General features: G+C 69.0%; 59 protein-coding genes. 21 read left to right on the top strand and 38 right to left on the bottom strand.

The features are described 5' to 3' along the window. Positions 1 to 580: 580 nt before the first annotated feature. From ABT324_RS28275 to ABT324_RS28265, 3 genes are all read right to left on the bottom strand, one after another. On the bottom strand, positions 581 to 991 hold the full coding sequence (locus ABT324_RS28275) for a hypothetical protein (protein WP_351183627.1): 411 nt from the start codon (positions 989 to 991) through the stop codon (positions 581 to 583). Beyond that, complete coding sequence (locus ABT324_RS28270; protein WP_351183625.1) at positions 988 to 1836, bottom strand: ParA family protein; 849 nt, start codon at positions 1834 to 1836, stop codon at positions 988 to 990. Before ABT324_RS28270 ends, ABT324_RS28275 begins: the two co-directional genes overlap by 4 nt. 124 nt (positions 1837 to 1960) lie before the next feature. Further along, positions 1961 to 2425, bottom strand: a complete 465-nt coding sequence (locus ABT324_RS28265) for a hypothetical protein (RefSeq protein WP_351183623.1) — start codon at positions 2423 to 2425, stop codon at positions 1961 to 1963. 181 nt (positions 2426 to 2606) lie between these two features. On the opposite strand from ABT324_RS28265, the gene ABT324_RS28260 reads away from it, so the two are divergent. After that, entirely contained in the window at positions 2607 to 3428 is an 822-nt protein-coding gene (locus ABT324_RS28260; protein WP_351183621.1) for a hypothetical protein, read from the top strand. A 2-nt stretch (positions 3429 to 3430) separates the two neighbouring features. Here ABT324_RS28260 and ABT324_RS28255 read toward each other — a convergent pair whose 3' ends face one another. Further along, complete coding sequence (locus ABT324_RS28255) at positions 3431 to 3622, bottom strand: hypothetical protein (RefSeq protein ID WP_351183619.1); 192 nt, start codon at positions 3620 to 3622, stop codon at positions 3431 to 3433. Between the two features lie 115 nt (positions 3623 to 3737). Then, entirely contained in the window at positions 3738 to 3917 is a 180-nt protein-coding gene (locus tag ABT324_RS28250; RefSeq protein WP_351183617.1) for a hypothetical protein, read from the bottom strand. A gap of 286 nt (positions 3918 to 4203) precedes the next feature. Between ABT324_RS28250 and ABT324_RS28245 the strand changes: the two genes are divergently transcribed. The 3 genes from ABT324_RS28245 to ABT324_RS28235 are packed head-to-tail and all read left to right on the top strand — an operon-like array spanning position 4204 to position 8200. Next, on the top strand, positions 4204 to 5409 hold the full coding sequence (locus ABT324_RS28245; RefSeq protein ID WP_351183615.1) for an AAA family ATPase: 1206 nt from the start codon (positions 4204 to 4206) through the stop codon (positions 5407 to 5409). Then, a complete protein-coding gene (locus tag ABT324_RS28240) occupies positions 5406 to 7175 on the top strand; it encodes a vWA domain-containing protein (protein WP_351183613.1) in 1770 nt (589 codons plus the stop codon). Before ABT324_RS28245 ends, ABT324_RS28240 begins: the two co-directional genes overlap by 4 nt. A 14-nt stretch (positions 7176 to 7189) precedes the next feature. Continuing rightward, positions 7190 to 8200 carry a DUF6744 family protein gene (locus ABT324_RS28235; RefSeq protein ID WP_351183611.1) on the top strand — a complete coding sequence of 337 codons (1011 nt, stop codon included), beginning with the start codon at positions 7190 to 7192 and terminating at the stop codon, positions 8198 to 8200. A 150-nt stretch (positions 8201 to 8350) separates the two neighbouring features. On the opposite strand, the gene ABT324_RS28230 is transcribed toward ABT324_RS28235, so the two are convergent. Then, entirely contained in the window at positions 8351 to 8674 is a 324-nt protein-coding gene (locus ABT324_RS28230; protein ID WP_351183609.1) for a hypothetical protein, read from the bottom strand. Between the two features lie 161 nt (positions 8675 to 8835). On the opposite strand from ABT324_RS28230, the gene ABT324_RS28225 reads away from it, so the two are divergent. Further along, complete coding sequence (locus tag ABT324_RS28225; protein WP_351183607.1) at positions 8836 to 9117, top strand: hypothetical protein; 282 nt, start codon at positions 8836 to 8838, stop codon at positions 9115 to 9117. 15 nt (positions 9118 to 9132) lie between these two features. Here ABT324_RS28225 and ABT324_RS28220 read toward each other — a convergent pair whose 3' ends face one another. Further along, positions 9133 to 9282, bottom strand: coding sequence for a hypothetical protein (locus ABT324_RS28220; protein WP_351183605.1), 150 nt, complete (start codon positions 9280 to 9282; stop codon positions 9133 to 9135). Between the two features lie 301 nt (positions 9283 to 9583). On the opposite strand from ABT324_RS28220, the gene ABT324_RS28215 reads away from it, so the two are divergent. From ABT324_RS28215 to ABT324_RS28175, 9 genes are all read left to right on the top strand, one after another. Then, positions 9584 to 9979, top strand: a complete 396-nt coding sequence (locus ABT324_RS28215) for a hypothetical protein (RefSeq protein ID WP_351183603.1) — start codon at positions 9584 to 9586, stop codon at positions 9977 to 9979. 78 nt (positions 9980 to 10057) lie between these two features. Further along, the gene (locus ABT324_RS28210; RefSeq protein WP_351183601.1) at positions 10058 to 10639 is read left to right on the top strand and encodes a hypothetical protein; all 582 of its coding nucleotides are present in this window, start codon (positions 10058 to 10060) and stop codon (positions 10637 to 10639) included. Positions 10640 to 10734: 95 nt separating this feature from the next. After that, the gene (locus ABT324_RS28205) at positions 10735 to 11190 is read left to right on the top strand and encodes a hypothetical protein (RefSeq protein WP_351183599.1); all 456 of its coding nucleotides are present in this window, start codon (positions 10735 to 10737) and stop codon (positions 11188 to 11190) included. An 80-nt stretch (positions 11191 to 11270) separates the two neighbouring features. Continuing rightward, positions 11271 to 11657, top strand: coding sequence for a hypothetical protein (locus ABT324_RS28200; RefSeq protein ID WP_351183597.1), 387 nt, complete (start codon positions 11271 to 11273; stop codon positions 11655 to 11657). Positions 11658 to 12006: 349 nt separating this feature from the next. Then, a complete protein-coding gene (locus ABT324_RS28195; protein WP_351183595.1) occupies positions 12007 to 12765 on the top strand; it encodes a hypothetical protein in 759 nt (252 codons plus the stop codon). 277 nt (positions 12766 to 13042) lie between these two features. Next, the gene (locus ABT324_RS28190; RefSeq protein ID WP_351183593.1) at positions 13043 to 13678 is read left to right on the top strand and encodes a 2'-5' RNA ligase family protein; all 636 of its coding nucleotides are present in this window, start codon (positions 13043 to 13045) and stop codon (positions 13676 to 13678) included. Positions 13679 to 13786: 108 nt separating this feature from the next. Next, positions 13787 to 14878, top strand: a complete 1092-nt coding sequence (locus tag ABT324_RS28185; protein ID WP_351183591.1) for an endonuclease/exonuclease/phosphatase family protein — start codon at positions 13787 to 13789, stop codon at positions 14876 to 14878. A gap of 51 nt (positions 14879 to 14929) precedes the next feature. Beyond that, a complete protein-coding gene (locus tag ABT324_RS28180; protein WP_351183589.1) occupies positions 14930 to 15733 on the top strand; it encodes a 2'-5' RNA ligase family protein in 804 nt (267 codons plus the stop codon). Then, positions 15726 to 15953: a hypothetical protein gene (locus ABT324_RS28175; RefSeq protein ID WP_351183587.1), complete on the top strand. Its 228-nt coding sequence runs from the start codon at positions 15726 to 15728 to the stop codon at positions 15951 to 15953. The genes ABT324_RS28180 and ABT324_RS28175 overlap by 8 nt, the downstream gene beginning before the upstream one ends. 14 nt (positions 15954 to 15967) lie before the next feature. On the opposite strand, the gene ABT324_RS28170 is transcribed toward ABT324_RS28175, so the two are convergent. Beyond that, entirely contained in the window at positions 15968 to 16417 is a 450-nt protein-coding gene (locus ABT324_RS28170; protein WP_351183585.1) for a hypothetical protein, read from the bottom strand. Between the two features lie 98 nt (positions 16418 to 16515). Between ABT324_RS28170 and ABT324_RS28165 the strand changes: the two genes are divergently transcribed. Then, complete coding sequence (locus ABT324_RS28165; RefSeq protein WP_351183583.1) at positions 16516 to 17322, top strand: hypothetical protein; 807 nt, start codon at positions 16516 to 16518, stop codon at positions 17320 to 17322. On the opposite strand, the gene ABT324_RS28160 is transcribed toward ABT324_RS28165, so the two are convergent. The 5 genes from ABT324_RS28160 to ABT324_RS28140 form a co-directional block, all read right to left on the bottom strand. After that, positions 17319 to 17741, bottom strand: coding sequence for a hypothetical protein (locus ABT324_RS28160; protein ID WP_351183581.1), 423 nt, complete (start codon positions 17739 to 17741; stop codon positions 17319 to 17321). The two genes, ABT324_RS28165 and ABT324_RS28160, sit on opposite strands and share 4 nt — an antisense overlap. A gap of 418 nt (positions 17742 to 18159) precedes the next feature. After that, entirely contained in the window at positions 18160 to 18399 is a 240-nt protein-coding gene (locus ABT324_RS28155) for a hypothetical protein (RefSeq protein WP_351183579.1), read from the bottom strand. Positions 18400 to 18494: 95 nt separating this feature from the next. After that, positions 18495 to 18965 carry a hypothetical protein gene (locus tag ABT324_RS28150; RefSeq protein WP_351183577.1) on the bottom strand — a complete coding sequence of 157 codons (471 nt, stop codon included), beginning with the start codon at positions 18963 to 18965 and terminating at the stop codon, positions 18495 to 18497. 105 nt (positions 18966 to 19070) lie between these two features. Further along, on the bottom strand, positions 19071 to 19253 hold the full coding sequence (locus tag ABT324_RS28145; protein WP_351183575.1) for a hypothetical protein: 183 nt from the start codon (positions 19251 to 19253) through the stop codon (positions 19071 to 19073). A gap of 2 nt (positions 19254 to 19255) precedes the next feature. Beyond that, complete coding sequence (locus ABT324_RS28140; protein ID WP_351183573.1) at positions 19256 to 21115, bottom strand: hypothetical protein; 1860 nt, start codon at positions 21113 to 21115, stop codon at positions 19256 to 19258. Between the two features lie 139 nt (positions 21116 to 21254). Here ABT324_RS28140 and ABT324_RS28135 point away from each other — a divergent pair, with 139 nt between their 5' ends. Then, positions 21255 to 21593, top strand: coding sequence for a hypothetical protein (locus ABT324_RS28135; RefSeq protein WP_351183571.1), 339 nt, complete (start codon positions 21255 to 21257; stop codon positions 21591 to 21593). Between the two features lie 238 nt (positions 21594 to 21831). After that, the gene (locus tag ABT324_RS28130) at positions 21832 to 22740 is read left to right on the top strand and encodes a recombinase family protein (protein ID WP_351183569.1); all 909 of its coding nucleotides are present in this window, start codon (positions 21832 to 21834) and stop codon (positions 22738 to 22740) included. A gap of 639 nt (positions 22741 to 23379) precedes the next feature. On the opposite strand, the gene ABT324_RS28125 is transcribed toward ABT324_RS28130, so the two are convergent. The 22 genes from ABT324_RS28125 to ABT324_RS28020 form a co-directional block, all read right to left on the bottom strand. Next, a complete protein-coding gene (locus tag ABT324_RS28125) occupies positions 23380 to 24144 on the bottom strand; it encodes a DUF8842 C-terminal domain-containing protein (protein WP_351183567.1) in 765 nt (254 codons plus the stop codon). A 97-nt stretch (positions 24145 to 24241) separates the two neighbouring features. Then, positions 24242 to 24430: a hypothetical protein gene (locus ABT324_RS28120; RefSeq protein ID WP_351183565.1), complete on the bottom strand. Its 189-nt coding sequence runs from the start codon at positions 24428 to 24430 to the stop codon at positions 24242 to 24244. A 19-nt stretch (positions 24431 to 24449) separates the two neighbouring features. Continuing rightward, positions 24450 to 24614, bottom strand: a complete 165-nt coding sequence (locus ABT324_RS28115) for a hypothetical protein (RefSeq protein WP_351183563.1) — start codon at positions 24612 to 24614, stop codon at positions 24450 to 24452. 442 nt (positions 24615 to 25056) lie between these two features. After that, on the bottom strand, positions 25057 to 25461 hold the full coding sequence (locus tag ABT324_RS28110; protein WP_351183561.1) for an SsgA family sporulation/cell division regulator: 405 nt from the start codon (positions 25459 to 25461) through the stop codon (positions 25057 to 25059). Beyond that, positions 25461 to 27032 (bottom strand): DNA cytosine methyltransferase, encoded by a 1572-nt coding sequence (locus ABT324_RS28105; RefSeq protein WP_351183559.1) that lies wholly within the window; start codon positions 27030 to 27032, stop codon positions 25461 to 25463. The genes ABT324_RS28110 and ABT324_RS28105 overlap by 1 nt, the downstream gene beginning before the upstream one ends. A 98-nt stretch (positions 27033 to 27130) precedes the next feature. Further along, positions 27131 to 27424, bottom strand: a complete 294-nt coding sequence (locus ABT324_RS28100; protein ID WP_351183557.1) for a hypothetical protein — start codon at positions 27422 to 27424, stop codon at positions 27131 to 27133. Next, positions 27421 to 28197, bottom strand: a complete 777-nt coding sequence (locus ABT324_RS28095; protein ID WP_351183555.1) for a DUF5131 family protein — start codon at positions 28195 to 28197, stop codon at positions 27421 to 27423. Before ABT324_RS28095 ends, ABT324_RS28100 begins: the two co-directional genes overlap by 4 nt. After that, positions 28194 to 28508 carry a WhiB family transcriptional regulator gene (locus ABT324_RS28090; protein WP_351183553.1) on the bottom strand — a complete coding sequence of 105 codons (315 nt, stop codon included), beginning with the start codon at positions 28506 to 28508 and terminating at the stop codon, positions 28194 to 28196. Before ABT324_RS28090 ends, ABT324_RS28095 begins: the two co-directional genes overlap by 4 nt. 145 nt (positions 28509 to 28653) lie before the next feature. Then, positions 28654 to 28944 carry a hypothetical protein gene (locus tag ABT324_RS28085; protein WP_351183551.1) on the bottom strand — a complete coding sequence of 97 codons (291 nt, stop codon included), beginning with the start codon at positions 28942 to 28944 and terminating at the stop codon, positions 28654 to 28656. A 311-nt stretch (positions 28945 to 29255) separates the two neighbouring features. Next, on the bottom strand, positions 29256 to 30035 hold the full coding sequence (locus ABT324_RS28080) for a metal-dependent hydrolase (RefSeq protein ID WP_351183549.1): 780 nt from the start codon (positions 30033 to 30035) through the stop codon (positions 29256 to 29258). 273 nt (positions 30036 to 30308) lie between these two features. Then, the gene (locus ABT324_RS28075) at positions 30309 to 32375 is read right to left on the bottom strand and encodes a hypothetical protein (protein ID WP_351183547.1); all 2067 of its coding nucleotides are present in this window, start codon (positions 32373 to 32375) and stop codon (positions 30309 to 30311) included. Between the two features lie 119 nt (positions 32376 to 32494). Beyond that, positions 32495 to 32788 carry a hypothetical protein gene (locus ABT324_RS28070; protein ID WP_351183545.1) on the bottom strand — a complete coding sequence of 98 codons (294 nt, stop codon included), beginning with the start codon at positions 32786 to 32788 and terminating at the stop codon, positions 32495 to 32497. A 105-nt stretch (positions 32789 to 32893) separates the two neighbouring features. Further along, positions 32894 to 34009 carry a hypothetical protein gene (locus ABT324_RS28065; protein WP_351183543.1) on the bottom strand — a complete coding sequence of 372 codons (1116 nt, stop codon included), beginning with the start codon at positions 34007 to 34009 and terminating at the stop codon, positions 32894 to 32896. A gap of 104 nt (positions 34010 to 34113) precedes the next feature. Continuing rightward, the gene (locus ABT324_RS28060; RefSeq protein ID WP_351183541.1) at positions 34114 to 34599 is read right to left on the bottom strand and encodes a hypothetical protein; all 486 of its coding nucleotides are present in this window, start codon (positions 34597 to 34599) and stop codon (positions 34114 to 34116) included. Positions 34600 to 34612: 13 nt separating this feature from the next. Continuing rightward, positions 34613 to 35038: a hypothetical protein gene (locus ABT324_RS28055; protein WP_351183539.1), complete on the bottom strand. Its 426-nt coding sequence runs from the start codon at positions 35036 to 35038 to the stop codon at positions 34613 to 34615. Beyond that, positions 35035 to 35397, bottom strand: a complete 363-nt coding sequence (locus ABT324_RS28050) for a hypothetical protein (protein WP_351183537.1) — start codon at positions 35395 to 35397, stop codon at positions 35035 to 35037. Before ABT324_RS28050 ends, ABT324_RS28055 begins: the two co-directional genes overlap by 4 nt. Positions 35398 to 35401: 4 nt before the next feature. Then, positions 35402 to 35659: a hypothetical protein gene (locus tag ABT324_RS28045; protein WP_351183535.1), complete on the bottom strand. Its 258-nt coding sequence runs from the start codon at positions 35657 to 35659 to the stop codon at positions 35402 to 35404. A gap of 83 nt (positions 35660 to 35742) precedes the next feature. After that, positions 35743 to 35934 (bottom strand): hypothetical protein, encoded by a 192-nt coding sequence (locus ABT324_RS28040; RefSeq protein WP_351183533.1) that lies wholly within the window; start codon positions 35932 to 35934, stop codon positions 35743 to 35745. 81 nt (positions 35935 to 36015) lie between these two features. After that, positions 36016 to 36246, bottom strand: a complete 231-nt coding sequence (locus ABT324_RS28035) for a hypothetical protein (RefSeq protein WP_351183531.1) — start codon at positions 36244 to 36246, stop codon at positions 36016 to 36018. Further along, complete coding sequence (locus tag ABT324_RS28030) at positions 36243 to 36500, bottom strand: hypothetical protein (protein WP_351183529.1); 258 nt, start codon at positions 36498 to 36500, stop codon at positions 36243 to 36245. The genes ABT324_RS28035 and ABT324_RS28030 overlap by 4 nt, the downstream gene beginning before the upstream one ends. Positions 36501 to 36636: 136 nt before the next feature. Further along, entirely contained in the window at positions 36637 to 37728 is a 1092-nt protein-coding gene (locus ABT324_RS28025) for a hypothetical protein (RefSeq protein ID WP_351183527.1), read from the bottom strand. Positions 37729 to 38358: 630 nt separating this feature from the next. Next, on the bottom strand, positions 38359 to 38613 hold the full coding sequence (locus ABT324_RS28020; RefSeq protein ID WP_351183525.1) for a hypothetical protein: 255 nt from the start codon (positions 38611 to 38613) through the stop codon (positions 38359 to 38361). A 129-nt stretch (positions 38614 to 38742) separates the two neighbouring features. On the opposite strand from ABT324_RS28020, the gene ABT324_RS28015 reads away from it, so the two are divergent. Both ABT324_RS28015 and ABT324_RS28010 read left to right on the top strand, forming a co-directional pair. Further along, positions 38743 to 39501: a GntR family transcriptional regulator gene (locus tag ABT324_RS28015; RefSeq protein ID WP_351183523.1), complete on the top strand. Its 759-nt coding sequence runs from the start codon at positions 38743 to 38745 to the stop codon at positions 39499 to 39501. Beyond that, positions 39498 to 40019, top strand: coding sequence for a GNAT family N-acetyltransferase (locus ABT324_RS28010; RefSeq protein ID WP_351183521.1), 522 nt, complete (start codon positions 39498 to 39500; stop codon positions 40017 to 40019). Before ABT324_RS28015 ends, ABT324_RS28010 begins: the two co-directional genes overlap by 4 nt. A gap of 139 nt (positions 40020 to 40158) precedes the next feature. Here ABT324_RS28010 and ABT324_RS28005 read toward each other — a convergent pair whose 3' ends face one another. Genes ABT324_RS28005 through ABT324_RS27995 form a run of 3 tightly spaced genes read right to left on the bottom strand, consistent with a single transcriptional unit; the run spans position 40159 to position 41743 of the window. Continuing rightward, entirely contained in the window at positions 40159 to 41028 is an 870-nt protein-coding gene (locus tag ABT324_RS28005; RefSeq protein ID WP_351183519.1) for a helix-turn-helix domain-containing protein, read from the bottom strand. Beyond that, a complete protein-coding gene (locus ABT324_RS28000) occupies positions 41025 to 41543 on the bottom strand; it encodes a DUF6879 family protein (protein WP_351183517.1) in 519 nt (172 codons plus the stop codon). Before ABT324_RS28000 ends, ABT324_RS28005 begins: the two co-directional genes overlap by 4 nt. A 5-nt stretch (positions 41544 to 41548) precedes the next feature. Then, the gene (locus ABT324_RS27995) at positions 41549 to 41743 is read right to left on the bottom strand and encodes a hypothetical protein (protein WP_351183515.1); all 195 of its coding nucleotides are present in this window, start codon (positions 41741 to 41743) and stop codon (positions 41549 to 41551) included. Between the two features lie 1334 nt (positions 41744 to 43077). On the opposite strand from ABT324_RS27995, the gene ABT324_RS27990 reads away from it, so the two are divergent. Both ABT324_RS27990 and ABT324_RS27985 read left to right on the top strand, forming a co-directional pair. After that, positions 43078 to 43299, top strand: a complete 222-nt coding sequence (locus ABT324_RS27990; RefSeq protein WP_351183513.1) for a type II toxin-antitoxin system Phd/YefM family antitoxin — start codon at positions 43078 to 43080, stop codon at positions 43297 to 43299. Positions 43300 to 43594: 295 nt separating this feature from the next. After that, positions 43595 to 44069: hypothetical protein (locus tag ABT324_RS27985; RefSeq protein ID WP_351183511.1), on the top strand; the 475-nt coding region annotated here is incomplete at its 3' end.

Below are 44069 nucleotides of genomic sequence, written 5' to 3'. Positions count from 1 at the left end.
CCGACGGCGCCTCTTCCTCAACAACAAGTGCGGGCACGCACGGTTCAGCGCCCGCGCAGGCCGGGCCGCGGGTGTGCCCGGGCTGCCGGGATGCCATCGATGGTGAGCACCAGAACGGTTGGCACCCGGACTGCTGGCAGGAACGCGAAGCGCTCGACCTCCCCGAGTAGCCGCCCCAAGAGGAGGCCTCCGAGGATCACCATCGGTCCTCGGAGGCCTCCTTCACGTCTGGGGCACAACCGATCGGAAGGGTGCGCCGGGGTGCCGAAAACGTGCGTTTCATGTCATACGGCGAAGTGCTGATCCGCTCGTGTACGGGGCGTTCCTACTGCAGTGCGATACGTGTATGGGCAGGTATGGGCGACGCGCATCTGCCCATACACGTGGAGGGGCTGGAACACATCGAGGTATTCCGGGTCAGCGGGCTATCGAACTGCGGGGTCAGGTGTCGTTCGGCGCGAGGTGCGGCGAGTTCACCGGTGTGCCGGCGGCGGGGTGGTCGGTCGGGTCATCGGCCGTCGGATCTGTCCTTACCTGCCCATACTCGAGGTGCGGGCAGGTAAGGACAGGGTGTGGGCCGTCAGCTGTGGTGGTGCTGGAGGGCGTTGAGGCGGGCGGCCAGTTCTTCGGTGCGCTGGCGCACCAGCTCCTGGGCGACGGCGGGGGCCTGGCGGGCGCCGGCTTCGAGCAGTGCGCTGAGGGCGACGTGGCGGGGCACGTCGCCGCCGAGCGCGTCGAGCACGGTGTCGGCGGCGGCCTCCAGAGCGGCGGCGGCGTCGCGGGTGATGTAGAGGCTGGTGCGCTTCATGCCGTCCGGGTCCGGCCGCGTTGCGCCCTTACCCGCCCGTACCTGAGGTGTGGGCGGTGTATGAGCAGGTTTGGGCGTGGTGGGGGTGTGTCCGACCTGGGTGTCCTGGAACCGCCGGAGCAGCACCTCGTTGGGGTCGGTTCCTCCCATGTCGGGTGCGGGGACGTCGGTGCGGCGGGTCATGCGGGGTGCTCCTGCAATTCGGGAAGGCGTGGATCGATGGCGCGGGCCAGCCCGCGGAACTGCTGGGCGCTCTCGGAGTCCGGCGCGTAGACGAGGACGGTCTGCTTGGCACGCCACGCCTCGGTGATCGCGGCGCGCTGGTTGATCACGGCGAGCACGCCGAGCGGGTGGGCTTTGAACGCGTTGAGGGTGGAGGTGGCGATGCGGCCGCGGCGGCTGTCGTACATGTTGACCACCAGGCCGGCCACGGCCAGCAGCACGCCGGGCAGCGCCTGCTCCAGGCTGGAGATCTGGCGCAGGATCAGCCGCAGGGCGCCGATGCTGGAGTCCTCGGACTCGACCGGGATGATGATCCGGCCTGTGATCTGGTCGTCCTCCTCGGCGGCGCCGCTGTTCTCGGCGTCACGGTCGCGGGCGGCGACCAGGGCGGCGTCGTTGAGCGGGCCGAGCGAGGGCGGGCAGTCGATGCACACGTCGTCGATGAGGCCGAGCAGCTGGTCGAGGAACCGGCTCAGCAGGTATTCCCGTCCGCTGCGGCCGTACATCTCGGCTTCGAGGAGGAACATCTCGTCGCAGGTCGGGATCACGAAGAGGCCGGGGCTGATCTCGTGGATCAGCTCGCCCAGCGACCCGGACCACTTGCCGAGCAGTGCCTTGGGCAGGTTGGCGTCGCCGGGCCCGGATCCGGCCGGGGCGACGTTGAGGCAGGTGGTCAGGTGGCCCTGCGGATCGAAGTCGATCAGCAGCACGCGGCGGCCGGCCTCGGCCAGCGCGGCGCCGAACTCCTTGGCCGTGACCGTCTTGCCGACCCCGCCCTTCTGGTTGGAGATCGCGTAGATGCGCATGGTGCGGACACTAGCGTCCGTACCCGTATCGACACGCTGCTCACGCACGTACTACTCGCGTATTTCGTGCCCATACCTGTGTATGGGCACGAAATACGCCAGGGTCGGGTCGTCGGTGTTGCGTTCAAGCAGGGCTGTCGGTTTTGGCCCGGTGGAATTCGCGGTGGCTGTAGGCCGCTTCGTGCGCGCCCCACAGTGCCACGGCGATCCAGGCCAGCGGGGAGAGCGCGGAGCTGGGAAACAGCGGCCCGCCGGCCAGCAGCGCTCCGCCGCCGAGCACGCCGATGGCGGTGATGAAGACGGTGGCGATGATCGGCCACTCGACGTCGCCGTCAGCGTGCGCGGCCTGGCGCCAGACGCGCAGCAACAGGACGCGGGCGAAGGCCAGCAGCGCGAGACCCAGCGCGCTGCTGACGGTCGCTCCCGCGATGCTGGCCAGCGGCCAGTCGGTGATCGCCGCCGGCGCCCAGACCGTGATGACGGCCGCGGCGGCGACCACCGTCGCGATGATGCGCCCGGCTCGGTGCGGAATGGCGGGGAAAAGGAGGTCCGGCGCGGCACCCACCGCGCTCAGGGAGATCATCGGCACGGGCGAAGTCTCCCGCAGTGATCACGTGGCAGGCGGGTGAATTTGGGCCGGTCGGCCGGTTCGGAACACCTCGGGTGCACACGCGTAACCCGTGTGTATGGGCGTCCCGTACTTGTGGATGGGCGGGTATGGCGGGAGTCAATGACCAGCGGTCCCGGTGCGTGCTGCTTACGCTGGCCCGGTGATCGACCAGCGCGCTCGTAGTGATCCGGATCCGCCGGTGCCGCCATGCTCGGAGCGTCTCGTCCGGGTGCTGGGCCTCGCGGTGCTCGCGCTGTGGTTGTTCTCCGGACTGGTGTGGTGGGTGCCGGTGATCGCCGTGGTCCTGGCCCTGCTCGTCCGCGCGTTGCGGGTCTTGCTCCCGAGCTCGCTGCGGCGCTGGATGCCGTCGGTCGTGCTCGCCCTGGTGCTGCTCGTCGAGCTGGCCGCCACCACCGTCTGGCAGTGGCTGGTGGTGGCCGGCGCCGTCGCGTTGGTGCCGGGCCTGCGGCGTTGGCGCGTATCCCGCTGGCCCGCGATCATCGCTGTGGTCGTGATGCTGGTCGGGGCGAGCGGGTGGGGATGGACCTGGTGGGCCGAGCGGCAGCGCCAGGCCGCGGCCGCGGCCGCCGATCACGAGTTCGCGAAGGCGCGGATGCTGCCCGATTCGCCGAACGGCGTGGTGTTCACCTTGCTGACGCTGATCGCGCGCGAGGACCGGCAGACCTGCAGCCTGTTCTCCGAAGCCGGCGCCCAGCAGTTCGCGACTGCGCACGGCGCGCCGGACTGCACCGGCGCGGTGCGGCGGCTGCGCGAGCAGGTGCGTGATCCCGCGCGTTACCCCAACCCGACCCCCGCCACGATCGAATCCACCACCTCGGCCCGCAGCTTGATCAGCACGTGCTCGATGAGCTGGTCCACGTTCGTGCGCGAGATCCCCGACCCCGGGCCTCGCCTCGCCGTGCTGCTCGCCGAACGGCAGCACGGGCTCGGCTACCTCATCGTCGGCTACCGGCCCTGCTGACGCTACCGGCCCTGCTGACGCGGATTCCGGCTCCGCAGGACAACCTCCCCCTCGGCGGCGGTGGGGTCGATGACCATGCCGCGGGCCCGGCCCGGCCGGGTCCGCGGCGCGGCCTTGGCGGGTCGTCCGGCGAGTGCGCGCCGGAGGTCGGCTAACGCGGCGTGGAGCGCTTCGGGCTGCTCGTTGTTGATCACCAGCCGATTGTCCCGTGCCCGGTTTCCCAAGGACGGGACTTCCGCTTACCGGCCATCCCACCTGGTCCATACACGGTGATGAGATGCCCATACTCGGGTGTGGGCACCTCACACGTCAGCTCATGCCTGGCCAGGCACCGCTGATCACGGTCAGGAGCGCGGGCCCACCCAGCAGCGCGATGGTGATCAGGGCGCATCCGAAGCCCCCGCCACCCTCATCGCCGCCATCGTCGTCCTCCCATTCCTCCCAGTACTCCTCGTACTCCCACTCCTCTTCCCAGTACTCCTCGGCCATGGGATGTGATCCTTTCGCTCGCTGCTCGGGTGGGGTTCAGGGATTCGCCGGTCTCTACTCAACCCGCGCCGCGTGCCGGGGCGCCGCCGGCGTGCGCCGGACGGCAGGAAGGCAACGCCGAATGCGCGTTCGAATTTCAGTGGGGCCGAAGCCGGTGGTGCCGGTCGCCCCGATCGTCCACCAGTTGTATGAAACGTGCGTTTTTGACATCGCGGCGCATGGTGGCTACGCTCGATTCCTGCCCGACCACGGTGCGTGGTCGGGCAGGGACCCTTGGGAGAAGATGATGTCGCTGCAGTCTGATCTGAATGCGGTGATCGGCGAGGTCGGTGCGCTTTACCACGAGCGCGCGGAGGAGACCCGGATGATCACCTTGGGGATGCTGGCGGGCCAGCACACGTTGATGTTGGGCCCGCCCGGGACGGCGAAGTCGGCGCTGGTGCGGGAGCTGACCTCCCGGATCTCCTCGGCCGAGTACTGGGAGATCCTGTTGAACAAGTTCAGCGCGCCCTCGCAGATCTTCGGGCCGATCGACGTCGGGGCTCTGGCGCAGGGGCAGTATCGGCAGATCCTGGATGGTCACGCCACGACCTGCGAGATCGCGTTCGTGGACGAGATCTTCAAGTGCTCCAGCGCGGCCCTCAACAGCATGCTGGCGTTCCTCAATGAGCGGGTGTACCACCCGGAGAGCGGCGGAGCCCCGGTGGCCTGCCCACTGATCAGCGCGGTGTGCGCCTCCAACGAATTGGCCGAGGACGACACCGTCGACGCCCTCTACGACCGGCTGCTGATCCGCATGGAGGTCGACTACCTGGCCCGCCCGGAGTCGTTTGAGGCGCTGCTGCTCTCGGCGATCGACGACGGCCAGCAGCAGGCCGCCCAGACGACCACGGTGGAGCTGGCCGCGCTGCAGCAGGCGGTGCGCGGCGAGGTGCCGGCGATCGCGCTGGGCGCCGCGGTGCGCTCGGCCCTGGTCGACCTGCGCGCCGACCTGCGGCACCGCGAGATCGTCAGCTCGGACCGGCGCTGGAAGCAGGCCGTGCGGTTGCTGCAGGCCAGCGCCTGGCTGGCCGGGCGCGAGCAGGTGAGCCTTGACGATCTGGCGGTGCTCACGCACGTGCTGTGGGACGTGCCCTCCAACCGCGGCACGGTCGACCGCCTGGTGCGTGGGTACCTCGCCCCGGATGACCGGGAGATGGCCGACGTCGCCGACCAGATCGCCCAGCTGGGCCGGGAGCTGGACCGCCGCCTGGACGCCCAGGACGTCGATGGCCTCTACGACTGGGCGTTCGACCGGCACACGCTGCTGCGCACCGCGCACCGCTCGTTGAGCACCCTGCGGGCGACCGCGGTGGAGGAGGGCCGGGCCACGAGCTGGCATGACGCCCAGCTGGAGGCCGCCGAGCGGATCTACCGGCGGATCCTCACCGAGGGGCTGGGTATGGACGAGGGCGCGGTGAACGCCCAGCTCGCCTCTGGTGGTGCGCGATGAGCCGGGATGTCCGCAGCGCCGCCGCGGTCTACACCCGTGATCACGTCGACGAGGTCGTGCTGGACGGGCTGCTGGCCGAGTGCACCGCCCTGCGCCGCCTCGATGCGTCGCTGGCCGAGCGCTTCAACGCCACGAACTTGGTGGCCGATCTGTGGCGCGCGGCCTACTGCCGCGCGCCGGAGCTGCTGGAGCCGGGCGAGGTCCGCCCGGCCGCGCAGATCAACCGCGCGATCGTCGCCGCGCAGCTCGGTTCACCGGAGCACACCGAGCTGCGCCGTACCACCGAGGGCGATGGGTTCATGGCGGCCCTGTCCGTGGTGCGGCAGGGCACCGCGATCCGGCAGATCCTGGAGCAGCTCACCGCCGAGCGCGAGCAGGCCGCCCAGGCCCAGGCCGCCGCCGACATCGCGGGGGCGCCGATGCCCGGCGGCGGGGGCACCAGCGATTCCGACGACGCCGGTCTGGACGAGGACGCCAAGGGCGGGGAATCCACCACACCCGGCGAGTCCGGCGAGTCCGGCGAGCTTGGCGAAGGCGGTGAGTCCGGAGCCGGCGAGGAACCGGGCGGCGACGATGGTGAACAGGATGGTCAGGACGGCGCCGATGCGGAGGTGACCGAAGGCGGCGGCACTTCTGAGGAGACTGGCCTTCCCGAGGAGACCGAAGGAACCGGTGGCGACCAGGGCGCTGGCACCGAGGACGGGCAGCAGGATCAGGCGGCTGCCGCAGCGTGGTCGGTGGAGCAGGAGCTGGCGCAGGCGTTGGCGGTCGCGCCGATTCGCCCGGCGGCGCGCCAAGCGGCGCAGGACGCCCAGGAGGCCTTGGCTACCGAGCAGAGCCGCGGGCTGGCGTGGGGGCTCGGTGAGGGCGACCTGCAGCGGATGTCGGCTGACGAGCGGATGCAGCTGGGGCAGCGCCTGGCCTCGGAGAAACTCAAGGAGTTCAGCGAGCTCATCGGCCGGTTCCGGCAGCTGGCCCGGGCGCAACGGGCCCGCCGCGTCGAGCACGCCCGCGGCGAGTACGTCGGCGTCACCCTGGGCGATGACCTGGCCGCGCTGATCCCCTCCGAGCTGGCCAACCTCGCGGTCCCGGCGCTGCGCGCGGAATTCGCCGCCCGCTACGCCGAGCGGCGGCTGATGGTCTTCCAGCAGCGCGGCGAGGAGCACGAGGCGCAAGGCGCGGTCATCGCGCTCATCGACTGCTCGTGGTCGATGAGCGACCGCTTCGCCATGATCCGCGCCCAGGGCGGCACCCCGTGGTACGGGATGGACCTCAGCGGGGTGACCACCGCCGAGGCCTACGCCAAGGCGCTGGCGCTGGCGCTGCTGGAACAGGCCCGCGCAGCCACCCCCACCCGGGAGTTCGCGGCGATCCTGTTCGACGAGACCGTGGACAAGATCTTCCGGTTCCCCGCGAACCAGCCGGTCAGCCAGTCCGACCGCATCGAACTCGCCGAGCGGTTCCCTGGCGGCGGCACCGACTTCGAGCGGCCCCTGCAGGAGGCCGCCGCGCTGCTGGAGGCCGAGTACAACACCACCGGCCGGCAGAAGGCCGACCTGGTGCTGATCACCGACGGGGACGCGCCGGTGAGCTGGGAGTGGCAGCGGGACTTCAAGAAGCTGCAGCACCGCTTGGACTTCCGGGTCTTCGGCATCGAGATCGGCCGCGGCGGCTCGACAGCGATGCAGAGCATCTGCGACGACCTGCGCACGATCACCGACCTCACCGACCCCCACGCCACCGCGGAGCTGTTCCGCTCCATCTGACCTTGGGAGGCATCGTGTCCGCCCCGGACATCACGACCAACAACGCCACCTTCGACGGCTACCTGAGCCAGCTCGCCGACGACGACGTGGCGCTGCTGGGTGCCCTGGTGATCTACAACGTCGTCGACGTCGACGACGTCACCGTTGAGGACCTGCGCGGCGACATGGACGAGCTGGAACTCGACCCCGGTTACCTGCCGGAGCCGCCTCGGCCGATCGAGGCCTTCGAGAAGGCCACCAGCGCGGCCAAGACCAGCTACCCGCTCGGCGGCCACCGGCGCCGCAACCACACCCAGACCGGGCAGACCGTGACGCTGATGATGCGCCCGGTCGTGCGCGACGAGACCCGCATCGTGCGCCACCTGGTGCGCGAGCTGGTCGACCACGGCAACGAGGAACTGTCCTACGAGGTCGAGATCGCCCGCTGCGAGTTCACCCGCGCCACCGGGCACGGCACCGACCCCGGCGACGGCGAGATGACCATCGAGCAGGTCAACACCGACTGCCTGACCCCCGCCGAACACCAGGTGCTCAACGAGATCGTGCAGCAGATCACCAACGAGTTCGAATCCCGCCGCCGCTACGTCAGCGCCGACCGGATCCGCAAGCTGCTGCGCGACTACATCGAACGCGAACTCGCCGCAGTGCGCATCCACAACGGGGTCTACTTCGTGCACCACCAGCACCTGGGCGTGCTGGCGGGATTGCGGGAGCTGACGCAGCGCTGCGGCGCGGAGCTGACCCGCGTGCCCCTGCCCGACACCTCCGAGTCCCGGGAGATGGTCGAAGGCGCCTTCGACGCCAAGATCGCCACCGACCTGAAGTCGCTGTCCCGCGACCTCGCCCGGGAGCAGGCCGACCCCAAGAACTACCGAGTCCGCGCGCTGCACAAGCGGTTCGCCACGATCAAAACCTCCCTGGCCCAGCACCAGCAGCAGATGGACACCCAGCGCACCGAGCTGGCCGACCACCTGGCGCTGCTCGAGCAGCAGATGACCAGCCTGCTGATGTCGCCTGAGGCTTGAGCTGGAGCGGGAACGGAATGAGGCCCTCTTGCCGACCGAAGTCGGCAAGAGGGCCTCGGAAACCCTTGGGAGGTTTCCCGCCCAGCCTACCGCCCGGTCATCCACCTGCGGCCGGGTTGACGCGCACTGTCTGTTCAGTGTTGATTGAAATCAATCCTGGGCCTGGGCGTCCGTAGCGGGGCGGAGGGCGGCTTCGGGTACGAGCTGTCCGGTCAGGTGCAGCGCGGCGCCGGTGCCGTTGGTGATGGTCAGCTCGCACAGGCCCCACCACTCGCCGGTGCAGGTCTGGTGCCAGGCGCGCAGAACGCCAGGGACGGTGGCGGCGATGTCCAGCCCGGCCGCGCGCACCCGCAAGGGGACGCGGGGGCGCGGAAGCGGCCGCGGCGGGAGGGCATAGGCGAGCTTGATCCAGACCTCGCAGGGCGGTTCAAGGTCGCGGCGGGTACCCCGCCACGGATCATCGGTACCGCTCACACCACGCCTGCTCCAGGTCGAAAAGGAAATGGCGGGCCGCGCCGGGTGCGGTGGCCGGCCCGCGTGGCCAGGGGGCACCTTCCCCATGCCCACCAGCTCGGATAGGTTAGAACGTCAGTTCGGTGATCGCCAGTTGGCTGGGTGGCGGAGAGGAGGAAGACGTGGTCTCCAGCGAGGGCCAGGCGCCGCTGCTCGACGCCGAGGTGCGCCACGCCCTGCGCGGTATCCGGCCGACCACGTACCGGATCGAGCAGCATGAAGCGGGGCTGGCCTTGAGCCTGACCGTGCCAGCCACCCTCAGCCTGGGCGGCCGCCGCAACGTCGCCACCCGCATCGTGTCCCACCTGCAGAAGGCCGGGATCGGCTTCGCCACCGACGACCCGGTGCAGGACCTGATCACCCTCGCGGCGTGCCCGCTGCTGCGCGCAACGCAGCCCGGCTGATCTCATCGGCCATGCTCACCGCGGCTTGAACCGCGGCTGGAACGGCCGTGGCGGTCGATCCCGTTCCTGCTCGGTGCGGCGGCGGCCGTGCCAGGCCAGCAGATCGGCCAGCCACCGCGTCGCCTCCGCCAGCGCCGATACGATCGACGGTCGCCGCGCACTCACGCAGCACCTGGCGCGGCACCAATGGGTCCGACCAGTACTCGTGCTGTCGGTACCCCTCCAGAAGCCCCCCAGCGTGCGCGGTCAACGACCCCGCCACGAAAACCGGATCGGCGGTGTCAGGCAGTTCCGGCTCCTCCACACCCATGACCACGAGCGTGCGCACCACCGCCCAGCGCCGCCACGCCGGAGCCCGCAACAGCCCGCAGCTTCCGCAGCATCAGCGGCCCGCAGCACCTCTTGCACCACGATGCCCGCAGGTTTCGTTCTGACGAAACAACCGTGCGCGAGCTAGCGTCACGTCGTGACCGACAACGACGAACACGAGCCGGACAACGAGCGTGCGCGCGAGCACCTGGTCAGCACGCAATGCCGCGCGTGTGGCACGTCGATCGACTACGCGGGGACCGGCCGACGGCCGCAGTTCTGTTCACCGGCATGCCGACAGCGTGCCTGGGCGCTGCGGCGCGTGGCCGCCCAGCTCGGCCGCCCCGACCCGATGCCGACCGTGGTCCGTGACGTCGTCGAGCGCGTCATCGAAGTCGAACGCACCGTCCCGGTGCCCGCGCACACGCCACGCCTGGCCGCCGACTGGGTGCCCCTGCTGGAACAACTCGACCGTCAGATGCGCGACAACCCGCTCGCGCTGTTCCGCAGCCGCTGGAACATCCTGTTCCAGGATCACCCGTTTAGCTGCTAGTGGAACGAAGTGTTCCAAGGCAAAGTGGTCTACGTCCGGAACAAAACGTTCCAAGTGAGACCGGGAGGTTGATTGATCATGAACCAGCAGCACTGGAGCAACTACCTCGTCGCCGCGTTCGCCCCGACCGCCCCGACGCAGGTCACGATCACCGTGGATGCCAGCAACGATCACGTCGGAATGGTCTTGTTGGCCAGCAGGATCCGTGGTCTCTACGACGCGCTCAAGAACTCTCCGGAGTCGCTGGAGAACGAAAGCGATGCGGACCTGCTGCACTTGGCCAACCACCTCAACCGGGTCAAGGGCGTCCTGACCGCCAGCGAGGATGACGTGCTGGCCGAGCTGCACAACCGCGGCATCTCCTCCCGCCGCGTCGCGAACATGTTGGACACCAACCACATGTACATCCAGCGCCGCTGGTCGAAGATCGCCGAAGCACACGCCCAGGGACTCAACACCCAGGGCTACGAGCAGCAGCAGGCCGAGGCCATGCGTTTCGAGATCTCCCACCGCACCGACGACGACCGGACCGTGTCCGTCCCGGCCAACACCAAGACCGCCGCTCACCGCGAGGCCAAGACCCTGCAAGAGCAGGGCATCGAGGCCACCGTCCGCGACATCGAGACCGGCGAGACCGAGGTCTACAGCCCCGAGCAGTAGACCGCTGAACGTTGCAAAGCCTGCGCGGGGCGGGCGCCGTCCAAAGCCTCCCGCCCCGCTCTCCCGCCCGCGTACACGAACTGGAGATGTTCATCATGACCGATCACCGCACCGCGACCGCAACCCTGACCGGCATTGGTTCGCTGACCGGCCACCACGGTGGCGACTACCTGATCCAGATGGACTGCGATGCGCAGCGCAAGCAGCAGCGGACCTGGAAGGGCCGCCTGAGCCTGGCCCGCCACGCCGCCACCTACGCGCTGACCCAGGCCGTCACCAAGGCCGCGCTGTACCGGGTTGCCGGCCACCGTGTGCACCCCGCCGCCCAGCTCGCCGGGGCCGTCGCCGAGGGCGTGCTGCACGCGGTGATCGACGACGGTCGCCTGCTCCAGCGTTTCGCCACGGTCACCGGCAAGGGTCGCTTCCACGACTTGGCCGACTTCGGTGTGAACGGCAGGATGCTGCTCGATCAGGCCAGCCACCAGCAGCTGCAGATCCCGGCCGGGATCGCGGTCACCACGCTGGTCGACGCCTGGCTTCGGCGCCGCTGACGCGCTCCGGCCGCCGTGCCCGTCGCCCACCACGACGAGGGTGGGCGTGCGGGGACCGACCGGACATCAAGGAGACGACCATGACGAACCCGAACCTGGCGGCGCTGATCCCCATGTTCGACGGCTACGAGCGCTGCGCGCAGCACCGGCCCGCCGATTACGACGAGCAGTTCGGCACGCCGACGGAGGTCCTCCAGCGGGTTCTGCCATTGCTGCACGAGCCGCACCGCCACATCAACGCTCCCGGCCTGGCTGAGGTGGGGCGAATGCTGATCAACCTGGAGAACCTCTTTCCCACCGAAGCCCGAGAGGCGTCGCGGACGATGCAGGATGTTCGCGCTGTGGTCGCCCGCCAGAAGGGCAGCTACTGGCCTGCGCTCCGGTCGTTTCACTCCTACGCGCTGCAGCTGGTGATTCTGGTGGCATGGACGGTGTGCCCAGACGTCGGTTACAGGGCATTCGCCTGATGGTCAGTCGGCCGAGGACGATCCAATCTGGAAGGACCTGGAAGGACAAGGAGGAAAAGGGATGTCGCACACCGAGCGTCCCGCTCAACCAGGCGAGCTGTGCACCTGCGGTCGGCAGGCGGTGATCGTCTACGGCTTTGACGATGGCCGCGAAATTGGGCACTGCGGGTTGGCTGATGGTGGTGAGCAATCCGGGCCCTGTCCGTTCTGCCACGGTGAGCGGCATCGCAAGCCCTGGGGTGATCCGGCGCCGTGCCCGCAGTACCGGCTCCGACCGAAGGAAGCGTCGTAGTGGTGTCAGCGCAGCTGGCACAAGGCAACGAAACTGGCCAGGAAGGCTGATGAGCGCATGACCACTGCCCAGGAAACCGAGTTTCCGTACCGAATCGCCGACCGGCTCAACCAGGGCTGGCTGACGCGCGGTGACGGCCGCTACGAGGGATTCGACCCCAGTAAGCGCCCTGGTTCTGCCCGCCTGGAGGAGCGCCCGCTGGCCGAGATCGAGGCAGAGTTCGGCCCGTGGCGGCCGGTGCTGCCACTGCTGGGCACCGACCACACCGAGCTGGTCGCCGCGTTCGACCTCGCGGGCCGCAAGACGATCGGAAGCGTCGCCTCGGCCCTGGAGACGGTGTTCCACGAGGCCCGTGGCCGCTTTGAGTCCGATCCAGCGCTGAAGACGTCAAGCGACTACGGCTACGCCGTGCGCACCCTGACCGCCGGCCGCCCCGGCTCCTGGGAAGCCTCCTCGATCATCCACGTGGTGCACTTCGGTAACGACCTCAACCTGCACCCGTACAAGTCGAGCCTGCCGGTAGAGACGATGCGGGCGACCGGGCCGAATCCCAAGCGCGTGCACCTTGAGGCACGCGACCGCATCGCCGCGGTGCTACGACGCTGGACGAACTCGCCGGACCGCTACACCGAAGTCCCTGAGACGCTGGCCGGGGTGATCTCGGTGTACGCCGACGAACACCACGGCCAGGACGGCTGGAAGCGCATCGCCGACCAGTGGCTGCAGCCCGCCGGCTTGGCCAAGCAGACCTTCACCGACTGCTATCACCTGCTCTACAACCAGTCCACGCACTTCAATCCCGACCTGCTCGGCTGAGAACCCAGCATGAACCCAGCAACCCCGCGGCCCGGCGGTCCTTCGCGACCGTCGGACCGCGGCGTGCCGTGAAGTGAGTTTCACGGGTTCGGTGAATGTACGTTCACCGAACGGAGTTCCGTGAAACAGGTCGGCAGGCCAAGCGGCACTCCTTGTGTCGTGTCCGTGGAGGCCAATGCCTGAAGGATGCGCCTTGGCTGCCGGGCGTTCGGCCGTTGCGTGGATGTCCTCACCGATCGTCCCGCGTCTTGATCATCAAGGGGTTATCGTGCGCGGCATGCGTGACTTCTTCGCGTCTCCGGAAGTGCAGTGGCCCCGGCAGCAGCGGCTGCACGTCTACGCGGTCGGTACTCCGGAGCTGGCCGAGCTGTTCGAGGCCTACCACCGGGAGCTGGTCACCAGCGGTGTGGCCGCCGAGCACGGTCTGGGGCTGCAGGGGCCGGAGTGGGCGCACTTCACGGTGCAGATGTTGCTGCGGGCCTGCGACGAGCTGCGGCCCGGTCAGCGGGAGGCGCTGGAGGCAGAGCTGTCCCGGGCGGTGGCGTCGCTGCCGGAGCTGACGCTGCGGGTCGGGGCGGCGCGCGGCGCCTCGCAGCGCGCGGTCGAGCTCGCGGTGGAACCGGGTGTGGATGCGGAGTGGATGGTCATGGTGACCGCGGTGCGGCGGGCGGTGGCCGGGGTGTTGGGGGAGGACGCGTTGCCCGAGCTGGGCAGCAATGCCTCGCCGCACACCAGCATCGGCTACGGCACCGGCGACGGCGACAGCGGTGCGATCACTTCGGTGCTCAACAAAGTCCGCCGTCCGGTGGTCGAGGTGCCGGTGACCGCGGTGCACCTCGTGGCGGTTACCCAGCATCCTGAGCGGGGGTGTTTTACCTGGGAACACCTCGCCGAGCTGCCCCTTCGCCACTGACGCAGGCCCGCGACCGTGCGCGGCGGCCTGGCCGGTGGCAGAGGGTGGGTCATTGACCGGATCCCTGAGCGGCTGAGCGGGCGGGCCCGGGTGTGGTTGGGTGCGTTCGTGCTATCCGATGACGAGCTCGACGACCTGCAGGCCCGGTTCGACACGGAGCTGCGGCTCTGGCAGACGATCTGCAACGACCTGGGGGATCTGGGGGACCAGCAGCACCGCGGCATGGTGCGGGAGCGGGTCGAGGAGTGGGGCCGGATCCTCGCGGCCGCCGGGCGGATCCCGCCCGGCGGCTCGTGGTGGGTGCAGCCGCGGATCGGCACCTACAACCTGCACGACTACACCGCCGCCGAGGCCCGCTCGGATCGGCGGGCAGAGCAGCGCGCGCTGATGCGTGACCAGAACGTCGACATCTGGTGTCTGCAGGAGATCCTGCACCCGACCCGTGACCTCGACGATCCCGAGCTGGCCGAGTTGTTCGCCGAGCTGTGCGATGAGCTGGGGATGGAGGGCCGGCTGGCCTGGGCTCGGAGCGGGTGCCACACCGCGGTGCTGTGGAAGCCCAGCTACCGGCTGACCCGCTGGCGCGATTTCAGCCACTGGCCGTGGCATCACACCGCGGGCTGCGCCACGCTCGACATCGGCGGCCGCCAGGACCTGCACGTGGTGAGCGCGCACTTCAGCCCGTTCAGCGCCGACCAGCGAGCTCACGAGGCGCAGCTGCTCGGCGCGATCGTCCCCAGCCCGACGGAGTGGATGATCGCGGGCTGCGACCTCAACAGCCCGAGCGTGAACGCACCGGAGCCCTACGCAGATCAGACTGCGCGGCACGGGCATGAGGTGCGGCACCAGCTGCACCAGCGCGTCCATTCCGAGATGTGGCCGGCCACGAGCGAGGAAGCCCCGGTGGACCGCCGCGCCGCCCAGATCCTCGACCGCCACGGCCTGCTCGACCCCATCGACACCTTCGTCGACCACCCGCACCCGGTGACCAGCGGACATCACCCAGCCGATCCGCACGGACCCCGGCGGCCCGATTGCCTGCGCGTCACCCACACCCTGCTGCCTGGCGGTGGACGAGACGTCGTCGACCACCCGCACGCCGAATGGTTCGACCACCTGCCGCTGCTGGGCTCGATCGTGGTGCCGTGGCGCCCACCGGCCCCACGCTCGCGCGCGACCGAGGTCACCAGCGAGCAGTAGCCGGTAGCCCAAATCGGTCCACCGTGCGCTGCGGTTGGTTAGGGTCGGCGGATGCGCGACTTCTTCACCAGGCATGCGACCGCGGACTGGAGCGCGCGTTCGCGGCTGCACCTCTACGCGCTGCCCTCCGACGAACTGCGCGAGGCAGTCGGCCGGTACCACCAGGTGCTCGGCGCCACCGCGGCCGAGCAGGGCCTGGGCCTGCAGCCCCCGGAATTCCTGCACTTCACGGTGCAGATGCTGCACCCCAGCCGCGACGACATTGCACCCGAGCAGCTGGCCGCGCTGACCGAGGCGCTGACAGCCGCGCTGGCCGAGGTGCCGCCGCTCGAGCTGCAGATCGGCCCGCCCGTGCCCTCGATGCACGCCGTCGAGCTCTGGACCCACCCCGTGCCCGGCATCGACGCGGCCTGGGGCCACCTGGTCGACGCCGTCCGCAGCGCGATCACCAGCGTGCTCGGCGCCGACGTGCTGCCCGAGCGGGGCACCAACGCGGTGCCGCACACCTCGATCGGCTACGGCATCGCCGAGGGGGACAGCGGCCGCCTGGCCAGCACCCTGAAGAAGGTGCGGATCCCGCTGATCACCGTGCCGATCACCGAGGTCCACCTGCTCGATGTCGAGCAGCACCCAGGCCAGGGACGGTTCACCTGGGCGGCCCCGGTGGTGACCATCCCGCTCGGCGACCTGGAGACGATCGAGCCGTTGGACGCCAGCGACGAGGAGTGGCTGCGGTCTCCCGGCAGCGGCATCTACCTGAACGGGTCGCTCGGCCCGCGTTCTCATGTTCGTCTTCCCAGCGGGCGCCTGGTCAACGGCCGTGCGCTGCAGAAGTGGTGGCGCAGCCATGCCTGAGACGATCAGCGGTGAGCACTACGAGCGCAGTGCGGTGAAGTCGATCGAGCATGTGCTGCGGGGCGAGGTGCACGCGCTGGTGGAGAAGCCGTCCTGGTTTCGCCGGGCGACGAAGGACAGCGCTGAGCGCCTCGCGCGGGTGCAGGACGCACAAGAAGCAGTTGTGGCGCACCGCCCGCGCTTTTCGGCGACACGTCCTCGACCGGCCTCGCAGTTCTGAACCGGGGCGCGGGTTTAGCGCGGTGGGTCTTCCCGGAGCGGCTTCATGAACGACTGCACGCCGCGCATTCCCGACTCCTTGTACAGCTTGCGCATCCGCTTGATCGCATCAGCCCGCAGTTCCCGGGCATCAGAGCGGGACAGCGGCCGGCCTGGCCCGCTGGTGGCCAGCTCCATGGCCTCATCGGCCAGCGCGTCGAAGTCCACCTCGGCGCGCTCGTACACCGCCCGCTCGGCACTGAGCCACACATCGCCCTCGAGCTCGAGGGTGGTGCGCATCTCCCGCTCGGTGGGTTCACCGGTCCACCGCACCAGCAGCGAGTAGTTGTCGTAGCCGGGGTTCTGCACCCTCACGGTGATCCACGGGTTGGTCATCCACGAGCGGATCAGCAGCGTCTCCAGATACCGCGCCGCCGTCCGCCGGTTGTCCATGAGCTGCTGGATGTCCACCTCGCCGCTGTTCATGCCGCGCAGTGTAGCGATCAGACCACCCGCCCGGTCCGGCCTTGGCGACACCATCATCATGGGTCCGGACGTGGACAAACAGCAGTACCGTGATCGGCATGACCGACTTCGTCGAGTCCTCTGAGGACGAGGAATACGATCCGGCCCTGGACTGGTGGCATGAGGCCGCCAACGAGAACGGGGCGCCCGCGCTGACCGCGGCTGCCGACGTCGCGCTGGCCCTCGCGATCGACGGTGAGGCACGCGCCGCGGCGCTGGCGTTCCAGGCGGCCGGCGCCGAGCCGATGCGGCACGAGAACTACTGGTCGCTGTGGCCGGTGCCCAACATGATGGTGATGCTGATCGCGCTGGCCCTGCTGGACACGATCAAGACCCTGACCCCGGTCGATGACGACCAGGACTGGGCATCGCAGCAACTCGACCGGATCCTCGACGTCACCGAGGGCATCAAGGAAGAACGCCTGGCCATCAGCGGGGCCTCCTACCGCCGTGACGAACTCCTCCAGTTCGTCAACGCCGCCCCGCACTACCGGCTCGTCCGCGACCTCCTCGCCGACGACGCCGCCGCGCGCAGGGCGGCAGCGCTGCGCCCGCCCTGCCTGGAACGGACCTTCCACTCCACCACCCACTCGAAACCGGCCACCAGGCCCGCCTCCGAGTGGGGAACCGTGCCGGCCAGCGTCGCTGAGGCCTTCGACCAGATGCTCGACGACGACCCCAGTGCCTGGACGCGGCTGCGCCACCGAGCGCACCTGGCGCTGACCGCGATCGTTGCCGACCCGTTCCTCCACACCGCCGGGCCGACCCGAAGCCTGCTGCGGCACCTGCAAATCCGGCGGTTCTGGCTGGACCAGCCCGATCGGTCCTCTCTGCTGGCTCCCGACGAGTCCACCAGGGGCTTCTAGCGGCCCACCGTGGCTTCCTCGACGGCGGCGAGGTACTCGGGCCATCGATCGGCCCGAACGCCGCGGACGAACCGTTCCCAGGGCTGGTAGTCGCGGACGCAGGATGCGTCGGTGCTGATGTCCACATCGAGGGTCCCCAGCCGATGCGGCCGCCACTGGATGCGCTGAAGCGCGTCGATGGCAGCGGCGTTGATGGCGGCCTGATCCTCGGCGTCGGCGGTGATCTCGCTCAACGCCGACACGACCTCGGGGTACACGAGCGGGTGCGACTGGCGGTGGCCGTGGGGGCACACCATCCAGGCCAGGCCTTCGTCGTTGACGCACCACAGGAAGATGCCGTCGACCACCCCGCAGTCCTCGCACGAGATCATGACGCCGCCGTACCAGCCCATCGGCCCTTTCACTCGCACCTGCTTCATGTCGATCAGTATGCGCTGCTGGCGCGGCCCGTAGGCGGCCGAATCCCAGGATCGATTCGACCTGTTCCGCTAAAACACGCGTTTTAGCGGAACAGGTCGAAGAGTGGGCTTGCTCCAGTTCGGGGTCGGCGAAGTGCCCGCGCCCGCCGAGGCCGGCGACCGCGGGGGCGGGAACGCCGCCGCGTACCGCTTCCTGACAAGATCATCTTATGGCCGACGCGCCCTGGCAGGCAGAGGGCCTGAACCGGCACCGCAGCAGCCGGTTGATCGATCACGCGGCGGCATGGTGATCGATCCGGCGGGCGAGGGTGTGCTCGAACACCTCGACCGCACGCTCGCTGATTCCTGCCTCCACCACGACGTACCGTTCGGTGGGGGTCCGGGCCGGTGACTGCGGCCCGGACCCCCACCATCGGATTCACCAGCTTCTCAGGCCCTCGTACTTGCGGCGGGCCGTGATGGCCTGCTTGATGATCCGTTCGGTGAGCTTCGGTTTGGTGAGCTTGTCTACGCGGGTCAGCCCCAGTTCCCCCGCCACGGCGAGCAGCCCGTCGTGATCACGGTCAAGGCCGATCGACCGCAGGTAGTCCTCTCCTTCCTCGGCCGTGTTGAGGGTGCGCAGGTGCGCGGCAACGGCTTCGGGATCGGTGTTGGCCATCTCGTTCGCTCCTTGTCGTTGGTGAGCCGGTCGGCTCCCTCGTCGTTCCGGGCCGATGCTGGTCCGGAACGACGGAGTGCGGACCGGTTCACTGGTCAGCGTTCGTCGAGCGGCGGGGCGAACCCAGAGGCGGGCGGTGGATACGCCGCTGCACCGGGGCCGATCAGGTGGGGCGGGTAGCGGTAGTCGGGGTCATCGCCCACGCGGCGGCTGATCTCCCACTTGCTCCGCAGTTCCTGGACCAGCACGTCGTCCGGGGTCTCGGCGGCGTGCTGCACGCGTGTTTCCCGCTGGTCGGCCAGCGGCCGCATGATCCGAGCCAGTTTCCGCATCCTCTGGGTGAAGGCGGGGTCCAAGGGACGCGTCGTCGGGTCGAGTGCGTCGATGCGGTCGGTCCAGGCCCGCACGGCCGTGGTGGTGGCCAGCTCGGCGTCGGTGGTCGCCGCGCGCCGCCGGACCCGTTCGGCTCGTGCCCAGGGGTGGTCCGACAACAGCCACTCGTAGGCGGCGGGGTCGCTCGTGTCGTAGCTGCTCAGGTCCGGTGGATCCTCGGGGTGGTGCGCCATGCCAAGCCACGTCCTCTCGAAGTTGATCAGGGCGTCTGCCTGTCGCCCGGCCGGTGCCGAACTGCTGGCACTGGCCGGAGCGCTGTGCGAACGGATTGCTGGTGGTCACCGGCGGATGACGGCGGTGGTGTGGAACGGCATGCTCAGGTTCATCGTGCCGGTGCTGGTGGCGACCGTGACGCGGACGATGGGGCCGTCGCGGTCGACGTCGGTGATCGGCCACGTGCCGGAGGGGTCGATGAGCAGGTCACCGGCGCGCAGCCGGGGCGCGAAGATCTTCTTCAGCATGGTCAGCTCTCCCGGTTCTGGAGGTGCTTTCGGTCGGCTCGGGCCCACAGCTGAAGCTGGGGCCAGGACAGGCGCAGCGGGCCCTTGGTGCCGGTGATCGCGGCCCAGAGCTGGCTGAGCGGGTTGCCGTCGTCATCGCGGGCGCGGATCAGGTCGGCGACGCGGGCGGGAGTGTGCCCGTCGCCGAGGGCGGTGCGCAGCAGCGCTTGGTAGGTGGTGCCGGGGGTGCCGCCGCCGTAGCCGTAGGCGAAGGCATCGCGGTCGCTGCGCGCGGGCAGCGGGACGGGGTCGACCTGCATCTGGCCGTCGTCGGTGGGGGTGAGGGCGAGCAGGGTCGTGGTGGTGCCGCCGTCGTGGTCGCCGGCGAGGACGGTCTTGTCGGTCCAGGTGCTGGTGACTTGCAGGGATGCGGGCCATTCCGCCAGGCCCCACTCCTCACCGCCCATGTTCGTGATCAGCACGTAGCGGCCGTGCGGGTCGCGGTAGGCCCGCTGGACGTGCTCGGGGGTGTAGTTCTCCAGGAGCCGGTGGATCCGGCGCAGCCGCAGGACGGCGTCGAGGTCGGCGACCGGGGTCAGGGTCTTGCTCCAGGCCTCGACCACAGGCCCGGCCCAGGGCGCGTGGTAGCGCAGGTGCCCGTCGTCGGCGACGGGCACGTAGTCGTGGCTGAGGTCGTCGATGGTGCCAGCCGCCTTGGCGGCGCGCCGCAGCTGCCATTCCAGCAGTCGGATCGCCTCGGCGTAGACCTCGCCGCGGGGATCGTCGATGTCGAGTTCGCCTTCGATGGCGCGCAGCTCGGTCAGCTCGGTGGCGACCAGGTCCAGGTCGGTGACGAGCCGGGCCGCGGTGATCTGCTGCTCCAGCTCGATCGGCGGGGCGGGGCGGGCGGGGCGGCACACCAGGTACCAGCCGGGCCCGGTGTCGGGGGTGTGCTCGTGAGCGGAGCGGATCGTAGCGAGGCCTTCGGCGGCTTCTACGGCCAGCGCGGCGAAGGCGCACGGGTAGTCGCCGGGCATGCCGATCTCGATCGCGCGGTCCAGCCGGGCCTGGGCGGCCGGCCACTCGGTGACGGTGTCGGTCGTGATGAAGGTGCGGTCGTAGGCCAGGGCCCGGCCGGCGTTGTCGGTGCTGGTGGTCTCGCCCAGCCATACCGGGATGGAGCGGCCCACCACCGGGGCGAGTTCGTCGAGGTCCATCGAGGTGGCCCACTGCGCGCGCGGGATGGCGGGGCCGGTCAGTTCGGGCGGCATGGTGCGGGCGAACCACCGGCGCACGCCGCCGAACACCCCGCTGTCCTCCGGTTCGCGGCTGATGTTCTCCGCGCGGGGTGTGAGCTGGTAGATCCAGGCCAGCGGCTTGTCGTCGTGGGCGGGGAAGAACCGCAGGTGCTCCTCGATCGGGATGATGACGACGGCATCGGCCCACCAGCGCGGCTCGATCAGCTCGGCGGCGTAGACGGCGAGCCCGTCCTTGTGCACCCCGCCAGCGCCTTCCAGCGGTTGCAGGTAGATGACGTGCCCGTGCTCGGTGTCCCACACGATCACGAAGAATGTCTGCGCTCGGCCGCGGCGGCCGAGCGTGACCACGCCGCGCTGCAGCTCCGGCACCGGTCCGCTCGCGGGCGGGGCTCGGAACAGCCACAGCGAATCCCCGCTGACCTCCCGGCCCGTGCGCGCGCACCAGGCGTCGATGGTCGAGGCCCACCACAACGGCCGGCCATCAGCGTCGGTGCGGTCCGGCCGCGGCAACCCCGACGGCGTCGTGCCGTAGAGCGCGCGGGCCCGCCCCTCCGAGATCCCGGCCCGGCGCGCGAACTGCGCCAGCGTGTGCGGCGACCGATCCCACGACTGCCCTTGAACCATGCGCATCTCCTTCACTAGGCGAGCGGTTTCGCTCGCTTCAAGGACACTAGCGCACTCCCGAGCGGTTCCGCTCGTATAGGATTCGTTATCGCTCGAATGGCGCAGCAGGGCTGGCTGAGCAGGCGGGCATGATCGGCTCATGGCGAACGACATCTGGATCAGGACCCAGCGCAACGCGTTGATCAACGCGGACCTCATCGTCAAAGCCTGGAGCGAGAACGGTCGGCTGAAGATCAACACCCAGACCGTATCCGGAAGCGGCAACAGCAACGATTGGGAGGTTTCTCCTGGCCAGTACGTGGTGTGTGCGCTCGAGGAGCTCGGTGGCCAACAGCCGGTGGATGCGCAGAACCTCAGCGCGCACCTGGTCACGCTGGTGGCGCAGGCCCGAGCTCAAGGCCGGGCCGGGATCATCGGAGCCCGCGACGGGCGGTTGCGCTTCGACGAGATCGACGTGACCGAAGAGGCGACCGGGTGAGCATCACGAGCCCTTTCGCGCGTCGCGTCAGCCCTGGGGACTTCAGGCGCCGACGCCATCCGTTGCTGTCGCCAAATGACCCTTTGACGACAGGGCTTCCGGACCACCTCTTGGCGATCCGGATCATGGGGAAACCGGTGCGCTGATCCAATGCGATCCATTCCGGATTGACGACAGGGTTTGACGACACATAGGATTGCCGAAGGCGGCGCCCGACCGCCGGGAAGGCGGCGCGATCATGGCGGAGCTGGTCTACACGCGGGTGTCCACCGACGAGCAGAGCACCCAGCGGCAGACCCACCTGCTCGCCGAGCACGGCCTGGTCGACGGCGCTGACGGGGTGCGGCTGTTCGCCGACCCGGCGACCAGCTCGAAGATCCCCGCGCTGGAGCGCGAGGGCTTCCAGGAACTCGCGAGCTACGCGCGGGCGGGCGATCGGCTGACGGTCTCGGAGCTGTACCGGTTGTGCCGGGACCTGGCCGACATCCTCGCGGTCCGGGAATGGTGCCGTGAGCGCGGCGTGAAGCTGCGGGTGCTCTCCGGCGCGCTGTCGGGCATCGTCGATCTGGCCGCCACCGACGCGACCACCACCATGCTGGTCAACGTGCTGGTCTCGGTCGGGCAGTTCCAACGCGACCTGCAAAACGAGCTCACCCGCGACGGCCTGGCTGCCGCCTGGGCCACCGGCGCCACCTCCGGGCGCCGGCCCCGCCTCGCCGAACTCGGCGTCGTGGACGAGGTCCGGCAGGCCTTCCGCGACGGCGCCAGCGTCGCCGCCCTGGCCCGCGAGCACAACGTCAGCCGGGTCGCCGTCCGCACCGCCGTAGCCGACCTGCTACCCGGCCGCCCCGCACCGCACGACGCCACCGACGGCGAACCGCAGCCCGTGCGCATCGAGATGCCCGGCAAGATCGCCCGTTACCTGGCCGACCACGAGGACCTGGGCGACGCCGAGCGGGACGCGCTGCTGACAGGGCGTGAGGTGCGGCGCGGCCAGGGCTACAGCCTGCACGTCACCGCGCTGCCCGACGTGCACCACGCGCTGCTCTCCGCCGCAGCCGAACTGGGCGCCGACAACGCGTCACCGGCGGAGCGCAAGGCCTACCGGATCCACGCAGAGCGGGTCGAGTTGTCGGCGCCCAGATGAGCGAAGCCACCTGCGTACGAGCTGAACACCCCGAAAGCCCGAAAAAACCGCAGGTCAGAGACCTAGAGGGGCTGAGATCGCCTGTGCGGCTCCCAAGTGCGGGGGGTAGCCGTGGTATGGGGCGTGCCGTGTTCGGCGCTCTGTGAGGCTCTTTCTCGAAGGTCAGCGCGGGAACTGCCCGATGAGGATGTCGGCGGCGGTGTTGGCCGCCGCGCGGCGCTGGGCCGGGGACATGTGGGCGCATTCGTCGAACATCGTGGTGTTGGCACCGTCAAGGCCCGCGCGGGCCAAGCGCCGGAATTCCGGTGCTGCCGGGCCAGGTGCGCGCTCGTCAATCAGCCCCGCGGGGAGCCCACCGAGCTGGTGCTGGGGCAGAAGATCGCGAAATATCCCCTGACCAGCGACGTCGGCCGAAGCGTGGGGAGCTCCCCACGTTTTCCCCACAACGCGCTGCCATCGTGACCTCCGCCGCACGAGAACCCGCACGGGGCGTGGATGCCGACGGTGCAGCTGGACCACAACGGTGTTCCGACGTTGATCCGACGTTCGTCCCGCGGCTCCTCTTCGTGCCTGGTCTGCCGATTGTCGGCTCGGGCTGCGGGGATCTGCTGGTTGGGCACCACCACCAGGTGATCGAGGTCAGGACAGCGTGCCCCGGATCGGCATCAGCGCCCCGACGACCCGTTCGTCGGCGGCGGCGGCCATGATCGCGGCCCGGAAGCCGGCCAAGTCGTCTTCGGGCAGGTCGGTCGCGGCCACGAGGAACAGCGCCTTGCGGGTGGCGTTGGCGGCCCGGCGCCAGTCGGCGTCCAGCGCCGGTCGCTTGTCGCTTTCCCACCAGGTTCCGCCGGGTTTGGTGATCCGTGCGAGGTGGCCCCGGTCGACCCGCACGGCCCAGCGGTCCAGCTCGACCGGCCACTGCTGCCCGGAGAGGTCTACGGGGCCGAGGCCCTGCTGGCGCAGCGACTCGATGGTGGTGTCGCGCAGGTGCGGGCCGCCGGGGATGACGATCCGGGTGCTCTCGCCGGGCACGACGACCACACCCGGGTAGATCTCGTCGCGCAGGAGGAACAGGGTGGTGAAGGTCGTGTCGGGTACTCCTGCGGTGCGCTTGCCGCCCTGGCGGGGCTTTTCCTGGTCTGCTCGGCCGTAGCGGGCTTCCAGCTCGCCCATGGGGTGCACGGTCGACTCGCCGCAGCGGGCGTGCACCCAGCACAGCAACTGGGCCTGCTCGTTGACGAACACCACTGCGCAGGACGGCTCGCGGCGCATGTCCCCGGGCTCGCGGCAGATCAGGCACTCGTACTCCGGGGCGGCGGCCTGGCCGGAGCGCACGAGCGCGGCCTGCTGGTGACCAAGTTCGTCCTCGACCGCGGGGGACAGTCGAATCAGGGGTGATGTCATGCCTCCTGCTTACCCGCCTTCGCTTCGCAGCAGCACGCGGGTTCAGGCGGCAACACCCGGCTGCGCGCGCCCGGGGGCGCGATTCCCGGGGTCCTGGTTAGCGGATGAGGAAGCGCAGGGTGCTGGGGTCGGCTCCGTCAGCGACCGCGCGTATAGCCTCCTCCAGCGCGGGTTGAGCGTTGCGCACCAGCGCGGCGACGTCGTCGGGGGTGAACCCTCGGGCCGCCATTGCGGCGCCGAAGCGGGCTGCCTGAACGTCGGGGGCCAGATCGTCGTAGTCGCTCATGGTTCCTCCAGGGTCGTCGCTACGCCGGGGTTACCGTGGTGGCCAGGACGTGCTCCATCGCCTCGGAGTGGGCGGTGGCGGCCTCGGCGACGGTACGCAGCCGGGCGATGATCAGCCGTTCGCCCGCGGTGTTGACCTCTGCGATGTCGACTCCGAGGCCACCGGTGCGGTAGGTGCCGGTCATCGGCGAGGTGGTGTTCCAGTTCGCCGATGAGCACCAGTTCCCGGAGGCGCGGGGCGCGGGCCATGAACTGCTGCACGGTCGGCGCGCCGGTGACGATGTCCCGCAGCTCGATGGCGAGTTTGCGATACAGCAGACCGACCAGGGCGGCGTGCAGCGGGGTCGATGTCGAGCGCACCGAGAGCGGCCAAGATCTGCTCGGTGGAGAAACCCATGCCGGGCAACGTAGCTGGTCATCCTGTCTTCCCCGAACGGGTGAACCTCAAAACGCATGTTTTCGACGACATCCGGGTGTGGACCTGGGGTCAGGTGCTCTTCACGACCCTTGGCCACCGCGCGACGACGATTTCATTCAATACTGAAACAACAGTCTTGATGAAACACAAAAACCCCCTGGGGTTCCGCCGAGCTGTCGGCGGAACCCCAGGGGGTCGGCGGTGCTGGATCATGTCAGGAGGCGATTCCAGTCGAGCTGGTGCTGCTCCTCGCCGAGCGGGACGAGGCCGAACATCTCGTCCACGAACTCGTTCAGCGACGGATCGAAGGCGCAGAAGACGAGGTGGATCTCGCGGTGTTCCGCGTCGCGCAGGCTCAGCTGCAGTTCGAGTGCGTTCTCGTCCCAGTCCGCGACGATGGCCGCGCCGGGAACCGGATCCGGTGCGGCCATCGGGTCCAGGACCTCGCGCGGCAGCAGCCATGTCGGTCCGCCCGCGAACTCCAGGGCCACCACCAGCGGGTCGCTGGTGGTGTAGCGGAACGACACAACGACGCTCTGCGCCTCAGGATCGCAACGGCAACTGGGGCTGAATGTCATCGGCTCGCTGGTGATGGTGGTGTCGGAATCCTGCATCAGGTCTCCTTGGTGGTGTGGCGGGAGATGTCCTCGCCGGTGACGGCCTCCACGAGGGCGCAGCCCAGCAGCTCGGAGACCGGTGGGGTGACGGCGTTGCCGAAGCCGCGGACCTGCTTGCGTTTGCTGCCCTTGACCTTGTAGTCGTCGGCGAAGGCCATGCCGGCGGCGATCTCGCGCGGGGTGAGCATGCGGAACGTGCAGTCCTCGACCGCCGGGGTGTGGTGGTCGACGCTGATCAGGGCGTAGCGATCCTTGGTGGTCAGCGTCCCCATCGGTTCCGAGGTGCGGCGGGTGGTTCCGTTGGAGTAGTAGGACATCAGCAGCTGTTCCCGGCTCAGGTGCTCGGTGCCGGGCGGGGTGACCAGTCCGTGGTGGTAGCCGTCGGCGCTGAAGGTCGCCAACGGCTGGTCCACGCCGTAGCTGGACCGTTTGCTGCCGCCGCCGCGCAGGGTCGTCATGAACGGCGGCAGCACCAGTGCGGTCTCCTGGCGGCAAGTCTGTGTCCGCAGCGGCTCGCCGACCGAGTACGCCCGGCGGCCGGCCCGGGAGGTCAGCGGTACAGCCAGTGGCGGGATCACCAGCCCGTCGGTTTCCCGGGTGGTGCGGGTCGGCATCGGCTGGCCCACCGACACCGCGGCCTGACGCCAAGTGCCGCCAGCCGGGGCCAGCAGCGGGCGAGCGTGCTTGGCAAGGCCCGCCCGGATCCGTTCCAGCGTGGCGGGTTTGAGCGGCTCCTCGCGCTCCCCGATCGTGCACCCCGGAGCCAGCGACCAGTCGATCGCCCAGGACGCCGGCATGGCCGCTGGCTCGACGATGCGGTTGCGGCACGACACCCGCGGGCACCGGTAGAGGTACTGGCCGCCACGGCCGTAGCGGCCCATGTCCACGCCTGCCTGCTTGAACACCTGCAGCGCGTCGACGAACTCGCCGCAGTCCGGGCACCAAGCCCGGGGCCGCAACCACTTGTCCCAGTCCGGATCCCGGCCGAGCCGAGCCCACCAGTAGGCCAGGTACAGGCGGTCCCGGGACTGCGGCGCCCACCAGGTGGTGCGCGGTGCGGCGTGCATGCTGTTGAGAGCGATCAGCCGGGTGCGGTATCCGGCCAGCTCGATCCGGCGCCGGAAGTGCCGCCACTGGTCCCAGCGGCGGCACTCCACGACGTTCTCGATGACCCCGGCCAACACCGGTCGGCCCCGCAGGATCATCGCCTCCAGGTAGCGGGGCACCTCCTGCATCAGCGCCCGCGCCCGCGTAACGTTCGGGTCCACGACCTCTTCCCCGAACAACAGGCCCTGGGTCGTGCGGTCGAAGTCCCGCCGCACACCGCGCGCGTTGGACCACGGCGGGCAACTCGGCGAGGCCCAGAACAGATCCGCCGCGGGGAAGCGGGCGATGTCGGTCTTGGCGACATCGCCGCAAAAGTGGTCGGCGGCGGGGAAGTTCATCCCGTGAACCTCCACCGCCAGTTCGTCGTGATTAGCGGCCATCACCAGCTCAACACCCGGCACCGCAGCAAAACCCTGGGAACTGCCGCCCCAGCCCGCGAACTCGTCATACAACGTCAGCATCCTGCGCCTTTCGTGAACGACGGAACCGCGCCCGGCCCGACACCGGGCTGGGCGCGGTGAGACATCGGCACCACCGGTTCACCGGCGGGCCTGAGGGTTCAGTCGCCGAACGGAAGCCCCTCCAGCGCCGCACGCGCGAGGTACTCCTGGGCCCTGACGTGTTCCGAGCACAACGCCCGGCCCTTGATCAGAATCCACCCCTCGTACTGCAGCGTCAGCTCGTCGATCTGATCGGTCGGGCTGCTGAACAGCACCGGCACGCTGTAGTGGCTGCCGTCAGGGTCGAAGGCCAGCTGCAGCGCGTCCTTGTCAAAAAGGAGCGCCGGGCACTGGCCTCTGGTGGTCTCCCCATCGCAGCGCAGGACCACGAAGGAGTACGGTTCCCAGCTCATCGCCCACCCCCCTCCTCCCCGAACAACAGGCCCTGGGTCGTGCGGTCGGAGTCCCGCCGCGCACCACGCGCGCCCTTTCCGGCCGTGGGCATCTCCTCCCAGGTGTGGTCATCGAGCACTCGCCCCGCGTGGGCAAACCCGACCTGACGCATGATCTGCCGGTGTCCCACCTGACCCACCAGCCGCTCGGGCGGTCGGACCGGAGCCCAGGACCCCCAGCCGATGAAGTGGAACGCCACCCCGGCCGCGGTGCACTGGTCGCGTAGCGCGCGGGCCCAGGCGGGCTGCAACGGTCGGGAAGCTGGACCGATATCACCACCGAGCAGCAGCCAATCGAGCGCCTGCGCCGCCTGCCCCAGATCAAGCGGGCCCACCAGCGGCTGGGCCCAGACAAATCGCACTGCCGCAGGGATCGCCAGCAGGTCCGGGACACGCAGAGTGGCCTGCTCCTGGTCCCGCACGCCGACACCGACCCACACGTTCGGCAGCGGCCAGGGCAGGTCAGCGGTCCCGCCCTCGCGGGCCGCCCGGGACCGCACCAAGTCACCAAACCCCGGGCTGGTCAGCAGCGACCGCATCCGATCGTGCCCCTCCCAGGTGGTCACCTGGAAGGTGTGCTGCGGCAAGGTAGCCATGACTGCCCAGACCTCGGCCACGTCAGCAACCCCCGAGGCCACGTCGAACAGGTCCGGGACCACAACTACGTGGCGCGGCGTTCGCCACCGTCGCGGCTGCGGCATCGCGAAGGGCTCCCAGGTGGTCCACTCAGTCACGGCTGTTCCTCTCCGAGGTGCGGGCCAGGACCCGCGCACCGCGCACGGCGTGGGTGGCTCACGCCGAGCGGGGTGCGGCGCTGGAGCACACGCCGCTCAGCGGCGCTCATCCCGCCCCACACCCCGGCGTCCTGCCCCGTTGCCAGGGCCCACTCCAGGCACTGCGCGGCCACCGGGCAGCGCTGGCACACCGCCTTGGCCGCGGCGGTCTGCAGCACGGCCGGGCCGTTGTCCCCGACGGGGAAGAACAACTCCGGGTCCTGCTCGCGGCACACCGCCTCATGCCGCCAATCCCTCTGCTCCCTCTGCATAATGGAAACTCCTCTCCAACGGAGGGTGGGCCGGATCTTCAGGGGCGCCTCGGCTGTGGAAGGTGGAGCCGCCCCGGGGGATCCGGTGATCGAAAACAAAACGGGCCCACCTGAATGAGGTGGGCCCGTTTTGGCCTGTTCTGCCTCACAGCATGGTTCGGTACTCCTGGGTCATGTCCCAGACGTGCGTGAGCCGCTTCTCGGCGCGGCTCAGCAGCACGCCGCGCTCCTGCTCGTCAGCCGTCTCGTACGCCTCGGTGAGCAGCACCGCGGCATCCTCCAGGTTCTCGTAGCCGCTGATCCCAGCCACGTTGAAGTTCGTGGCCGCGCAGTTGAGCTGGTCGATGAACGAGGGCAGGTCCCTCGCGGGGGGCTCCTCCGCGACGAAGGCGATGTCCTTGGCGTGACGCAGCAGGTCCTCAACGGTGGTCGACATGGGGTCTCCAATCGGTCGACGCCGTCGTAGCCGACGGCGAGCGGACTTGGCAGGGCTGAGTGGCCCAGAAACCGGTCGCCTCACCCCTGAATCGGGGTGAGGCGACCGGTCGAGTGCGACTCAGCGCTTCTTCTGCCCGCCGATGAACACGCCGTTCTCGTCGTAGTTGTCCGGGTCGTTGTGGTAGTCGTCGTCATCGCAGATGATGCACCTGATCACCATGTTCAACTCCTGTCCTTGAGGAGGGCTGTGGCTGAGCAGCCCACAGCCAGCACGGAGCCCCGGCGCGGCGCCGTGCTGGCGAGTGCGGTTCAGCGCTCGACAGCGGTGAGGACGAGGTGGGTCAGCACCGTCCAGGCGCCGGGCAGCGCCAGCACGCACCCGGCGGCCAGTGCGGGAAACACCACGCACTGCTCGGCGGCGCGGCCGGTGCGAAACCTCACGACGGCGGGAGGCCGGATCTCGTACCAGGTCTCCCCGGCGATCGGGATCGGCCACAGGATCGGGCAGCCGGACTCGGTGAGCGCATCCCCGGCGTCGTGAACGAGGCAGCCGAGGCTCACCGCGATCCACAGCCAGTCGCACAGCCCGTCGCTGACCACCGCCAGTTCGGTACCGACGATTCCGTTGAGCACAACCGGAATCCAGGCCAGCGCACCGGCGGCGAAGGCGACCAGCGCGATCATGCCGAGCCGGTCGACGGCCAGCAGCAGCCCGAAGCCGATCCACGCCACCACCGCGACCAGGCCGCCGAGCTGGGTACTGGCCCAGCACACCGCGCCCAACAGCACCGCGAACACGGCGGTGTGGGTGAAATGCCGGTGCGTACCGTCCCCGCGTGCGGCGCGGGGTCCTTTCGTGCGGGCATACAGCCACGCCGAGACAGCGCGCAGCAGCCGCGACAGCGTGCCGGTGTACACCCCGAGGCTGCGCGATGCGGTCGCCCGCGGGTGATCCAGGTCTGGCACCAGGGCGTACCCGGCGGTCACCGCCGCGAACGGCAGCACCTCCACCGCAGTGTGCAGCCCGACCAGAGGCCCGGTTAGCAGTCCGACCAGGGCGCCGGATAACGCGTGGGTGCGGCCCATCATGCCGCGGTCCTGGCCGCGGTCCTGTGCTGTTCCGTGATGCGCATCGTCGGTGCCTCCTGAGTGGACGGAACTGAGTTGCCGGTGGTCACCACGACGCCGAGCACCGCCGTGGTGACCAGGTGCCGACGCTGCTGGGCGGCGAACCACCTCGATCGGTCGACACGGCCCCTCCCAAGGACAAGTGGGCAAAAGGGGAATGAGGTGTGGGCTGAGCTGCCCACAGACCAGCCGTCCCACGCCGACGGTGGCGCGGGGCGGCTGGTCGAGTGCGGCTCAGACCTCGTAGACGCCGCGGGCGGTGTTGCACACCTCCCCATCGGCGACGAGCTCGGACAAAGCCTTGTCCACGGTCTTCTCCGCGAACTGCGGCAGGGCCGCGATGATCTCGGCCCGACGGGTGGTGCCGCCCTCGATCAGGGCCAGCACGCGGGGCCTGCACTGCTCACCGGAGGACCGCGACCCGCCCTCCTCCGATGTGCTGGCACCGAAACCGCCGCGGGACTGCCGACCGCCAGCGCTGCCCGCGGCCGAGCCCTTCTTCTTCTTCTCGAACTGGTGGCTACCGCCGGGCCCGACGACCCACCGTCCGTTGATGGCGGGCCCGAGGATGGACTCGATGGCGGCGACGTCGACAGGGTGCAGGTCGGGGGTCTTGAAGAACGTCTCGAACGCCGTGCTGGTGCGGTACGGCGGGGTGAAGTCCGGGTCATCTTCCAGGTCGGAGTCGGTGGGCAACCAGTCCCACAGGGCGGGGACGTTGCGGCGCCCGAGGCCGACGTGCACCGCGAAGCCGGGGATGGTCTCGCCGTGCTCGTCCACCGGCAGGTCGCGGGGCTTGAACTCCAGCCCCGGCACCAGGTCGTCGCTCTTACTGGAGATCCGGAACGCGACGACCTGCTGGGCGAACGCGGAACGGACGCGGTCCCCGCCCCAGTAGCTCTCGTGCAGGTACTGGTTCATCCCGGCGATTGGGATCCCCAGCGAGCGCTGGATGTTGGCGAACTCGCCCCAGGCGTTGGCCCAGGCATGGTCCTTGGCCATCAACCCGACCTCGTCGTGCAGGGTGAACAGCCCCGGGAACGAGGCGCTGGGAAGCAGCAGGTCCTTGCCGTTGGCCGTAGACCACGCCGAGCGGTGGGCACGCAGCGCATCCATCAGCTGCGGTGCCTTCGACGCGGCTTCCTTGCCGATGATCGCCACCCGCGCGACGCCACGCAGCGCCGCACTGGAGTTGCCCTTGGGGTCGATGTAGATCAGGTTGAACAGCCCCGAGGACATCACCGAGGTGACGATGGTGTTGGCGGCGGCGGACTTGCCGCCGCCGGAGTCGCCGACGATCATCAGGCGCTTGGAGCCCTTGTGGTCGAAGATCTTCACCCCGACCTCGCCGGAGCCGTCGATGTAGCGGCCCAGGCCCTCGACCCGGCCGTTGTTCCACCGCGGGCCCGACCACAAGCGTGGTTCGGCGACCGGGTCGGTGGTGATCACCGTGAGCTTGGCGGTGTCGGCCCCGCCCCTCTTCCCGCCCTTGGTGCGCGTGGGCGGCTCGATGACCAGGTCAGTCCGGTCGATCTGCAGCCCCGAGGCGACATACATCGCGTGGTTCATCAACGCCTCGTAGGTCTGGTCGCCGGAGACCAGCTGCACGGTGTAGGAGGTGGTGTACTCGGTGTCCTGGCGGTCGGTGAGGTAGGACCCGGCGAACCGCTTGTTCGGCCCGCCCAGGTTCGCCTCCCACAGCTCCGCGAGCAGATCCGGCTCCGGTGCGGCGGTCTTCGCCGACTCCGGCACCACCTCGGTTGCGGTGGCGATCTCGGTGTCGGCGGGTTCCCAGAGGGGCTCGATGCCGGGGCCAACGGGGTGGGCGTTCCACCAGCGGGCGCCGAGCACGACGGTGCCGACCAGCAACACCAGCGTGTGCCACCAGGACCAGCCGGTCATCCCGCACCAGAAGGTGAACCCCGCGGCGGCGGCCGCCCCGGCGGCGATGTCGGGGATCCAGCGGGCCTCGTCGCGGGCCTTCCACGCGGCGATGAACCCGATCGCCAACGGCAGCCCGGCCACGGTGCCAGCCACCGGCGCCGCACCGACCCCGGCGGTGGCGAACAGCGCGGTGAAGCCCCACGACATCGCGCCCAGACCGGCGGTGGTGGCCGCGGCGGTCCACGGCCAGCGGCGCAGGCTCGCCCGCTCCAGGATCGCCGCCCGGTGCTCCGGCGGAACCGCAGCACTCGCCTGGGGCTTGACGGTGGTGGTGGTCGCCGAGTGCGCCGCGGTCTGCTCGGTCGCCCACCGCCGCTTGGCCCGCGGCATCTTCGGCATCGACACGGTCATGCTCATGGCCTTCTCCCAACAAGGCTCGGCTGCAAAGCGTGCAGGTGGTGGTTGACCGGCCACAAGAAAACCCAGCAGTCCCACCAGGTCTGCTGGGTAATCACGCCGCCGGTGTGGCCGCCAGCTCAGGCGCCTTCGACCTCGGTGACGGTGCGCTTGCTGCCGACCATCTCGTTGGCCTGGTAGGCCGCCGCGACCTCCTCGGCCAACCCGAACTTCTCGCCCAGGCTCAGCAGGGAGTCGTAGGCCGCGCCGATCTTGTCCCCGGCCATGGCCAGCTGCTCCAGCCCGGACCAGCCCTCGGACTCGAACTCCGCGCGCATCGCGGCGTTGTCGTCGGCGATCTCCCGCAGGTCCTGGGCGGCCTGGCACAGACCGTCCTTGATGTAGGCCGGGGTCGCCTCGGTCGTGATGTCCATCACGGATCCTCTCAACATCAGGTGGAAGATGGGGCTGAGCTGCCCACAGACCACACCGCCCCACCACCCGCTGGAGGATGGTGGGGCGGTGTGCTCGAGTGCGGCTCAGACGCGCACGAGCTTGTCCTTGTCCGGCGCGAACGGTGCCGCCTCGTAGGCCCGGGCGACGTTGCCGCCCTGCTCGCGCATCGAGTTCGCCACGTCCCGCATGATCCCCGCGGCTTCCCCCAACGACCCGGCGATGTCGGCGGGCGGCCCGGTCACCTCCACACCCCACCCGTCGGTCGCCAACCGCTCCGCGAACACGGCCAAGTCCTGGTTGTAGGAGTCGATGTCAGCGGCCTTCTCGTGCAGCCTGTCCGCAGCGGCCTCATACATGCCGGTACCTCCAGAAGTAGTGGTGCTGGCCGCCGTGGTGGCAGCCAGATCGGTGGACTTCTCAGCAGCGCTCTTGGCCTGCGCGGGCTCGGCGCTGGACTCGGTCTGGTCACCGTCCTTGACCGCCTCGTCCTGCTGGGCGGAACCAGGCGGACCGCCCAGGCACTTGTCGCACCACTGGCACCGGTCCGGCTCGATGACGCTCCGCTTGTGGCGATTGACCTCGCCCTCTGGCGCCATCACGCAGAAGTGCGGGTCCTTCTTCGCTCGCTCCAACCACGGGTCGATCTGCTCAGCCGGGCCGTCGTTCTGGCCCTTCTTCTCACGAGCCTGGTCGAGGCTCGCGACGTTCTCCGGCAGCCGCTCCTGCTGCTCGGGCTGGGGCTCGACCACCTGGCCCTCAACCTGCTCCGGCGGGTCGACCAAGCCCTTGCGCACCCGCAGCTCCTCGAGCTTCTGCTGCTGCTTGCGCAGCTTGGCCTGCTGCTTGATGTGCCACCGCTCGTCCTGGATGCCGGCGCCGTGCTCGCGGTACCACGCCGTCCGCCGCTGGTGACGGCGGTTCATCTTGTCGACCGCCTGCGCCGCGGTGTTGGCCTTCCAGGCCCGAAACACCTGACGGACCGCGCCCGGCTGCTTCGGCGGTTTGTCCTTCTTCGGCTTGCGCGGCGGACGCCCCAGCAATCCGGCCATCTTCGAGCCGAACCCACCGGATTCCTGTCTCGACTTGAACTTGGTGATCTCCGGGGGCTCGGTCCCCTTCAAGATCGCGATGGTGTTCTCCACACCGCCCTTGACCACACGGGCGATACCGAAGATCACCAGCCAGAGCACGAACTCCATTGCCTGCTCCATTCGGTGAAATTGGGGGTGAGGGCGTGCGCCGTCCGGGAATCGAACCCGGCACACCGCCGTTCGCGGGTGAACCGTTCGGCGCTGCCGCGCCCTCAGGAGGGCAGCGCGGCGGTGATCCCGGAGTGGACGGCGCCGATGGCGCCGTCGGCCCAGCCATAGATTTCGGGCAGCCCAGCCACCGCGGTGCCGGCCAGGGCGAACCCCAGCAGCCAGGCAATCTGCTTGACCTTGGCGACCTTGGACTTGCCCTTGGACTGCAGCCCGGAACCACCCTTGCCCGCGTACTTCCAGACGAAGATGAACAGGACCAGGAAGATCAAGAATCCGAATCCGGTGCCCACCAGCTGGGCGGTCCAGCGCTCGGTGAACGACGCGGCCGCGGTCGTCGCGCCCGCCAGGCGCTGCCCGAGCCACCCGCCGGCACCGCCGCCGACGCCGAAACCTCCGATCACCGCCAGCCAGATCGCGGCCTTGGAATTCTGCGGGGTCAGCAGCTGGAGCACGAACGAGATCAGCAGCAGGCGACCGCCGAGCCCGAGCATGCTCGAGGGCAGCAGCCACGTGAAGATCTGTTCCATCGTGGACAACCTCCTACAGGGCGTAGCCGAGGATCAGCAGCACCGCCAGGGCGATCAGCACCCGGCTGGGCTTGCGGGACAGGTGGATCAACGCGACCGCCAGCAGCCCCGCGGGCAGGCACAGCAGGATCACGCCGAGCAGGTGCGCGGAGCGCCACTTCGAGTTGGCCGTCCAGTCACCGTGCAGCGAGTACTCCACGATCTCGGCCAGGGCGGGCTGGCGCTGGCTCCACATCCCGGGCAGCTTGGTCAGCGCCTCGGCCAGCCCGGCGTGGATGCGGTAGGGCAGCGGGGGCTGCGCCTCGGTGCCCTCCGGCACCTCCAGGTCATCCACGCCGGAGATCAGCCGCAGCTCGGGCCGCTCCGGCACGGCCTGCTGGTCCTCAGGATCCGGCGCGGTCGCAGCGGCCGCAGCCGCCTGGGAATTGCTCATGGTCATGCTGCCTCCTTCCGTTCTCGTCGTCGCCTCGCGCGGGCCTCGATGTCGAGGACCCGCCGAGCGTGCTTTTCCTGCGCCTGGTGCAGCTCGGCGACCGCGGTGCGCAGCGCCGCCAGCAGCGGCCCGAACGACGGCTGTGTGCCGGGCGGCTGGTGCGAGCCGGGCGCCGAGGCCGCGCGCAGCGCATCGCAGAGCACCGCCAGCCGCTCCCGGTCCGTCCTGGCCTTCGCGAAACCGCTGGAGAGCCGAGCACGCTGCGCGGCCACCCGCGCGAGGGTCTTGTTCGCGACGGTGACGCGGCGCCGCGGCGTGTCCGCCCCAGCGGCGCGCCGACCGCGGCGCGCGGCCTCAGCACCCACTTCCTCACCCCTCCCGGTAGCGCAGCAGGACGTCGTTGGTGTTGCCGCCCTCGCAGACCAGCAGCGTGTAGTCGTGCAGCCACGGCATCCGCTCGATGTCGTGCTCGATCTCCTCCTGCGCCGCGCGGGCGGCCATCGCCACGAAGTGCCGGGCGAAAACCTCGCACGAGCTGGGGTGCTCGGGGTCCAGGAACACGTCCACCAGCTCGCAAAACCCGCCGTCGTGGGCGTTCTCCAGAACCAACCTGATCCGGCGCCGCAACCGCGCCCCTCCCTTCCCTGTCGTGTGCGGGCTGAGCAGCCCAGAACCAGCACGAACCACGCGTTCGTGCTGGCGAGTGCAGCTCAGAGCGCGCTGACGTCGGTCACCAGCTCACGCGTGCGGCGGTCGTAGACGTCCACGCCGTGGGCGATGGCCTCCACCACCACCTCACGCGGCTCGACCGCCCAGAACCCGAGGTCGGTGTGCACCTCGTACCGGCCATCCCCAAGCCGCTCCACCACGACCTCGTCATGCCCCTCGTGGATCTCGCACATGAGCAACCTCCTCACCAGGCAACGGGCTGAGCAGCCCACAACCCGGACATCCCGAGATGGAGATGTCCGGGCGACTGCTGCTCAGAACGCATTCGGCAGCACCAGCAACGCGGCGATCACCAGCAGAACCGCCGTCATCTCGATCAGCACCAGGCGCCGGTCCCGCCGCTGCACCCGGTCAATCTCCTGCCCGGCGTGCTCCACCTCGTCAGCCCTCGGCACCCGACCCCCGGCCACCTGCTCCAGCGCGACCTGCGTGATCCGCGCCGACATCGCCTTCACCGCCGCCTCGGTGGCCTCCGGGTTCATCACGCCACCTCCTCGGCGTGCGCGACCTCGTAGGCAGCCATGTAGGACCGGTGCGGCTGCCAGCCGCCGAGCGCGTCCTTGGTGCACCACTGCCCGAAGGCGTTAACGGCCAAGACGCGGCGCTGCTCGGTGACGGCGGTGGCCTCCAGCAACGCGTTGAGCGACTCCGCCAGCCCCTCGTGGACGAGGGTGTCGCCGAGCAGATCGGTCGGAAGATCGGCGGGCGGAGCCGCCGGTATCGTGGTCGGTGCTGACACGAGGACCTCCTCGTAACAAGACGAACGGCCCGGTAGGCAGACCGGGCCGTTCGCACGTTTTCGGTTGGAAGATGAGCCGTCCGACTCCCACACCACCCGGGACCTTCAAGCCCCGGGTGGTGTGAATACGGGCGGATCAGGCCAGGCCGAGTTCCTTGCGGATCTCCGGCAGCCAGTTCTTGATCGTGGTCTCCGACGCCGGGAGCTTGTAGCCGGCGTCCTTGAGCACGTCGCGCAGCGGCGCGAACGTGGCGGCCTGGTACGCGATGCCGTAGGCGATGCCGACCTGCTTGCTGGCGACCTCACCGCGTTTGGGCTTGGGCAGCGCCGCGATCCGCGCGTCCTGCTCGGCCTGGGCGGCATCGGCCAGGGCCTTACGCTCCGAGGCTGCCTTGGCCTCGGCCGCTCGCTTGCGTTCGGCTTCCAGCCGTTCCCGCTCGGCCCGCTCGGCCTCGGCTTTTTCCCGGCGTTCCTGTTCCTGCTTCTGTTCCAGGTAGACGCCCAGGGCGGTGCCGAACAGGTGGATCAGGATGGCCAGGATGATCGGGACAGCGATGCTGTAGGCGATCATCGCCAGCGACTCGCCGCTGCCGGGATGCTGCTTTGCGTAGAAGGCGTGGCCGTCCATGTTCAGCCACACGCTCAGCACCGTGGCCAGGATCAACAGCAGCCGCCCGGACCGGACGAACAGGTAGTGCCGGGACAGGGTGCCGAAGATCGCCGCGGCCGTGGCGGCGGCGTCCAGCAGCAGCGGCCCCATCAGCGCGACCGTCCCGGACCAGCCACCGGCCTTGATCAGCGGCAGCGTGATCTGGAACGACAACGCGAACGCGATCACCGCGACCGGGACCAGGAAGACCCCAGCGGTGACCACCGCGCTCTTGGGGACCTCAGCCTCGATCTTCTCGCCGAGCAGCAGCCCGACCAGCGTCGTCCTGCTCGCCTTCGGCGTCTCCGTCTCGTCCGCCGGTTCCGCGTCCTGCTTGACCGGTTCGACCGGGACCGGCTTCATGCGGATCTCGGTGCGCGGCGGCGCCGGCACGGGCATCGGCATCGCTGTGACCGTCACCGACCGGGAGAAGTCCGGGCCGGGCTCGTCCTCGGGCTCGTCTTCGATCTCGTCGGTGACGGCCGGGAACTGGTCGGTGTCGGTGTTGACCGTGGCCGGGTGCAGCTCCCGCACCTCCGCCAACGGCCGCTCGGAGTCGACGCTGGCCTCCTCGATCACGGTCTGATCGGGTCGCCTCGACACGGCGTGCTTGGGAACGATCAGGCCCCCATGATCAGTGAAGGCATCGGGCTCGACGCCTCCCAGGGTCAGGGCAGGCGCACCGTCCCGAGCAAGGGAGGCGTACATAGTGGTGGTCCTTCCTACTCATCCCACTGGATGTGGTTCGTGATCCTCCCGCAGACGCCCACCAGCCCGATCACCACTCGGTGGTGATTGTGATCTGGTGAGCGACCGGCAAGCCACGAACACGGGCTTGCGGCTTGTGGCTGTGGTGATGACCTCGCAGGTCATCCCCCGGGTTGGGGAGCCATGACGCACCAGCCCCCGCGCGCTGAACGCGTGGCGGGCGAGCCGTTGCGGTACGTCCTTCGCGGGCCACTCCGGTGGATCTCCGGCCAGGCTCACCGTGGTATCCGCAGCGCGCGATGGCTACGGACCTGCGACGAACAGGGCCGGGGTGCTGGGCTCAGTCCCGCTGTATTCACGACTTCAAAGAACAAGTGGTGCTTCGGCTGCTGGCGTTCCAGTGGCCTGACCAGCGCTCGGGGGATCCGGGGGCATGAGTTCCCCGAGCGCTGATCCGGTGCTGGAGCGGCACCGATGAGAGCGCGCTCGACCTGCCGGGGGTCAGGCGGCGGCGCGCTGCAGCTCGGGCGGACGGAGCTGGGAGGCCGGGATCGGCAACGTGATCACTGGGGCGAGAGCGACACCGGCCAGCACCTGGCGCTCGTAGATCTCCTCGACCGAGTCGACCGAGCGGCAGAAGTCCTCGGCGAAGTGATCGGCCAGCTCGTCAGCGAACGCCGGGACCTGCTCCAGGTGCATCAGCACCTCGACCATGTCGCGATCCACCTCAACCCAGTCGATCGTGCTGCCGATCATCGCTACCTCCACATGTTGTTCCAGTTGTTCCCGTACTACCTGTTGTAACAGGTGGACTGAATGAGAATGTAGTAACAGGTATGCTCCCCGTCAACAGGGAAACGAAGCCAAGACGCAGAAGGGGCCCGGATGAACCAACAGCCGCTACACACAAAAGTGGCCGATGACCTGCGCAAACAGATCAGCAGCGGCGACCTGGCACCTGGAGAAAAAATTCCCTCAGAAGCAGCGCTCGGAGAGGACTACCAGGTCAGCAGGGTGACCGTGCGGCACGCTCTTCGGACCCTGGAGCAAGAGGGCTTGATCGTCGCGAAGTCGGGGGTCGGCCGGATCGTGAAGGTCACCGAGCCGATGGTGTACCGACCCCAGGCCGAGCGAGACCCACGGATCTCCTCCACCCTTGACCGCTACATGTCGTACCTGATCAACCAGGGACGAACACCCTCGCAAACGATCGAGATCGCAATCGAGCCTGCTCCAGAGCCAGTGGCAAGACGGTTTCGCATCGAACCGGGGACCTCGGTGGTCGTCCGCAAGCGGATCCGCTGGCTAGATGGTGAACCGTTCAACATCAACGACACGTACTACCTGCGGGAACTGGCTGAAGGGACAGAGGTCGCGGACCCGGCCGACATCCCCCGCGGCTCGAACACAGTGATCGAGGAAATCATCGGCTCGGAAGTCTTGGCGATCGACGACTTCTACGTGCGGATGCCCACCCCGGATGAAGCACGCCGGCTCGAAATCGGCGCGGGAACACCGGTGGCAGTGCACTACGTCACTGGCCTCACCGCTGACGACAAGATCGTCCGCGTGGAGTACTTCGTCCTACCCGGCGATCGCCACATCATCCAGTTCGAGCGACACCACGGTGGAGCAAACCGATGACCATCACGATTCGCCAAGCCCGCGATGAACGCGATGCCGACGTGGTGGCAACGATGTGGACTGAGGTCAGTGAATGGCTCGCGAAGCAGGGCACCGACCAGTGGCAGTACCCGGTGCGGATCGACGCGCTCAAGAGCAACGTGGCAGCTGGCAGCGTCTGGCTGGCTGAGGACGATGGGGAGCCGGTCGGCACCATCACGATCGACCTCAACAGCGACCCCGGTCTGTGGAGTTCCGCGGACCTGGCCGATGCCGTGGTCATTCACCGGCTCGTAGTCAAGCGCAGCCACGCAGGCCGTGGCATCGCCGCGAAGCTGCTCCAGCACGCCGAACAAGTCGGCCGCCGGCTGGGGCGCCACTGGATCCGGCTGGATGCGTGGACCAACAACACCGCGTTGCACGACTACTACCGCCGGATCGGCTTCAGGTTCGTCCGGAAGGCCAACACCGAGCAGCTTCCGTACCCGGCTCGGGAATCCGCCGTGCTCTTTGAACGCCCGATCCCGCATACCTGCTGATCAACGAAGTCCTGCGACGGAGGGCGCCCTCGTGTGAGGGCGCCCTCCGTCGCATCGCCCCCGTCTCGCTCTTGAGTTGTCAAGGTACCCGAGCTAGTCGATACCTCTATTCGAGAAACCGACTAGCTCGGCGCGTGACTCATGACGAGGTGTCCCGCGTGGAAATCTCCTGGAGCCAAGCAACGAGGTCATCGCCGGTGACGGCGGAGTGGATCAGGGCAGAGCAGTGCTGCACGTAGTCGGTGATCTCTCCGGTGCTGCGGATGGAGAGCCCTCTGGTGACGGTCTCGGCGAGTACCACAGCGCTGGCGTCGACGTCTGGGTCGCCGATGATCGCGTAGGCGTGGTACTGGTGCGGCTCGACGGGTGATGTCGTGTCGAACGGGACCGCGCCGAGCGTCACGTTCGGCTGACGAGCGAGATCGACAAGGCGGTCGAGCTGTGCTCGCCATTCGCCTGCGGTCAGCAGACGCCGCAGACGGCGGTGCAGCGCCGCCTCGGACATCACCAGTTCGAACCGTTTGCCCGCAGTGTTCAGCACCTCCTGCCGGGCGAGTCGAGCCTCGACCACGGCATCGACGTCCTCATCGGCGGAGGTGACGTCCGACCTGCCGAGTTGGAACATCGCCTTGGCGTACGGGCCGGTCTGCGCTAGGCCTGGGATCACGTCGGAGCTGAAGACCCGGATCACGCTGGCGGCGGCTTCGAGTTCGCGGATCTCGGCTTGCTTGCGGCGGCGGCCGGGAGCAAGTTCGCGGCGCCACTCGGTGAGCTGCGCGGAGAGCTGGCCGGCGATCTCCATCAGGTGCCGACGGAGGTCGGGGTCAGCGCGCACAGCGGCGCACCATGCCTCCACATCTGGAGGTTTGGGCAGGGCGGCGCCTCGTTCGACGCGGCTCACGCGGGACTGCGACCAGCCGAGCTGCTTCGCGAGCGCGGTCGTGCTGAGCTCCGCGTCCTGGCGCAGCCCGCGGAGTACCGTGGCGAGTTCGTGTCGAGCGTCGGTCATGCGATCAGCCGTGGAGCATGGCGGGCGAGGTATTCGTCCAGGGGGATGGAGTGCTGCAGCGCGAGGGCGCGGAGCCCGCGGTACGCGCGAGGCTCGGATGCCTGCTCCGCGCGCAGGAAGTGGCCGTCCCGGTCGTAGTGCATGAGGACTGGGGTGTCGTCGAACAGCCAGAAGTCCTGATCGAGCTTCGCTAGCTCGGAGTCCCATGCGCGGTCGGCAACGTAGATCCGCTCGCCGGCGCGGGCGTTGGCCTGGTAGCCGTACAGCTCCCACTCGCTGTACTCGGTCAACGGATGATCGAGCAGGCGCACCCTGATCCACTGAATGCCAGCGGCGGTGGTGTCGCGCAGGTGTGCCAGCCAGGGCGAGGTCTCCGGGCTCGGCAGGGCCCGGTCGCCTCGCCGCCAGGAAGCAAGGTCATCGGCCTCCTGTGGCACGAGGTACTGCGGCAGGGTCTCCAACCGGAAGCGCGTCTCCGCCCGCTCGGCGATGGCCGCGATGTCGGTGACGTCCATGCCTTTCACCTGATCTTGGCGTCGGCGACGATCTGCCGCTTGATGCGAACTGCGATCTCGCCGTCGGCGAGCGGGACGGTTCCCGGCTCGACGGGATGGCCCACGACCACCAGGTGCTCGGAGTCGCTGTCATCGGCCCACACGGACGGGCAGGTGTACCCGTCTCGACACGCTTCGTCAACAGCCAGCCGACGCCACATGGAGATCTCCCTCCGTTGTTAGTCGATAGCTCAGTGTGATGGAGCGACTAGAGCGCGTCAACCCAGCAGTCCACGAAGTCGACCGACCACACCGCACCTGGAGAAGGGCCTCCGCAGCCACTCGAATCCGCCATCGCGCTGATGGCTGAACGCGGGTTCACCGAGCCCCTGGAGACCTTGCTGTGAAGCGAACCTGGCTCACCTGCTGCCCCGGCTGTTGGCCCGCCACTGACAGCCTCCTAGTTGGCCGGGGATCTGACCCCTGAAGTGACCTACCAGTTGGCCCTCTGGTTGGCCCCCGGATTGGCCGGTCAGTTGACCCCTTGTTTTGGCTGGTCACACCGCGTTTCCTTGCGGCTCTCGCGAGGGGCCAATTTGCAGGCGCCGAACAGGCCAATCAAGGGGCCAACCGGAGGGGCCACAACGGCCGGTTGCCGAGGGGCAATTCGAGGGGCACGGCGATCATCCAAATCGAAGGTTTCCTCACGCTGTCCAGCAGGGGTCAACAGCCGAGCCAACTCGAGCCAACTGAGGTCAGCCTCAAGATCATCAGCTACCCGATTTCATGATCTCGTTCGCCCAAGTCGAGTTGATCAGATCGGGATTCGATCAGGCGGCAGCTCCCGCAGTCACGCATGCCTTCGACGAACGATTCCTCCAGGGCTCGGTCGTACTCGAATGCGCAAAACGTGCGTTTCATGCTCTCGCGGTCGCTCAGCGACCCCCGATCGGCAGAACCGGTAGCCCGTAGGGAGGGCGGAGCCAACCGAAGCTGGCCAGGACCACCTGCTTCGAGATCTATTTTCGCTGGTCAAAGCAGGTTTGTTGGCAGTGAATCATGGAAACGTGAGACCAATCACACGCGTCCGCAGTTGTTCCTGCCCACGGCCCGAAACCGACCAGGCGGTCTGTTAACCGGCCGCGAACGGCGGCTTCGCCGATCGGGAAGTGGCCCGTTTGCTGAACCGAGCGTGACGGGCGGACCACTTCCCTCCTTCCCGATCGGGATCGACGGCGGATCGGGGCCTGGAGGACGCAACCGTCACGCGCGCGCACGCGCGCGTAGGGCGCCGCCAGCGTACAGCGGAGAGCGCCGAGGAGGGAAACCGGGCGGGAAACACGGAGAGTGAACAAATCTCGGCCCGTCCGCGCCGCTCCGGCAGTCGAATCCCCCACGCACTTGTGCATGAAACGCACGTTTTAGCGAACCGCGATGGCCGTTGACGCAGGTACTGGTGGTGTTGGTGGTGCTGGTGCGACACGTGTGTGTCCTGTTGCGACGAACTAGCTACTTCCTGTTAAGGTTGCGCCAGGTGTTCACAGGGAGGGCTGAGATGACCACCGTGACCAGCGAGCAGTTCAACAAAGACCGCAGCGCGATCTTGCGGGACGTTCGCAAGCGCGGCGAGGAGTTCGAGGTGGTGTTCCACGGCAAGCCAGGCGCCGCGATCATCCCCGCAGCCCAACGACAGGCCGAGCGCGACGAGCTGGAGAGGCTTCGGCGCCAGGTTGCCGAGCTGGAACAGCGACTTCGGGAGGCAACGGCCTTGACCTAGATGACGACTGGTGCTGGGTGGCCGCTGGCGGATCATGGCCGGGCTGCGCCACCCCAGATGAGCACCTGAAAGACCCCAGACAGCACGAAAGCCGCCCTCAAAAAGGTTTGGCGACCCGGGCGGCTTCGTGATGAACCAGAGCCCCCAGAAGAAGCGCTTTCGCGTTTCCCCTGGAGACGTTTGCTCCGTGGAGGAGTGTAGTCGACTCACGCACAGCCGCAGAAGGGCTGGTGGGGCGAAACACGATGACTCCGAAGGGGTGACGGGGCTCCAGATCCGCGAAGGAGACCACCCCGTGGCTCAGCCACACGACGAAGCAACCCGCCCCGTCCGGGGCCGCGCAGGCGAGTCGCCCGACCGCATCGAGCTGCCGTTCTGGCTGGACGCCTGCCTCCTGCTCGCTCCGCCACTTCGGAACGGCAAGATCCGTTCCGCCCGGCACGCCATCTACCCGGTCGCTCGCGCGTTGATGGCTGACCGGATCAACGCCCGCGGCGACGAAGCCGTGCGTCTGGACCGCACCGCGCTCGCCCGCTGGGCTGGGGTCGCCCACGCCCAGAACTGCGCGTGGATCTTCAAGTACCTGGAAGAGATCGGGTTCCTGGAGATCCAGCGCCACTACGCAGCGACCGGGCAGAAGCCGGACACCTTCGACGTGTTCACCACGCCGCCAGCGAACTACGTGGGTCCGTTGACGTACGCCGAACTGGACATGGCTCTGCGGCAGCAGTCCACTGGCCAGCAGGTCCGGATGTTTGCGCAGGTCAACC

Origin of the sequence: Saccharopolyspora sp. NPDC000359 (genome assembly GCF_040300525.1) — a bacterium.
Classification (GTDB): domain Bacteria; phylum Actinomycetota; class Actinomycetes; order Mycobacteriales; family Pseudonocardiaceae; genus Saccharopolyspora.
The sequence above is the reverse complement of the archived record's forward strand: the minus strand, read 5'-3'. Positions and strand labels throughout refer to the sequence as shown.

Excerpts from the sequence above, each read along its gene's own strand:
- ABT324_RS28180 (WP_351183589.1), top strand. The coding sequence starts at position 14,930 with ATGCGCGACTTCTTCACCAGGCATGCGACCGCGGACTGGAGCGCGCGT.
- ABT324_RS28125 (WP_351183567.1), bottom strand. The coding sequence starts at position 24,144 with ATGACATCACCCCTGATTCGACTGTCCCCCGCGGTCGAGGACGAACTT.
- ABT324_RS28200 (WP_351183597.1), top strand. The coding sequence starts at position 11,271 with ATGACGAACCCGAACCTGGCGGCGCTGATCCCCATGTTCGACGGCTAC.
- ABT324_RS28130 (WP_351183569.1), top strand. The coding sequence starts at position 21,832 with ATGGCGGAGCTGGTCTACACGCGGGTGTCCACCGACGAGCAGAGCACC.
- ABT324_RS28010 (WP_351183521.1), top strand. The coding sequence starts at position 39,498 with ATGACCATCACGATTCGCCAAGCCCGCGATGAACGCGATGCCGACGTG.
- ABT324_RS28100 (WP_351183557.1), bottom strand. The coding sequence starts at position 27,424 with ATGAGCTGGGAACCGTACTCCTTCGTGGTCCTGCGCTGCGATGGGGAG.
- ABT324_RS28160 (WP_351183581.1), bottom strand. The coding sequence starts at position 17,741 with ATGAAGCAGGTGCGAGTGAAAGGGCCGATGGGCTGGTACGGCGGCGTC.
- ABT324_RS27990 (WP_351183513.1), top strand. The coding sequence starts at position 43,078 with ATGACCACCGTGACCAGCGAGCAGTTCAACAAAGACCGCAGCGCGATC.
- ABT324_RS28080 (WP_351183549.1), bottom strand. The coding sequence starts at position 30,035 with ATGATGGGCCGCACCCACGCGTTATCCGGCGCCCTGGTCGGACTGCTA.
- ABT324_RS28155 (WP_351183579.1), bottom strand. The coding sequence starts at position 18,399 with ATGGCCAACACCGATCCCGAAGCCGTTGCCGCGCACCTGCGCACCCTC.
- ABT324_RS28040 (WP_351183533.1), bottom strand. The coding sequence starts at position 35,934 with ATGTGCGAGATCCACGAGGGGCATGACGAGGTCGTGGTGGAGCGGCTT.
- ABT324_RS28150 (WP_351183577.1), bottom strand. The coding sequence starts at position 18,965 with ATGGCGCACCACCCCGAGGATCCACCGGACCTGAGCAGCTACGACACG.
- ABT324_RS28205 (WP_351183599.1), top strand. The coding sequence starts at position 10,735 with ATGACCGATCACCGCACCGCGACCGCAACCCTGACCGGCATTGGTTCG.
- ABT324_RS28270 (WP_351183625.1), bottom strand. The coding sequence starts at position 1,836 with ATGCGCATCTACGCGATCTCCAACCAGAAGGGCGGGGTCGGCAAGACG.
- ABT324_RS28195 (WP_351183595.1), top strand. The coding sequence starts at position 12,007 with ATGACCACTGCCCAGGAAACCGAGTTTCCGTACCGAATCGCCGACCGG.
- ABT324_RS28120 (WP_351183565.1), bottom strand. The coding sequence starts at position 24,430 with ATGAGCGACTACGACGATCTGGCCCCCGACGTTCAGGCAGCCCGCTTC.
- ABT324_RS28135 (WP_351183571.1), top strand. The coding sequence starts at position 21,255 with ATGGCGAACGACATCTGGATCAGGACCCAGCGCAACGCGTTGATCAAC.
- ABT324_RS28065 (WP_351183543.1), bottom strand. The coding sequence starts at position 34,009 with ATGGAGTTCGTGCTCTGGCTGGTGATCTTCGGTATCGCCCGTGTGGTC.
- ABT324_RS28085 (WP_351183551.1), bottom strand. The coding sequence starts at position 28,944 with ATGTCGACCACCGTTGAGGACCTGCTGCGTCACGCCAAGGACATCGCC.
- ABT324_RS28190 (WP_351183593.1), top strand. The coding sequence starts at position 13,043 with ATGCGTGACTTCTTCGCGTCTCCGGAAGTGCAGTGGCCCCGGCAGCAG.
- ABT324_RS28250 (WP_351183617.1), bottom strand. The coding sequence starts at position 3,917 with ATGGCCGAGGAGTACTGGGAAGAGGAGTGGGAGTACGAGGAGTACTGG.
- ABT324_RS28245 (WP_351183615.1), top strand. The coding sequence starts at position 4,204 with ATGTCGCTGCAGTCTGATCTGAATGCGGTGATCGGCGAGGTCGGTGCG.
- ABT324_RS28060 (WP_351183541.1), bottom strand. The coding sequence starts at position 34,599 with ATGGAACAGATCTTCACGTGGCTGCTGCCCTCGAGCATGCTCGGGCTC.
- ABT324_RS28005 (WP_351183519.1), bottom strand. The coding sequence starts at position 41,028 with ATGACCGACGCTCGACACGAACTCGCCACGGTACTCCGCGGGCTGCGC.
- ABT324_RS28075 (WP_351183547.1), bottom strand. The coding sequence starts at position 32,375 with ATGAGCATGACCGTGTCGATGCCGAAGATGCCGCGGGCCAAGCGGCGG.
- ABT324_RS28145 (WP_351183575.1), bottom strand. The coding sequence starts at position 19,253 with ATGCTGAAGAAGATCTTCGCGCCCCGGCTGCGCGCCGGTGACCTGCTC.
- ABT324_RS28165 (WP_351183583.1), top strand. The coding sequence starts at position 16,516 with ATGACCGACTTCGTCGAGTCCTCTGAGGACGAGGAATACGATCCGGCC.
- ABT324_RS28015 (WP_351183523.1), top strand. The coding sequence starts at position 38,743 with ATGAACCAACAGCCGCTACACACAAAAGTGGCCGATGACCTGCGCAAA.
- ABT324_RS28070 (WP_351183545.1), bottom strand. The coding sequence starts at position 32,788 with ATGGACATCACGACCGAGGCGACCCCGGCCTACATCAAGGACGGTCTG.
- ABT324_RS28240 (WP_351183613.1), top strand. The coding sequence starts at position 5,406 with ATGAGCCGGGATGTCCGCAGCGCCGCCGCGGTCTACACCCGTGATCAC.
- ABT324_RS28140 (WP_351183573.1), bottom strand. The coding sequence starts at position 21,115 with ATGGTTCAAGGGCAGTCGTGGGATCGGTCGCCGCACACGCTGGCGCAG.
- ABT324_RS28210 (WP_351183601.1), top strand. The coding sequence starts at position 10,058 with ATGAACCAGCAGCACTGGAGCAACTACCTCGTCGCCGCGTTCGCCCCG.
- ABT324_RS27995 (WP_351183515.1), bottom strand. The coding sequence starts at position 41,743 with ATGTGGCGTCGGCTGGCTGTTGACGAAGCGTGTCGAGACGGGTACACC.
- ABT324_RS28170 (WP_351183585.1), bottom strand. The coding sequence starts at position 16,417 with ATGAACAGCGGCGAGGTGGACATCCAGCAGCTCATGGACAACCGGCGG.
- ABT324_RS28055 (WP_351183539.1), bottom strand. The coding sequence starts at position 35,038 with ATGACCATGAGCAATTCCCAGGCGGCTGCGGCCGCTGCGACCGCGCCG.
- ABT324_RS28090 (WP_351183553.1), bottom strand. The coding sequence starts at position 28,508 with ATGCAGAGGGAGCAGAGGGATTGGCGGCATGAGGCGGTGTGCCGCGAG.
- ABT324_RS28105 (WP_351183559.1), bottom strand. The coding sequence starts at position 27,032 with ATGCTGACGTTGTATGACGAGTTCGCGGGCTGGGGCGGCAGTTCCCAG.
- ABT324_RS28020 (WP_351183525.1), bottom strand. The coding sequence starts at position 38,613 with ATGATCGGCAGCACGATCGACTGGGTTGAGGTGGATCGCGACATGGTC.
- ABT324_RS28175 (WP_351183587.1), top strand. The coding sequence starts at position 15,726 with ATGCCTGAGACGATCAGCGGTGAGCACTACGAGCGCAGTGCGGTGAAG.
- ABT324_RS28275 (WP_351183627.1), bottom strand. The coding sequence starts at position 991 with ATGACCCGCCGCACCGACGTCCCCGCACCCGACATGGGAGGAACCGAC.
- ABT324_RS28115 (WP_351183563.1), bottom strand. The coding sequence starts at position 24,614 with ATGACCGGCACCTACCGCACCGGTGGCCTCGGAGTCGACATCGCAGAG.
- ABT324_RS28000 (WP_351183517.1), bottom strand. The coding sequence starts at position 41,543 with ATGGACGTCACCGACATCGCGGCCATCGCCGAGCGGGCGGAGACGCGC.
- ABT324_RS28110 (WP_351183561.1), bottom strand. The coding sequence starts at position 25,461 with ATGCAGGATTCCGACACCACCATCACCAGCGAGCCGATGACATTCAGC.